Source organism: Cobetia sp. 29-18-1, assembly GCF_029846405.1.
GTDB lineage: Bacteria > Pseudomonadota > Gammaproteobacteria > Pseudomonadales > Halomonadaceae > Cobetia > Cobetia amphilecti.
This window is the reverse complement of record NZ_JARWKS010000025.1, coordinates 1-53,153: the sequence shown is the minus strand read 5'-3', so window position 1 is coordinate 53,153 and position 53,153 is coordinate 1. Positions and strand designations below refer to the sequence as shown.

Sequence of the window (53,153 nt, the reverse complement as noted above, 5' to 3'; positions counted from 1 at the left end):
CATGCGTCCCCGGCAGCGGATGCGTACTTTACGCAGGAATCGGCTTGATGGCAAGGGCTTTTTGGCCAGATATCGCTATCAATTCAAACAAGCTCATGCAGGCACTGCGTGCTCCAGCATCAACTGCAGTGACTCTCTCCCCCGCCAGCGATTGCGCGACAACTTGTAAGCACACTTCAGAGAGGCCCCCACGCCAAATGCCGGTGATTCCCCCGGTGACAGCGCACGGAACCAGATCGCCTTGAGGCGTGTACGCCCGAGCGAGAGCTCCAATGACAGGTGCGTGCCATCGGCGCCTACCGGCCTGAGGCTCTCGACCAGGAAGCTGCCCTCGAAGAGAGGCGCCTCGAACTCACGCCCGAAAGGCGCCAGACGCTCGAGCTCATCCAGCGTCTCCAGACTCAACTGCCCTTCCAGCAGCTCACCATCGCTGAGAATCAAGGGATTGAGCGCCCTCTCCCCCAACTGCTCCGCGGCTGCCTGTTGCAGGGCACGAGTGAAGGTGTCCTTTTCCGTCAGCGGCAAGCCCACCCCGGCGGCGCCGCGATGCCCACCGAAGCGCGGCAGACACTGCGGCGCGAGATCATGGGCGCGCTGCAGCGCATCCCGCAGGTGCAACCCTTCGATGGAGCGCCCGGAGCCCGTCAACATGCCGGGCACCGCAGCTGGTGTCAGCACGACGGTCGGTCGCCCGAACTGCTGCACCAGGCGCGAAGCGACAATGCCTTGCACCCCGGGATGACCATCCTCCAGGTGGACCACGATCACCTGATGCCCTTCCCGCAAGGAGGTGAGCGCCAGGGCACGCGCCGATTCGACCATCTCGGCTTCGATCGCCTTGCGGGACTGGTTGTCCTGATCGAGCACTTCCAGCGCACGCTGCGCCGCGTCATCTTCCCGCGCCAACATGAAATGCAGCGCGGCGTAAGGGTCATCCAGACGCGAGCGGGCATTGATACGCGGCCCCATCTGGAAGGCCAGCGTCTCGGCATTGAAGGGCACGCTATCCGCCCCGAGCCGCTCTGCCATCGCGCGCCAGCAGGGTTCCTGCATGCGGTTGATCAGCGTGAGGCCGAGATTGACCACCGCGCGATTGATCGCACTCCCCCCCAGTGACACACAGTCCGCCACCGTCCCCAGCGCCACATACGACAGCCACGGCGACAGCTTGGGGGCATCGCTCGGCAACCTGCCCTGTTCGATCAAGACGTTACGGGTCAATGACATGGTCAGCCAGGCAACCATGCAACCGGCAATGGTCGCATCGGGATAGGCGCAGTCATCTCGTGTCGGATTGACCGTCGCGTAGGCGGAAGCCGGCGGCCCTTCCTGAGGCAACGCATGGTGATCCGTCACCACCACCTCTATCCCCGCCTCCTTGAGCAACGCCAGACGCGCCTCATCACTGGAGCCGCAGTCCGCGGTCACGATCAGAGACGGGCGCGGCGACAGCGTCATGATGCGCTCGACCAGCGGCAGACTGATGCCATAACCATCATGGATACGATGGCCGATCAGACTGTGCACGCGGTCGTAGGGCACATCGAACAGCTCGGTCAGCGTGCGCAGCATCACCACATGCGAGGTGATGCCATCCACGTCATAGTCCGTGAGGATGCCGATATGCTCCCCCTCGGCGACGGCGCGCGCGATGCGCTCTGCCGCGCGCCGGCCATCGGCCAGCCGTTCGGGATGCTCGATATGCCGGAGCGCCGGCGTGACCAGCGCCTCCAGGGGCGCCTTGCAGCTCTCCAGCGTCAGACGCCCTGCCAGCACACGCGCCTGCAATTCGCTGAGCCCGGTCGCGATGCCCTGCTGATAGAGACGCTCGTCACGCGCGCGCGGCTGAATGACCCGCGCAATGCTGGCCGCAAGCGTGCGCTCGTCCGGACGACTCATGGAATCTTGCGAGAATGGGGGCGACACGGGGGAAGTGACAGACATGAAGAGCTCCTGACAAACGACATGGCCGTCATCTCGGCAGCGGGCTGCAGACATGACGGCCATGAAAAGATGACTGCCGATTACCCCGAACGGGCCAACCGGCAGTTGTTGCAATCACCCGCGGCGATTCTCGCGCACGAAGTCCTGCACTGCCGCCAACTCCGCCGGCAGTACGCTGTAACGCTCCTCGCGCTCCAGCAGGTCATGCAGATGCGGCGGCAGATCGACGCCAGCAAAGCCGGCACGCGCCACGGCTTCGGCAAACTTGGCCGGATGCGCCGTCGCCAGCGTGATCATCGGCGTCGCGCTATCGGTGCGGCAGACCTCAGCCGCGCGATAGCCGGTTGCCGTATGCGGATCGAGGATCTCACCGGTGCGATGGTGCGCCTCACGGATGACCTCGAGGATCGTCTCGTCATCGACACTGTGACTGGAGAACAGCTCACGCAGCTTCGCCAACGGGGCATCCGCCAGCGCTGCCGGTTCACGCGAGAAGTGCTCGAGCAGCTCACGGATCGCCTGACCATCGCGGCCATAGGCCTCGAACAGCAGGCGCTCGAAGTTGGAGGACACCACGATATCCATCGACGGTGCCAGCGTCGCCTTCAGCTCCTGACGTGAGAAGTCATTGGAGGAGATGGTGCGATGCAGGATATCGTTGGCGTTGGTGGCGATCACCAGCTGGCGTACCGGCAGCCCCATGCGCGAGGCCAGATAGCCGGCAAAGATGTTGCCGAAGTTGGCCGACGGCACCGTGAAGCTGACCTGACGCGCCGGAGCGCCCAGCGCCACACCGGCGGCCACGTAGTAGACGGTCTGGGCCATGATGCGCGCCCAGTTGATCGAGTTGACCGCGACCAGACGCGTGCCGTTCAGGAAGTCCTGGTCGGCGAAGCTGGCCTTCACCATCGCCTGGGCATCATCGAAGTTGCCTTCGATGGCGATGTTGAAGACGTTGGGCGCCAGCACGGAGGTCATCTGGCGACGCTGCACTTCGGAGACACGGTTGTGCGGATGCAGAATGAAGATATCCACATGATCGCAGGCACGGCAGCCCTCGATAGCGGCAGAGCCGGTATCGCCGGAGGTCGCGCCCATGATCACCGCACGCTCGCCGCGCTTGGCAAGGAAGTGATCCAGCAGGCGACCCAGCAGCTGCAGCGCGACATCCTTGAAGGCCAGTGTCGGGCCGTGGAACAGCTCCAGCAGGTAATGGTTGCTGTCGAGCTGATTGAGCGGCACGACGGCATCGTGACTGAAGGTCGCGTAGGTCTCGCGCACGATGTCACGGAAGGTCGCGTCATCGATGGCGCCATCGACGAAGGGCTTCATGACACGGAAGGCGATTTCCGCGTAGGACTCACCGGCCATCGCCGTCAGCTCTTCGGCGCTGAACTGCGGCAGGGTTTCCGGCACGTACAGGCCGCCATCGCTGGCAAGCCCCGTGAGAACCACATCTTCAAAACCGAGCGCCGGCGCCTGGCCGCGCGTGGAGATATAACGCATGTCGTGTCTTCCCGTGGCTCTTGCCACCGTTATGATTCTTGCTCTTCCGGCCTGCGCCGGCTGCCCAGCGGGGCAGTGCCATCACCGTCGATAGCCCCGCCCCGTTTGCCCGCGATCAGGCGTTGTCGTCGAGATCCTCGACACGAATGCGCACCACGGAACCGGCGACATCCACCAGCGCTTCCAGCTGACGAATCGCTTCGTTCATGTGCAGTTCGCGCGCACGGTGCGTGAGCAGAATGATCGGCACCAGCTCCCCTTCGGTGGCTTCCTTCTGGATGATCGCCTCGATGGAGATACCCTGCTCGGAGAGGATCGACGCGACACGCGCCAACACGCCCGGGCGGTCCACTGCGTGCAGACGCAGATAGCAGGCCGTCTCGATCTCTTCCATCGGCAGGATCGGCAGGGTGTCGCCGTGCTGATTGATCTCGGCGAAGGCCAGATACGGCACACGGTAGCGGTGGTCGGTGGCGATATCGCGCGCCACGTCGAGCAGGTCCGCGACCACGGCAGAGGCCGTCGGCTCGGCACCGGCGCCGGCACCGTAATAAAGGGTCGGGCCGACAGCGTCGCCCATCACCTCGATGGCATTCTTGACGCCATGCACGTTGGCCAGCAGACGTTCCTTGGGAATCAGCGTCGGATGCACGCGCAGCTCGAGGCCCTTGGCCGTGGCGCGGGTGATGCCCAGATGCTTGATGATGTAGCCCAGGTTATCGGCCTGCTCGATGTCCTCGGCCGTGATGCGCGAGATGCCTTCGGTGTAGGCCTTGTCGAACTGCAGCGGCACGCCGAAGGCGATCGAGGCCAGGATGGTCAGCTTGTGCGCGGCATCGATGCCTTCGACATCGAAGGTCGGATCGGCTTCGGCATAGCCCAGCGCCTGCGCCTCGGCCAGCACGTCCTCGAAGCTGCGACCTTCATCACGCATCGCGCTGAGGATGAAGTTGCCGGTGCCGTTGATGATGCCGGCCAGCCACTGGATGCGGTTGGCACCCAGGCCTTCACGCAGCGACTTGATGACGGGAATGCCACCGGCCACTGCGGCTTCGAAGGCCACCATCACGCCTTTCTCGGCGGCGGCACGGAAGATCTCGTTGCCGTGGACGGCGATCAGCGCCTTGTTGGCGGTCACGACATGCTTGCCGTTGGCGATGGCTTCCATCACCAGCTGATAGGCGACATCGTAGCCGCCGATCAGCTCGACCAGCACGTCGACCTCGGGATTGCGCGCGACCTCGAAGATGTCATGCGTGCGGCTGACGCCGGTGATATCGCAGTCAGGATTGTCGCGTCGTGCGCCGACCTGTTCGACGATGATCGGGCGTCCAGCACGACGCGCAATCTCATCGGCATTGCGAATCAGCACGTTATAAGTGCCGCCGCCTACGGTCCCTAGACCACAGATTCCTACTTTCACCGGTTTCAACGTCGCTTTCCTCTCTTGTTACGGTATCCAGCCTTGAGGGCCGCGCCACTGTCAGCGACGGCCTTGCCGATCTCACGTCGGTCTATTATCCAGACATCCTGCACGTACGTCTGTCGTGACCACGGTAGCAAGGCAGGACGCCCTGTCAACGCGCAGTCTTGTCGCCTGTGGTTCAGTCATCGATGCCCAGCATGCTGGCAAGACGCTCCACCGGCAGGTAGCCCGGCACCATCTGGCCATCCGGCATCACGATGGCCGGGGTGCCCTGCACCCCCATGCGCGTGCCCAGCTGATACTGGCTTTGCACCGGCGCATCGCAGCTGGCCGCCTGCTTGGGCACTTCGCCTTCATTCTTGATCTGGTTCATCGCCTCGGTGGGGTTGTCCGCACACCACACCTGCGCCAGCTCACGCGCGCCCTGCGAGCGCATGCCACCGCGCGGGAAGGCCAGATAGCGCACTTCGATGCCACGCGCATTGAGTTCCGGCACTTCCTGGTGCAGCTTGCGGCAATACGGGCAGGTAGTATCGGTGAAGACACTGATCACCGCCTTGACCTCACCCGCCGGGCGGAAGATGACCATATCATCTTCACTGACCTCGGCCAGCAGCTCGAGGCGCTCGCCATTGGCCTTCTGCTCGCTGAGATTGACCAGCCCCTTGTCGCCATCGTTGCGGTACATCTCACCCACGATCAGATGCTTGCCGTCGATATCGGTAAAGAAGCTCTCACCACTGGTCAGGCGCACCTCATAGAGGCCGTCGATGGGGCTTGAGGCCAGTGATTCGACCGGCAGCGGCTGGCCATTGACGACAAGCTTGTCGCGCAGATCATCCAGCGCATCAGCCTGGGCCAATGGCGCCACAAGCGTCAGCATGGCACCGGCGCTCAGGAGGCGGATCGCATGGGACAGGGCCTGCGGACGACGGAAAGACTTGCTCATCAAACACTCCTTGGCGTCCGCGCGCAGAGGGAAGGACACTCAGCCACGCGGATGATGTTCGGCATGCAGACGCTCCAGTCGCGCCTGGGCCACATGGGTATAGATCTGGGTCGTGGAAAGATCACGATGTCCCAGCAACAGCTGCACGACACGCAGGTTGGCACCGTGATTGAGCAGGTGCGTGGCGAAGGCATGGCGCAGCGTATGCGGTGACAGAGGCTTGCTGATGGCCGCAGTCACGGCGTGACGCCGGATGCGATGCCAGAAGGTCTGTCGCGTCATGGCCTTGTCGTGTCGGCCGGGAAACAGTGCCGGACGCGTCTGGTCGGCCATCATCGCAGGTCGGCCAACGGACAGCCAGCGTGACAACCAGTCACAGGCCTCCTCGCCCAGCGGCACCAGCCGCTCACGATCGCCCTTGCCGGTGACTCGCACGACACCCTGGCGCAGATTGAGCGCATCGACACTCAGGTTGACCAGCTCGCTGATGCGCAGCCCCGCTCCGTAGAGCACTTCGAGCATGGTGCGGTCGCGCAGCCCGATGGGCGTGTCGAGATCCGGCGCCTCCAGCAGGCGCTCGACCTCTTCCTCATCCAGCGTGCCCGGCAGGCTGGGAATCACGCGCGGCAGGCGCACCTCATGCAGCGGGTCCGCCTCGATCATGCCTTCGGCCAGCGCCCAGCGATAGAAGCGCCGCAGCGCCGACAGCAGACGCGCCGTGGAGCGCAGCGCATGCGACTCACGCCGCGAGTCACAGAAGGCCTGCACCTGCTGCGGTGCCACGCTCAGCAACGGCACCGTGTCAGCGCCCGCCTCCGCCTGATCGGCCAACCAGCGCCGCCAGGCCGTGAGATCACTGCGATAGGCGCCGAGCGTATTGTCACTGGCACCCCGCTCTAGCCACAACGTATCGAGAAAGACCTCGACCAACGCATCGTCGTCCATCATTCCCGCTTCCCCGTCCTGAATGACGCGCCATCCACGCTCGCCGTGGCCGTCATTTACCGCGGCACCTGGCCTGCGTGAGCCTCGATTCTACCGTGATGCCCTGACGATGAAATGAACCCGCTGCAAGTCATAGCGGATTTCCCTGGTGCACAAACACGAAGACCCCGCCATGCGATGCATGGCGGGGTCTTCATATGGCGGAGGAGCAAGTGGCAATTCGCTCCCCCGCAGTACTGCCGAGTTCTGCAGTCAGGGAATGCGGAGCGCTTAGCCCAGCTTTTCCTTGATGCGTGCAGACTTGCCGCTACGCTCACGGAGGTAGTACAGCTTGGCCTGACGGACGTCACCACGACGCTTGACGTCGATAGCGGCAACCTGCGGGCTGTAAGTCTGGAAGGTACGCTCGACGCCCACACCGTGGGAGATCTTGCGGACGGTGAAGGCGGAGTTCAGACCGCGGTTACGCTTGCCGATCACCACGCCTTCGAAGGCCTGCAGACGCTCGCGAGTACCTTCGACGACCTTGACCTGGACGACGATGGTGTCGCCCGGTGCAAAGGCCGGGATTTCCTTGGCCATCTGCTCGTTTTCGATCGCCTGGATCAGTTTATTCTTGCTGCTCATCGCTAGCTCCAAATTCGTTAGCATCAATCCTGGGATTGATGTTCGTCATGACCCCGGCACCGCAAACGGCCTTGAACACGGGGATCGACCTTGTGTGTGACGCGCCACGGAACTCCCGCAAGATGACTCCGGGCCGTGCCGCACCTCCGCCACGGTGGCGGCCTTCTCCTGACAGCGAACCTTCGGCTCGCAGCGGTCAGGCCTTGCCTTTCCGGGCGTGCTGCGCGATGAACTCGTCGAGCAGCTTGCGCTCCTCACGAGTCAACGTGCGACTCTCCAGCAAATCCGGACGCCTGAGCCAGGTACGTCCCAGAGACTGCTGCAACCGCCAGCGCTTGATCAGGGCATGATTGCCACTGAGCAGAACATCCGGCACCCGCTTGCCGTCGATGACTTCAGGGCGGGTATAGTGCGGACAGTCGAGCAGGCCATCGGTGAAGGAATCCTCCTCCGCGCTGGCTTCATGCCCGAGTACGCCCGGCACCAGGCGTGCCACCGTATCGATCAGGACCATGGCCGGCAGTTCCCCGCCAGACAGGACGTAATCGCCGATCGACCACTCCTCGTCGATCTCCTCTTCCACCACGCGCTCATCAATGCCTTCATAGCGCCCGGCCACCACGATCAGACGCTCTTGCGTCGCCAGTTCGCGGGCACCGGCCTGATCCAGCTTGCGGCCTTGCGGGGAGAGATAGATCACACGAGCGTTGTCACCGCCAGCGGCGCGGGCGTCACGAATGGCGCCACGCAGGGTCTCGACCTTCATCAACATGCCGGGACCACCGCCGTAGGGACGATCATCGACCGTACGGTGCCTGTCGGTGGCGTAGTCGCGAGGATTCCAGAAATCGACCTCGAGCAGGCCCTTGTCGACCGCTCGGCCGGTCACGCCACTGGCGGTAATCGCCGTGAACATTTCCGGAAACAGGCTCACTACACCAATCCACACAGGCGTCAGCTCTCTGTGCTTAACATCAGAATTCGGGATCCCAGTCGACGCTCATGCGCCCAGTGGTGAGATCCACATCGCGAACCACCTGATCGGGAAGGTACGGCACGAGCCGTTCCTTCTCATCGATGCTGTCGTCGTTCGGCTTTATCACCAGAACGTCGTTGGCACCGGTTTCCATCAGGGTGCTCACTTTCCCGAGGCGCTGGCCATCCAGCGTTACCACCTCGAGACCTTCCAGTTGATGCCAGTAGTACTCACCGACTTCCAGCTGCGGCAGGTGCTGCTTGGGCAGGAGAATCTCCGCCCCGGCCAGCTCCTGTGCTGCTTCGCGACTGTCGATACCTTCGAGCTGTGCCACCAGGCCCTTGCCATGGCGACGTGCCTGAGCGAGGCGGGCGGGAATCTGCTTCCCGTCCAGCTTCAGCATCCAGCCAGCGTAATCGAAGATGCCGTCAATCGGGCTGGTGTAGGAATACACCTTGAGCCAGCCTTTGACGCCATAGGGGCTGGTAAGCTTCCCCATTACCACGACATCATCGTCATGCGATGACGCTGCGGTCGGCTGCGGGTTGTTCGGTTGAGTAGGCATCCTGGAATCAAGCCTGCTGCTTGCCAGCTTCCTTGATCAGCTGAGCGACACGGTCAGAGACCTGTGCGCCCTGCTGCTGCCAGTGAGCGACGCGCTCGAGATCGACGCGCAGACGCTCTTCCTGGCCGCGAGCGACCGGGTTGAAGAAGCCGACGCGCTCGATGAAGCGGCCATCACGGGCTGTGCGGGAATCAGCCACAGCGAGGTGGTAGAAGGGACGCTTCTTGGCGCCACCACGTGCCAGACGAATGGTAACCATTGCGTAATCTGTCCTTCGTGTTGAAGTGAAAATCGTGCCACAGAACTCGTCTTCGCATGGAGGGTCCACACGAAGAGGCGACATTCTACGGAAATTGGCAAGCCTTGGAAACCTTTTTCCAAGGCCATGCACACGCTCCGCGACACGGGACGTGCCACGGAGCGCAATTCCTGGTGTCAGCGCCCATGTCTCATCAGCGCTGCATCGGGCATCGGGTCAGCAATCAGCGACGCGGGAAGCGTCCGCCGCCCATGCCGCCGGGGCCACCCATACCGCCCATGCCACCCATACCGCCGGGGCCGCCAGGACCACCGCCACCGCCCATCATGCCGGACATGCCACGCATCATCTTCTGCATGCCACCTTTCTTGCCGGCCTTCTTCATCATCTTGGCCATCTGCTTGTGCTGCTTGAGCAGACGATTGAGGTCCGGCACCTGGGTACCGGAGCCCATGCAGATGCGGCGCTTGCGCGACCCATTGATGAGATCCGGGTTGCGGCGTTCCTTGGGCGTCATGGAGTTGATCATCGCCTCCAGCTTGCCCAGCTCCTTCTCGCTGGCCTGGCTCTGGGCGACTTCCGCCAGCTGACCCATGCCCGGCAGCTTGGACATCAGACTGCCCATGCCACCCATGTTCTTGAGCTGCTGGAGCTGGTCACGGAAGTCCTCGAGATCGAAGCCTTCGCCTTTCTTGACCTTGCTGGCCAGCTGCTCGGCCTTGCTCTTGTCGACGGTGCGCTCGGCTTCCTCGATCAGCGACAGCATGTCGCCCATGCCGAGGATGCGCGAGGCGATACGGTCCGGGTGGAAGGGCTCGAGGGCGTCGACCTTCTCCCCCATGCCCATGAACTTGATCGGCTTGCCGGTGATGTGACGTACGGACAGGGCCGCACCGCCACGCGCATCACCGTCGGCCTTGGTCAGCACGACACCGGTCAGCGGCAAGGCTTCATGGAAGGCCTTGGCGGTGTTGGCGGCATCCTGACCGGTCATCGCATCGACGACGAACAGCGTCTCGTCGGGATTGACGCTGCGGTGCAGGGCGGCGATCTCGTCCATCATGTCGGCATCGACATGCAGGCGACCGGCGGTATCGACCAGCACCACGTCGTGGAACTGGATACGCGCGTGCTTCATCGCCGCTTCGGCGATGGCCACCGGCTGCTGGGAGGAGTCGGAGGGGAAGAAATCGACCCCGACTTCCTTGGCCAGCGTTTCCAGCTGGTCGATGGCGGCCGGGCGATAGACGTCGGCCGAGACCACCAGCACCTTCTTCTTCTCGCGCTCGCGCAGGTAGCGTGCCAGCTTGGCGACGGTAGTCGTCTTGCCCGCACCCTGCAGGCCTGCCATCAGAATGACGGCCGGACTGCCCTTGAGCGTCAGACCTTCATTGGCTTCGCCCATGATCGCTTCCAGCTCCTGCTGGACGATCTTGACGAACTGCTGGCCCGGCGACAGGCTCTTGGACACTTCCTGACCGACGGCACGTTCGCGCACTCGCTCGATGAAGGCCTTGACCACCGGCAGCGCGACATCGGCTTCAAGCAACGCCTTGCGCACTTCGCGCAGGGTGTCCTTGATGTTGTCTTCCGTCAGCTTGGCCTGGCCGGTAATCGACTTCAGCGTATGCGACAGGCGATCACTCAAACTTTGAAACATGGGCCTCTCCGGCTAGGGACGTCTGGGGTCCGCGCTGCGGGGACGAGGGCGTAAGCCACCTCGTGACCGGCGCACGGCATGACGCCCCAGCGCGTGAATGGTTATCCTGTCGCGCATTATACGCACAGGGCGGCCGTGTCTCCATGCATGCAAGGCTTGCAAGTCGCCATCCTGGCGATGACATGCATGAAGGAAGCAGCGCCGACAATCGTCATGCAATGCGGAGTCTGTCGCCGCGCAGGCCTCATCGCCCGCGAGAGCACGCGACAGGACACCGCGAGTGGATGCAATCCCGGCGGCGCATTCGGTATAGTCTCTGCAGATAGACAGTGCCTCATGCGAGGCCTGATCTCCCGCTACCCTCCGGCACCTGGACAACAGCACATGCAGGCTCTGCCTTTTGCCTTTCTGGCCATCATCTTCTATCTCGGCGCCGGCCTCTGGCAGGGCCTTACCCTGACACGCCGCGTCCCGGCACGCACGCGTCTGGTGCGCAGTCTGGCGCTGATCGCCGTCGCCTGCCATGCCGTCATCGTCTGGGTCACGCTCAACCACGGTGGCGCGCTGCACCTCGGACTGTTCGAGAGCGCGTCGCTGGTCAGCTGGGCCATCTGCCTGCTGCTGGTCATCGCCAGCCTGTTCAAGCCGGTGATCGCCGGGGGCGCGGCGCTGTTCCCGGTCGCCGCCGCCTGCGTGCTCGGCGTGATGAACCTGCCAAGCGCCACCACCGAGAACCCGCTCTCCCCCGGTCTGGTCGCCCACGTCTTCACCTCGGTGGCGGCGTTGGCCTTCTTCAGCATCGCGGCCATGCAGGCCGGACTGCTGTCGCTGCAACAGCACGCGCTCAAGAAGCGCCATACCCGCGGCATCGTCCAGGTGCTGCCGGCACTGACCAGCATGGAACGCGCGCTGTTCGAGCTGATCTGGGCCGGCATGATCCTGCTCAGCGTGTCGATCATCAGCGGCACCATCTATCTGGACAACATGTTCGCCCAGCATCTGGCTCACAAGACGGTGCTCAGCCTCGGCGCCTGGATCATCTTCGCCGTGCTGCTGTTCGGGCATCACGTGCTGGGCTGGCGCGGCCAGCGTGCCGCCCGCTGGACACTGGGCGGCTGCCTGGTACTGGCGCTGGCCTTCTTCGGCACCAAGTTCGTGCTGCAAGTGATATTTTCCCACTAAGCCCTGCCACCCCGACAGAGATCGCTCGCTGCGCCTGATGCATTGCAGCGAGCGTGTCAGTATCATGCGCCTAAATCCGCCACCGAGGACCCTTCACTCTTGAGCGACGACACCCCGTTGGGGCTGCTGTTCGGCCTACTGGTCATCCTGATCATCCTGTCTGCCTTCTTCTCGAGCTCCGAGACCGGCATGATGTCGATCAACCGCTACCGTCTCAGTCACCGTGCCAAGGGCGGTGAGCGCGGCGCTAAGCGTGTTACCCGCCTGCTTTCCCGTCCGGACCGCCTGATCGGCGTCATCCTGATCGGCAACAACTTCGTCAACAACCTGGCTGCCTCGCTGGCGACCATCATCGCGATCCATTACTTCGGTGATGTCTCGGGCCCGGCCGTCTCGACCGCCGTACTGACCATCGTGGTGCTGATCTTTGCCGAAGTGACGCCCAAGACCATGGCCGCCGTGAACCCGGAGCGCATCGCCTATCCGGCCTCGCTGGTGCTGGAACCGTTGCTCAAGCTGCTCTACCCGCTGGTCTGGCTGGTCAATGGCATCTCCAATGGCCTGCTGCGCCTGTTCGGCGTGCGCGATGTCAGCGGCGGCGCCGACAGCCTGACCCGTGACGAGCTGCGCACCGTGGTCCACGAAGCCGGCAGCATGATCCCGCGTCGCCACCAGGGCATGCTGCTGTCGATTCTCGATCTCGAGAACGTCACCGTCGATGACATCATGGTGCCGCGTCAGGAGATCTTCGGCATCGACCTGGACGATGACCTCGACATCATCCTCAGCCATATCCGCGCCAGTCAGCACACGCGGGTGCCGGTCTACAAGGGTGACATCAACAACATCATCGGCATCCTGCACCTGCGCAACGCGGCACGCTTCCTGTCACTGGACGAGGTCACCAAGGCCTCCATCATCCAGGAAGCCCGCGAGCCCTACTTCATCCCGGAATCCACGCCGCTGCATACCCAGTTGCTCAACTTCCAGAAGCAGAAGCGCCGCATCGGCATCGTGGTCGACGAGTATGGCGATGTGCAGGGGCTGGCGACGCTGGAGGACATCCTCGAGGAGATCGTCGGCGAGTTCACCACCGATGTCGCCGGTACGCATCAGGAGATCCACCCGCAGGACAACGGCAGCTACGTGATCGAAGGCACCGCCAACATCCGCGAGATCAACAAGGCCATCGGCTGGCAGCTGCCGACTGACGGTCCCAAGACGCTCAACGGCCTGATTCTGGAACATCTGGAATCCTTCCCGGATGCCCCGGCCAGTCTCGCCATCGGCACCACGCGCATCGAGATCCAGCAGGTGAAGGACAACCAGATCACCTCGGCACGCTGCTGGCAGGCGGCTCGCACCACGCGCAGCTGACGCCCCCCGCATTGCCACGCAGCACGGCACTCTCGACGACAGGCCCGCCAATTGGCGGGCCTGTCGCGTCTGGGGCACGCCAACTCGCCCAGGTGCTCACTTGCAGGTACTCATTTGCGGGTGCTCATTTGCAGCTGCTCAGGTGCAAGAACCAGCTGCAATACGGTGTTGCAGACCACGACACGCAAGCGGCCCGAACCCACGCTATGCTGTGCGCGTTCGCGCTGCCCGCCAGCGCCAGACGTCACGGACCTGCGCCAGAGCAGGCTGACTCACCGCTCCCGCTGCAATGCCCCACAACCTTCGAATGGCCCTCATGACTTCAGCTTCCGCCCCAACGGCGACCCCCGCCCTGCATCGACAACCTCACTTCACCGTGCTGCTGGCCCTGATGGTGGCGCTCGCCCCGCTATCGATGGATGCCTTCCTGCCCGCCATCCCCGCCATGGCCGCGGAATTCGGTGTCGATCACTCCCGCCTCGGCCTGACCATCACCTTCTTCCTGGCCGGCTACGCCTTCGGTCAGCTGAGTGGTGGCCCGCTGTCGGACAGCCTGGGCCGTCGCCCGATCGCGCTGGGCGGCATCGTGCTGTTCTTGATCGCGAGTCTCGGCTGCGCCATGACGCATAGCCTGGAATGGCTGATGGTCTTCCGTGTCCTGCAGGGGATCGCGACCGGCATGACCGGCGGCGTCTCTCGCACCGTGGTGCGCGATGTCGCGACCGGCAAGGACGCCGCGCGCCTGATGACCAACGTCATGATGGTGCTGATGGCAGCACCGCTGGTCGCCCCCAGCCTCGGCGCCCTCATCCTGGCGCTGAGCACCTGGCAGATGGTCTTCATCGGCCTGGCCGTCTATGGCGTGATCGCCGGAGTCGCCATTCGCCAGTGGCTGCCGGAGACCCTGCCTGCCAGCGAGCGTTCACCGCTCAGCCTGCGCGGCGCATTGGCCAGCTATCGCACGGTACTGACGACGCGCGGCGTCCCCGGGCACCTGATGCTGCTGCTGTGCGGGCCCGGCATCATGTTCACCTTCCTGACCAACGCGAGCTATCTCTATCAGGGTGTGCTGGGGCTGAATTCCGGTGAGTTCGCGCTGGCCTTCGGCGCCAATGTCGGCGCGATGCTGATCGGCAACCGCCTCAACCACTTCGGCCTCAAGCATCTGCGCACGCGCAAGCTGGTTCAGGTGGCGCTGTGCATGCAGGGGATCGGCATCACCTGGCTGATCTCGCTGGTCATCACCGACAACGTCCAGGTCGCCACCCTGATTCCGGGCATCCTGTTCGTGCTGGGCGCCGGCGGCATGATCACGCCCAACGTGATGGCCGACTACCAGTCGCTGTTCGCACGTGGCCATGGTGCCGCCAATGCCATCTCCGGCACGGTGCTGTATCTCGGCGGCGGTCTCTATGGCGCCCTGGCCAGCCTGTGGCTGAGCGGCGATGACATGCTGGCGGTGCCGCTGGTCATGCTGGGCGCCTGGGCCATCGGCGGCTTCGGCTTCTGGGTCACGCGCCACACCGCTCCCTCCGAGCAGTCCAGCGACTGACGCGACGCCGCGCTCACCACCAGTGGCCATTTGCTGGTCGCCAGAACGTGAAATGCCGCCCCTGCCTGACGATCGTGTCGGCATGGGCGGCATTTTCATGCAGCACTGAAAAAAGTGAGGGGCTAGCGGGAGCGCGCCAGGCGTGTCGCCTTGCGATGTAGATCACGCACCGCTTCTTCGAGCTCCACCGCCTTGGTGCCGACAGGGTCGAAGGTACGCCCGACACACAGCTCTACCCGCCCGCGCAGGCGGCGCGGAAACTTGGCGAAGGCAGGCCCGCCGCCGTGGGAGAACCAGGAGCCCCACAGGCCACCCAGCGCCATCGGAATCACCGGCACCGGGTCACGCGCCAGAATCAACTCCAGCCCGCGCCGGAAGCGCCCGACCTCACCGTCGCGCGTCAGCTTGCCCTCGGGGAAGATCATCACGACCTCTCCCTCGCGCAGCGCCTTGCCGACTTCCTCCAGCGAGCGGCGCACCCCTGCCGGGTCCTTGCGCGAGGAGTCCACCGGAATCGCCCCGGCGATGCGGAAGAACCACTTCAGCCACGGCGAGTGATATATCTCGGCATCCATCAGGAAACGCAGCGGGCGCGGACTGGCCCCGCCCAGAATCAGCGCATCCATGAAGCTGACGTGATTGCACACCACCAGCGCCGCCCCTTCCGCCGGTATCCGCCAGCGCCCCTTGAGGTGCAGGCGATACATCAGGTGGATGAGGATGAAGATATTGAGGCGCAGGAAGGGCCGCGGGTCACGCAGCATGCAGACCACCGCGATCAGCCCGCTGATCAGGGACAGCAGCAGCAGGAAGTCCGGAATATCGCGCCCCATCACGCCCAGCACCAGAATGCCGGCACCGGCCGACAGCACCATCAGCAGGGCATTGAGCACGTTGTTGGCGGCGATCATGCGCGCGCGGTGATCTTCAGGACTGCGAATCTGCAGCAGGGTATAAAGCGGCACGATATAGAGGCCGCCGCCGAAGCCGATGACGCCGAGATCCAGCCACATGCGCCAGAAACCGGCGATGCCCAGCAGCTCGATCAAGGGCGTGGCCATCTGTGCCTCGGCCAGCGCCGGGCGCAGGGCAAGATCCAGCCCGCCAGCGAAGATGATCAGCGCGCCGAAGGGCACCAGTCCCGTCTCGAGACGCCCGCGCGAGACACGCTCACAGGCCAGCGACCCCAGCCCGATACCGATGGCAAAGGCCGCCAGCAAGGCAGAGGTCGCCCCTTCAGCCCCATGCACGATATCGCGCGCATAGGCCGGCAACTGCGTCAGATAGCTGGCGCCGAGGAACCAGAAGGCACTGATGCCCAGCAGCGCCCAGCGTAGCCGGCGGTTGCTCAGCCCTTCACGCATCACCGCTATGCTGCCGGAGAGCGGACGCCACGGCACAGGGCCGGGCGAAGCGGAGGGTGCCGGCGGAATCTTGCCGGCCGCCATCACGCCTAGAAGAGACAGGGAGACCAGCGATGCGGACAGCGCCCAGCGTGCCAGCTCGCCGCCCAGTGCCATCAAGGCCGCGGCGGCAAGGGTACCGATCAGGATGGCGAGGAAGGTGCCCAGCTCGACCCAGGCATTGCCGCTGACCAGCTCATCCGGCTTGAGGTGCTGGGGCAGGATGGCGTACTTGACCGGCCCGAAGAGCGCCGACTGGGTGCCCATCATGAACAGCAGCGCCAGCAGCAACTCCCAGGCCTCGAAGATCAAGGCGCCGGCCGCCACGCTCATGGTGGCCAGCTCCAGCCACTTGAGTCGCACGATCAGGCGCTGCTTGTCGAGGCGGTCAGCCAACAGGCCGCCCCAGGCGGAGAACAACAGAAAAGGCAGGATGAACAGACCGGCCGCCAGGTTGTTGACGATGCCGGTGTCCCAGCCCCGCTGCTCGATGACCACGAAGGTCATCAGCAGCAGCAAGGCGTTCTTGAACAGATTGTCATTGAAGGCCCCGAGGGCCTGGGTCCAGAAGAAGGGCGCAAAACGGGGTCGCCGGAGCAGTTCTCGACTCATTTGCCAGCTTCCGTGGCATCCCCCGCACACGCAGCCTCGCTGCGCACCTTGAGCCCCGCCAACATGGTGTCCAGCAACTGATCGAGCAGCTCCGTCACTTCCAGTGGCTGCCCCTGCCAGAGTCCCAGACGCTCGTTCATGCCCAGCTGCACCAGACCGTGCACGCTACCCCACAGCGTGCGCGCCATGCGCTTGGCCTCGACGGACTCGACGCGTGGGGCGTACTCGACCAAGGCCCCCTCCACACGTTCGAACAGCCCTTCGATCATCGCGTTCTGACGCTGGTCCAGCTCACCTTCCTGCGCGAGCGGGAAGTCGAACAGCAGCTGCCAGCGGTAAGGGTCGCGCTGGGCGAAGCCCCAGTAGGCGCGCGCCAGGGCCTTGAGGCGTTCCGAAGGACTCGGCGTCTCCTGTCCGGCTATCGCATCGTGCAGCCTGTCCAGCGTCGCCAGATTGACGTGCTGGAGCAGGTTGCCGAAGCTGCCATAAAGCTTGAGCAGGGTGCTGGGCGCACAACCGACTTCGCGAGCCAGGTTGCGCAGAGACAGGGCGTGAACGGGCTGCGCTTTGAGCCATTCATCGCAGGTCTCCATTACCCGCGCATGCAGCGCTTCCGGTGCATGCTGACGTGGACGGGCCATCGAATTCCTCTGATGCTTGAGATGCGTTACCGCGTAGCGAATCTGACGCGGTGTGTGTTCGGACAGCACGGGTGGGCAAAGGGTTGCGACGCCTTGCGGGCATCTCTTGGAGCACCCCGTATCGGTCATTGAATCGAACAGTGTTTCCGTCCAGCATATCGAGACTGAGCACAAACGCAAGCACCACCAAGGTGTGGCATGCTGGCATCCGTGGCGTGCAGCGCGATCCACACCCCATCTCAGGCAGCAGCTGCCGCTGCATGTTCCCTTCGCCTCATCGCCTCAAAGGATTCTCGTGGCCGGTCGTCTGTATATCCCCCCCTACCCCGCTGACCTGCCCCCCGACGAACTGTTCGGGTCGCTGGCGACTCCCGCGCTCGAACGCCAGTTGCGCAGCGAACTGCTGGTCAGCGCCAATCGCGCCCCGCGCATGCCCGCCTCGATGCTGCGCATGGAAGGCCCCCGCCTGCGCCTGGTGCCGGCACTCTGGGGCCTGACTCCCAGTTGGCTGGAGATCATGGACCACGCCCCGCACGTGGCGCGGGCAGAGTCGCTGGAAACGCGACGCATGTTCCGCGAGTCGTTCATCAGCCAGCGGGCACTGATCCCCGTCGGCGGTGTCTATGTGTGGAAGGAACAACCGCGCATGAAGCAGCCGTTTCTGGTCACGCACCCGACCCGCGCCCCGCTGTTGCTGGCCGCCCTGTGGACGCGCCACTTCAGCGCCCCCCTGATGGAGGGGCTGCCCCCCGAGGGGCGCGACAGCTTCGCGCTGATCAGTGTCGAGTGTGCCGGGGTCACGTCACGCCTGACCGATCGCATGCCCGCCGTGATTGCGCCGCATCAGGTACGCGACTGGCTGAATGCCGAGACGCCGCTGGAGACGGTACGCAGCATGCTGACGCCGAACGCCAGCCTGGCCGCCTTCCCGGTCGCACGCCTCGTCAACGACCCCGAGCATCAGGAGTGGAGCGTCGCGCACCCCACCGGCCCGATGCTGACCTGAATCCGCCTGCGCCGACGGCACGTATCGAGGATGGCGGCACTGCATCGCTCTACCGCCTCGCGCGCATGTTCGCCCAATGAGAACCATCACCGAGTCAGCGCCACCTGCCCGAGCAGCGGTGGCATGAATCAGGAGAGAAGATGTCACTGCCTTCAGGATTTCGCCCTCTTGCACTGAGCACGGCCATTGCCGCCATCGTCATGAGTGGCCTGGCGCCGGCCATCAGCCATGCCGATACCCGCCCGGCTTCCGCGCCCGCGTCGTCCCTCGCGCCGGCCGCCAACTCCGCCTCAAGCACGGCGCCCGCCAGGGCCGAGCAAGCTAGCCCCGTCATCAAGAGCGAGAACGACCAGCGACTCTATCGCAGCCTGACCCTCGATAACGGCCTCAAGGTCCTGCTGGTCAGTGATGCCAAGGCCGACAAGGCCGCCGCTGCCGTCGATGTCGAAGTCGGCAGCGCCCAGGACCCCGACGATGTTCCGGGGCTGGCACACTTCCTGGAGCACATGCTGTTCCTCGGCACCGATCGTTATCCGAAGCCGGATGCCTACCAGGACTTCATCACCAAGCATGGCGGCCAGCACAACGCCTTCACCGCCAGCCAGGACACCAACTACTTCTTCGACATCGACCCGGATGCCTTCGATGAAGCGCTGCCGCGCTTTGCACGCTTCTTCGTCGCCCCGCAGTTCAATGCCGACTACGTGGATCGCGAGCGCCATGCGGTCAATTCCGAGTATCAGGCACGCCTGCAGGATGATGGCCGGCGCATCTACGAGGCTGTCGAAGCGGCCCTCAACCCGGAACACCCCTTCAACCGCTTCAGTGTCGGCAGCCTCGAGACCCTCAAGGACACCGAGGCCGGCAGCCTGCGCCAACGTCTGGTCGACTTCTATCAGGCGCACTACGGCGCCAACGTGATGCGCCTGTCACTGGTCGGGCCGCAGTCATTGGAAACGCTCGAACAGCTGGCCCGTGACAACTTCAGTGATGTGCCCGACCGCGGGCTGTCGCGCCCCGAGATCACCACGCCCCTGGCCAGCGGTGACGAGCTGCCGGCACGCCTCGAGGTCAAGGCGCTCAAGCAGGAGCGCAAGCTGTCGTTCATGTTCCCCATCGACGACCCGATTGCCCACTACCGCTCACAGCCGGTCAGCTACCTGGCCAACCTGATCGGTCATGAGGGCGAAGGCAGTCTGCTGGCAGTGCTCAAGGACAAGGGCTGGGCAGATGGCCTCTCGGCCGGCGGTGGTCTCAGTGATGGCGCGCATGCCCTGCTCAGCGTCGACATCAGCCTGACCCCGGAGGGCGCGCAGCATCAGGCGGAGATCCGTGCCGCGCTGTTCGACTACCTGGCCCTGATCCGCGCTGAGGGCATCAACGACTGGCGCTATACCGAACAGGCACAGCTGGGCGAGCAGAGCTTCCGCTTCCAGCAGCGCAGCTCGCCGGTCAATCTGGCCAGCAATCTGGCGATGATGATGACGCGCTATCCGATCGAGGATGTGCTGGCGGCGCCCTACCTGATGCAGGACTTCGACCCGGACCTGATCAAGGACACCCTCGCTCGCCTGACACCCGACAACCTGCTGGAGGTCTACTCCGGCCCGCAGGTGGAGGGGGATCAACAGGGCGAGTGGTTCAAGGCGCCCTACACCCTGACGCGCCTGACGGCGGATGCCGCTGCTCAGACCGCCGTCGATGACACCCTGGCCAGCCAGCTGGCGCTGCCCAGGCCCAACCCCTATCTGGCCAAGGACTTCCGCGTACTCGACCTGGCCGACGCCAAGCCGAGCCAGTTGATCGATGAGCCCGGTGCCGAGCTCTGGTATCAGGGCGATGCGAGCTTCGGCGTGCCGAAGGCCGAATGGCGCTTCGGTCTGCTCAATCCCGACGTCAGTCGCTCGGTGGATGACCAGGCCATGAGTCAGGTGCTGGCGGCGTGGCTGAATGACAGCCTCAACGCGCGTCTGTATCCGGCACGTCTGGCGGGGCAGGATGCGCTGGTCTATGCCCATGGGCGTGGCATCACGCTGCAGTTCAGTGGCTGGCGCGATGGTCAGCAGCCGGAAATGCGTGAAGTGCTCGACCAGCTGGTGAATGGCGAGATGGCCCCCGCCACCCTGGAGCGCATTACTCAACGCCTGCGTCGCAGCCTGCAGAATCGCGTTCAGGCACCGCTCTACACGCGCCTGGGTCGCAGCCTCAGCGAAACGCTGGTCGGCCTGCCGAGCACCGCCGAGCAGCAACTGGCGGCCCTGGACAAGATCGACGCCCAGTCACTGGACAGCTTCCGCAAGCGCTTCCTTGCCAAGCTGCACGTGCAGGCGATGGTGACCGGCAATCTGACCGCCGACCAGGCCCGCGAGACCGGCCAGCTGGTGATCAACGGGCTTGCGCCGCGCATCACGCGCGAGGCGGTGCCAGACCTGGAAGTGCGTCAGGTCACCCAGCACACGGTACTGCGCCCGGACAGCACACGCGGCGATTCCGGTGCCCTGCGCTACCTGCAGGGCAAGGACCGTACGCTGCAGACCCAGGCCCGCATCGCGGTGCTGGGTCAGCTGCTCGAAGCGCCCTTCTACAGCCAGCTGCGCACCGAGGAGCAACTCGGCTATATCGTCTCCGCGCGCTATTCGCCCATGCTCGATGCGCCGGGGCTGAGCCTGCTGGTGCAGTCGCCGTCCAAGGACAGCAAGACGCTGTTTTCGCGCATGGATGCCTTCCTCACCCGCTTCGGCAGCCGCGTGCAATCGCTGGATGAGGCCGCGCTTGCCAGCTACCGTGACGCCGTCGTCGACAGCCTGACCCAGAAGCCCCGCAAGCTGTCCGAGCTGGCAGCGCGCAACTGGAGCGAGCTGAGCTTCGGCTGGACAGGCTTTGACCGCCGCCAGCAACTGGTCGCGGCCGTCGAGCAGGTCAGCGCGCAGGATATCCGCGCCATCTGGCAACAGCTGAATGACTCCAGCGCGCTGGAACTGGCCTTCGACCCCGGCACGCCCAGCGACTTCGACCAGCGCCTTAACGAACTGGACCTGCCGCCACTGCCCGAGGCGCCGCGCGCCGAGACAGGCGCGACCCTGGCGGCACCCTCAGCCGAGGCCAGCGGCAATGCCCAGCATTGAGTCTCGCCGGCCCGCCAGCGGCTTGGCGGGCAAACAAGGCGCCGGCCCTCACCGGACGGGCGCCTGAAACGACAAGACCCCGACGCGGTGCAGTTCAATAACCGCGTCGGGGTCTTGTTCATTCATGCCTTGCCGGCAAGCATAGCGGGCCGGCTAGCCCGTCATCAGCCGAAGGCCTGCGGCGGCATGATGCCTTCCACGTACATCGCCAGTTCTTCGAGAATCTGCACGCGGTCCGGGTCCTGCTCGCTCTGGGCCAGCCGCTGGATCTCGCTGACGAAGCCCTTCACGGTCAGGCTCGCGACCTGCTCATCGTTCATGCGCTCCCAACGCCACTGCTCCCAGCGTTCGCGCTCGGCGGAGTTGAGCGTGTAGCCGTAGCTGCGCGCACGATAGCGGAACAGCATCTCCTCGAGCCGACCATCCTGGAAGGCGAAAGGCGTATCGTCGAGCGCCTCGGGATGGGTGGCGCGCACCCGCTCCATCTCCTTGCGGTCCGCGGGCGAGAAGAAGCCGCCGGAATAGAGCATCAGGTCCGGATCAGCCGGGCCGGCCGGCGGCGCCTCGGCGAACACCTGCGCCACCTTGGCGCCGACACCGGCGTTGTCCTTCAGCCACTTCCAGTGCACGCGACACTGGGCGGGGTCGATCTTGAAGCGCGCGGCGATCTCGCCGTACTCGCCCTCATGCGGCCCGGACACATCCTTGAGCGCATTGGCCGGCAGCAGCACCGGACTCTTGTTGAGATGGATGACCTTGAGCGGAATCCGCTCCTCGCCTTCCGCGAGGTCATCGGCACTGGCGAAGACACGGGCACGTATCTCTTCCGGTGACAGCTCCATCAACGGCGCCGGGTCGACCGAGAGGTCATAGACGATCACGCCATTGGCATTCGAAGGATGCTCCGCCAGCGGCACCACCAGCGCGCCACAGGCCCGCGAGGCCGGATAGCGACGCGAGATGTGCAGCATCGGCTTGCGTGCGCCGATATCCAGCAGACTGGCGACATGGCGCTTGTTGCGCAGCTTTAGCAGGTAATCGAACAGGCGCGCATTGCGCGACTTGAGCAGGCGTGCCAGCGCGATGGTGGCGCGCACGTCCACCAGCGCGTCATGCGCGCCGGCGTGCTCGATGCCATTGGCCGCCGTCAGATGCTCCAGACGGAAGCTGGGCGCACCATCTTCACGCTTGGGCCATTCGATGCCTTCCGGGCGCAGGGCATGGAAGGCGCGCACGACATCGATCAGGTCCCAGCGCGAATTGCCGTTCTGCCACTCACGCCCGTAGGGGTCGAGGAAGTTGCGGTAGAACAGATGACGACTGACTTCATCATCGAAGCGCAGGCTGTTGTAGCCCAGCGTGCAGGTCCCCGGCACGCTCATCTCATCATTGATGCGCCCGGCGAACTCGGCCTCGGGAATGCCGCGACGCTCGGCCTGCTGCGGGGTGATGCCGGTGATCAGACACGCCATCGGCTGGGGCAGGAAGTCATCGGCCGGCTTGCAATAGAGGGTCAGCGGCTCGCCGACCTCATTGAAGTCAGCATCGGTACGGATGGCCGCGAACTGCGAAGGACGGTCACGGCGCGGGTCGGCGCCGAAGGTCTCGTAGTCGTGCCACAGGAAGGTGGGCTCTGCCACAGGATGTCTCCACGCGGGCGGTCGAAAAATGAACGCGCCAGAGCACCGTCTCCAGCAAGGCTGGCACGGTGCTCTGGCAGGCAATGGGCATGGGCTGGGTCGGGACGTCGCAGGCGCTGCCCGCTCGGCAGCGCCTCAGGAGGCAAGCACCCGACGCCCCGCGAACTCAGGCCTCGCCGGGGCGCGGCAGAGTGACGTTGAGTTCCAGCACCGAGCAGTCGTCTTCGCGGTCCAGCGAGATGTTGATGGCATCCTGGTCGACCTGCACATACTTGCGAATCACCTCGAGCAGCTCACGCTCCAGCATCGGCATGTAATCCGGCTGGTCACGCTGGCTACGCTGGTGCGCGACGATGATCTGCAGCCGCTCCTTGGCGACATTGGCGGTCTTCTTGCGCTCTCGCTTCAGAAAATCCAGTAATTTCACTTGCGCCCCCCTCCAAACATTCTGGCCAGCAGACCGCGCTTCTCGACTTCATGGAAACGCAGCTGCACTTCCTCGCCCAACAGGCGGGACACGCAATCCACGTACGCCTGGCCGGCATCGCTCTTCTGGTCATGCGTGACCGGCACACCCTGGTTGGACGCGCGCAGCACGGCGTCGGATTCCGGAATCAGACCGATCAGCGGGATCGACAGGATTTCCTGGATATCGGTCAGGTTGAGCATGTCGCCGCCGGTGACGCGCGCCGGATGGTAACGGGTGATCAGCAGGTGTTCACGCACCGGGGTGTCGCCATTCTCGGCGCGACGCGTCTTGGAAGACAGCAGGCCGATGATGCGGTCGGAGTCACGTACCGAGCTGACTTCCGGGTTGGTCACCACCACGGCCTCGTCGGCGAAGTACATCGCCAGCTGGGCACCGCGCTCGATACCGGCCGGCGAGTCACAGATGACGTAATCGAACTCCTCGCGCAGCGCGTCGAGCACCTTCTCGACGCCTTCCAGCGTCAGCGCGTCCTTGTCACGGGTCTGGGAGGCCGGAAGGATGTGCAGGTTGTCGATGCGCTTGTCGCGGATCAGGGCCTGCTTGAGATTGGCTTCGCCCTGGATGACGTTGACCAGGTCATAGACCACACGGCGCTCGCAGCCCATGATCAGGTCCAGGTTACGCAGGCCCACATCGAAATCGATCACTACGGTCTTGTTGCCGCGCAAAGCCAGTCCGGTGGCAATGGCGGCGGCGCTGGTCGTCTTGCCGACTCCGCCCTTGCCTGAAGTCACTACGATAATCTTGGCCAAAGGTATCTTCCTTGCTGAGAGTCCCTCGCCGAGCGAGGATCACCTGTAAATATTGGATATCGTTCAGAACACAGTGCTGGGGTCAGCCGAGTCGTGCGATACAGAGTTGGTCGTGTTCAAGCACGACTTCGACATTGGCACCCAGCAGGCGATTGTCGATGTCATCGAGTCGCTTGTAGGTTCCGGCCACCGAGAGCAGCTCGGCGTGCAGTTCCTTGCAGTAGATGCTGGCGTTGCGATCGCCATGGATACCCGCCAGCGCGCGGCCACGCAGAGCGCCATAGATATGCACACTGCCGGCGGCCAGGATCTCGGCGCCGGCATTCACCGCGCCGATGATGACCAGATCGCCCTCCGGTGCGCTGACCTGCTGGCCCGAGCGCACCGTGCCGCGATACACCTTGCTGGCGTGGGCTGGCTCCGCTTTCTCGGCCGCGCTGTCCGCGACTGCCTCGGCAGGCTCGGCGACCGGTTCAGCGGCCACCGGCGGCACGGACTCGAGGGAGCGCCCGCGATTCTCCTGCGGCGGGAACCACCCCAGCCCCAACGCCCAGGCGGACTGACGCACCGGGTCTCCACCGCCACGCACCGCGACCGGCAGCAGCTTGTGCCCTCGGCAGACGGCACAGATGCGCTCCAGCGCCAGATGCGGCTCGTCGAGCTTCTCGACGCTCAGCACCACCGGCGTATGTTGAAAGAAGGCCGGCGACTGGCTGAGCTTGCTGGCCAGCTGAGCACGGATCTGCTCCGGATCACCGCTGACCAGCTCCATGACCGTCATCGGCAGCATGCCGCCCTTGAAGGTGAAGGCCTGAGGGGCCCTGTCCGTACTGAGACTCATGACCTGACTCCGGTTGCGTAAGGAGTGTCGAAGCCCTCCGACACTCTTGATGATGCACGTGCTGTTCACGGCATCCTCAAGGCGACCCTCGATTGGAAAGGCCACCTGAATAACATAGCTCGCCGTCGCACACGGCACAGCGACTGCTTGATAGGCGCCGAGCATGAATGACAGACACTGAATGGCATAGCGGTAACGTACAAAACTATGTGAGCGAACACAGTGCTGCAACTGATGATACGGCCAGCAGCAGGCACTGTCAGGTGTCGCGAGCCTACGACGTGGCTCCCTTGCCGACTTGTCACCCGCCGCCGGTCGCCCTGCACGCCGCCGCGCACGTGCAATAAGGCACATCGATCGACATGCGATACCACACAACGGGGGGCTGTGACTGGTAAGATAGCGGGGTGACGAAATTCATGCGCCGTCACTCCGCCACTCCGTCGTGCCCACCCGATTGCACCCGCCGAGTGTGCGGCCAATTGTTGCGCCCCTCTATTTTTTGCCTGGATAACCGCTCTCTCATGACCGGACTGCTCTCCCGCCTCACTGGCCGCCTGTTCACTCCTCGCTGGCAACACGCCAACCCTGCCATTCGCTCCGCTGCCACTGACCAGCTTGACCCGGAGATTCCAGACCAGCGCAAGATCCTGGAGACCCTGATTCTCGAAGATGATGCCCTGGAAGTTCGCCATGCCGCCCTGACGCGCATGCAATCTCCCGAGCGTCTGCTGCCGCTGCTCGACCGCGCCGATGGCCTGGTACGCGAGCGCCTGATCGAACTGTTGAGCGGCGGCCAGGATGCGCCCTCACTGTTGAGCCGTGAACAGCTGGTCGAGCGCCTGGACGATAGCGAACTGCTGTCGGCCGTGGCGTCCCGCGGTGACAACCAGCAACTGCGTCTGACCGCACTGAGCCGTCTGGAAGATGAAGAGGCGCTGATCCATCAGGCCTGCCACAACACCATCGCCGCCGTGCGCCATGCCGCTGCCGCCCGCATCACCAGCCAGGCCGGCCTCGAGCGTCTGGTGCGCGATGCCAAGCGAGACCGCCACGTGCAGCGTCAGGCGCGCGACACCCTCGCCCAGCGCCGTGCCGATGCTCAGCAGGCCGACGCGCTGGCCGCCAGCCGCGACAACCTGCTGCGCCAGATGGAAAAGCTGCCGCGTCAGGCGTGGGAAGACAGCGTGCCCTCGCGTTACCGCTCGCTGCTGCGCGAGTGGGAGCGTCTGCCGGCCGCGGACTACGAGATTCAACAGCGCTTCGAAGAGGCGCGCCAGCAGGCGCACAAGGTCATCAGCGACCACGAGGCCCGCGAGGAAGCCATTCGCGCCCATGAGCGCCTGAGCGCCAACCTCAACACGCACCTGGAAGAGATTCTCAGCGCCGTGGATCAGGCGCGGGAAGACCTCTACAGCCGCGACTGCGTCAATGACCACGACTTCGCCAGCCTGCAGGCCCAGCGCCGTCTGCAGGGAGAGCGCTGGAGCGAGTTGACCGACCAGTTCTCGGCCCCGGCCGAACTGCTCGAACGTCAGCAGCGCCTGCAACAGCAGCTGCAGGACGCCCTCGATGCCTGGCATCGCCATCAGCTGTGCCAGGGCGAGCTGGATGCCGCGCTGGTCGACAATGACATCGACCAGCTGCGTCGTCTGGAAAGCGAAGTGGCCTGGCCTGCGGGTCTGCCGCAGACCGCCAGCCTGAGCGCGGTGCGTCAGGCGATCAGCGCGGCGCAGCCGGAAGAGCCGGAAGAGGCAGCGCAGGAGCAGGACGCGCTCGATGGCAGCCCAGCACAAGACGCCGAGTCAGCTGACGCCTCCCGCGAGGGCGACGGCACTGCGCGCAAGGCGAGCCTGGATCTGGACGCACTGGATGCCGAACTGGCACGCCTGGAAGCGGATCTCGATGCCGGCAAGCTCAAACCGGCCAGCCGACTGCATCGCTCACTGCGCGATCGTACCGAAGGCCAGCTCGACAATGCCCGCCAGACACGCCTGCGCCAGCTGGGCGCGCGGGTCGCGGAACTCCGTGACTGGCAGAACTTCGTCGCGGCGCCCAAGCGCGAGCAGCTGCTCGAGGCCATCACCACCCTGAGCGAGCGCGATGACATCAGCGATGAGCAGCGCGACCGCCAGCACCAACAACTGATTCAGCAATGGCGCGAGCTGGGCGATGCGGCCGCCAGCCGCGATGCCAGCCAGGCGTTCCGCACCGCCTCTGACGCCATCAAGCTGCGCCTGCGGGATTACCGCGAATCGCGCAAGCAGCTGCGTGAATACAATCTGGCCATGCGCGAAGCGCTCTGCGAGCAGCTCGAATCGCTCAACGGCCACGCCATGGATGATGCCGACCCCGACTCCCTGCGCCAGATCCGTGATCGCGCCCGTGAGGAATGGCGTCGCCACACGCCGGTGCCCGCGGGCCCCGGTCGCCAGCTATCGCACCGCTTCGGTGAAGCACTGACGGCACTGCAGGGGCTGATCGACAGCCGCGCGGGCCAGATCGCCGCCGCCAAGCAGGCACTGGTCGATGCCGTCGAGGCACTGGCCAATGAGGACTCACCGGCACGTGCCCGCGCCGAACAGGCCAAGGCCCTGCAGAGTCGCTGGCGCGAGATGGGCCGCGCGCCCAAGGGCGAAGAGCAACGTCTGTGGGCCGCCTTCCGCGCGGCGTGCGACCGCATCTTCGCTGCACGCGATCAGGACCGTGAAGACCGCGACAGCCGCGAGCAGGCACGTCTGGATCAGTGGCAGGCGCTGATCGAACGTCTCGACAGCTGGGAGCCGGAGACGCTGGAAGACGCCGCCCTGCTCGATGATGCCCTGAAGGAAGCCGACACCCTCGGCCCGCTGCCGCGCGGCAAGCGGGGCGACGGCATGCGTCGTCGCTGGACCGGCATTCTCAAGCGTCGCGAGCAGCGTCTGGATGAACTGCACGCCCTGCAACTGCGTGAGGAATGGCAGCAATGGCGTGACCTGCTCGAACAGCACGCCGTGGCGGATGCCAGCGCGCGCAACGGCGACGTGCAGGATGTCGAGCTGCCGAACACCTCGGCCTTCGACGACAACAGCCGTCAGGCCAATGCGGCGCGCAACCAGATGCGTCAGGCCCTGCCGAGCAACTGCAGCGCCGCCAACGAGCGCCTGGCCGAGCTGCGTGTTCACCTTGCCATTCTGTTCGAGGCCCCGCTGGGCAGCGAAGATGAATCACGCCGCCTGACCGTGCAGGTCGCGCGCATCAACCAGCAGCTGGGTGAGCGCATGGAACGTGAAGAAGAGCTGGATGAGGTGCTGGATGCGCTGCTCGCCAACGGTCCGCTGGACTGGGACGCCTGGCAGACCGAACTGCCGCGCTTCGATGCGCTGTTCAATCACTGAGCCAGTGCTCTTGAGCTGGTGACGACGCGCTCGCAAGACTGAAGTCATGGCAACGAAAAGCCCCCGCCTCGATAGAGACGGGGGCTTTTTCATTCTCTTGCCAGGCGGGGCCGGGTGCCAACCCTGCACTGGCTCGCGCTAGCGCAGAGCATCAGCCCATGAACTGGCCGCCATTGATATCCAGGTTGGCACCGGTGATGAAGCCGGATTTCTCGTCGGCCAGGAAGGCGACCGCACGTGCGATCTCGTCCGGCTGACCATAACGCTTGACCGGGATGGTCTCGCGGATCGATTCACGGATCTCTTCGGGGATCTTCATGATCATGTCGGTGGCGATGTAGCCCGGTGACAGGGTGTTGACGGTAATGCCCTTGGTCGCGGTTTCCTGCGCCAGCGCCATGGTCAGACCATGCATGCCCGCCTTGGCGGCCGAGTAGTTGACCTGCCCGAACTGGCCCTTGCGGCCATTGATGGAGGAGATGTTCACGATGCGGCCGTACTTGTGCTCCAGCATGTCATTGATGACGGCACGGCAGGTGTTGAAGACGCTGTCGAGGTTGCAGTTGATGACTTCGCGCCACTGCTCATAGCTCATCTTGCGCATGGAGGTATCACGCGTGATGCCGGCGCAGTTGACCAGTACCGCGATCGGACCGAAGCGCTCGCGGATTTCGTTGACGCCTGCCTGACAGGCTTCGAAGTTGTCCAGCTCGATGCCGGACAGTGCGATGTTCTCGAAACCGGCAGCGCGCTGTTCCTCCAGCCATCCTTCTGCCTTTTCCTTGTTTCGGTAACCCGCAATGACCTGATACCCCTGGTTCGCCAGCTCGCGGCAGATAGCGGAACCAATGCCACCGGTACCACCGGTAACCCATGCGACGGGTGCTGTTTGTGTCATCTTATTGTGTCTCCCTAATCCTGGAACGTCCTGTGTCCTTGGCTTGGGCACAGCTTGGCGAATCTGCGGACACCCCCGCCCTGAGAAAACGAGAATGCCTGCAACGACAACAATGACCCGCGTCTCTAACAGCCTGATGACAATCGTGCACTCTGTGACGCCTGCCATCCGCCTGCGCGAGGCGCGTCACCCTCAGTATGGACAGGATGCAGCGGGAATGTATGTAGCAGATCTCTCACACAAGATGCCGATAATCGCTCGAGGGGCGAAGACGGGTTGGTGACGACTCACCGGACACGAGAAGTTTGCGTCAATTACGGGATAACGGTTGACGCAGCACTGTATATCCTTATACTACGCCCCACGTTGATGCGGGGTGGAGCAGTCTGGTAGCTCGTCGGGCTCATAACCCGAAGGTCATCGGTTCAAATCCGGTCCCCGCTACCACTGACAAGTCGTTGCCTATCAAGGTAATTGCCGGTCAGACACCAACGTAATGTTGCGGGATGGAGCAGTCTGGTAGCTCGTCGGGCTCATAACCCGAAGGTCATCGGTTCAAATCCGGTTCCCGCTACCAACCTCTGATGCGTCAGAGTTGGAGCAAAGGCAGTACCCAGTGTTGCGGGGTGGAGCAGTCTGGTAGCTCGTCGGGCTCATAACCCGAAGGTCATCGGTTCAAATCCGGTCCCCGCTACCAAGAATTCGAAAGGCCTGATGCCATGCATCAGGCCTTTTTCGTATGCGTGAAATTCCTGTGCGATGATGGCGAGGAAGCCGGTTCACGGGCCTGGCTACCCCTATCCACACCAGGCCTCTTCACACCTGGCCCTTCACACTCATCACGTCAGTCCCAAGGGAGTGCCTGCATGCGCCACTGGCTGGTCAAGACCGAACCCGATGCCTTCTCGCTGGATGACCTGCGCCGCGAATCACCGGCGCTCTGGGATGGCGTGCGCAACTATCAGGCGCGCAACTTCCTGCGCGAGATGCAGCTCGGTGATGTCGTGCTCATCCAGCACTCCAGCTGCAAGGTGCCTGCGGTGGTCGGACTGGCCGTCGTCAGCGAACTCGCCCTGCCCGACCCGACGGCCAGTGACCCCGAGCACAAGGGCTTCGACCCACGTCAGGTGGCAGATATCGATGCCGACAAGCCTCCGCGCTGGGTCGCCCCGCGTCTGAGCTACCTTCGCCCGCTGCGCACCACCCTGCCCATCGCGCGCCTGAAGGCCCGGCCCGAGCTGGCGGATAGCCACCTGGTGCGCCGCGCACGCCTGTCCGTGATGCCGCTCAGCGAGAGCGAAGCCGCCTGCATCGCCAGCCTGGCCGGCGACACCCTGCTGCCGTGAACCGACGCGCCCGGGACGCTCGCGCGAGGAAGTGTCCGGCAGCGCCTTGAACTCCACTGCGACGGGCCGCATCATCAGGCCAACCGGCTCGCGCGCGAGCCTTGAATCGCAGACAGAATTTCGGGGCATGCACCATGATCATCGATCCCAATACCGGCCAGCCACTGACCGGCAATGACACCACCGCCGCCCAGCCACAAGGGGTGGTCGGCGGCGGTGCCGCCAGTGCACCGCGCCAGGCAGAAGACGCCAACACCTACATCATCGATGTGGACATGAGCAATCTTCAGCAGGTGCTGGAAGCCTCACAGCAAGTGCCGGTACTGCTGGATTGCTGGTCGCCGCAGAGCGAGCACTGCCTCGTCCTGACACCGATCCTCGAGAAGCTGGCACGTGAATATGCGGGCGGCTTCATCCTGGCCAAGCTGAACGCCGAGGAACAGCAGGACATCGCTGCTCAGCTGGGCGTGCGCTCGGTGCCGGACGTCAAGCTGGTCATCCAGGGCGGTCTGGCAGGCAACTTCACCGGCGCACGTCCGGAAGCCGAGATTCGCCAGTTCCTCGAGCAGCACAAGGTCCAGCCGGCGGCAGGAGCAGGTCCCAGCCTCGCGGAGCAGGCGGCCACTGCACTGGAAAGCGGCGACCTCGTCACCGCCAAGGCGCTGTATCAGCAGCTGGCGCAGGAATCCCCCGAGACACCGGAATACCGCATCCACCTCGCCTCGGTGCTGGTCGCCGAAGGCAATGGTGAAGAGGCCCGTCAGCTGCTGGACTCCCTCAAGCCGGAAGACCGTGACGGCGCCCAGGCGCGTGGCGTACGTGCGCGCATCGACTTCATCGCCGAGGCACCGTCTCCCGAAGAGGTGCAGGCGATGATCGAGCGGGACGACAGCGAAGCCCGCTACCAGCGCGCCATGCGTGACCTGGCGGATGGCCATTACGAGCTGGCGCTGGATGCCCTGATCAGCCTGGTGAAGACCGATCGCCAGTACGGCGATGATCTGGCACGCAAGACGCTGCTGCGTGTCTTCGACGCCCTCGGCGCGACCCATGAGCTGACCGTGCGCTTCCGGCGCCAACTGTTCGCTCTGATGTACTGATCGTGCTGGTGCGCTGATCGTACTGCTGATCGTACTGCTGATCGTATCAATGAGTTGATCACGCCACGCAGACGACAAGGCCCCGCCTCCGGTAAAGGAAGCGGGGCCTTGTCATTGAGGGCCTGCCGTCGCGCCGATTCAAGGGCTAACGACGGCTCCAGCCCTTGAGAAGCGAGGGGCGAGCACGCGATTCGCGCACGCTGGGCGGAAAGTCCACCTCTAGTTCCTGGCCCGCAGACTTCACGGCGTCTGGCGCAGACGGGGTGGCAGATGACGCCGCGGGCGCACGGCAGCGGGAAGATGGCGGCGATGAACGCGCCAGGCGCAGGCTCCCGCCCTGACAACACCATTCACGACAGGCCGTCACGCCTGCATCCCTGCTTGCTGGCCGCCCCTGTCGCGGCGTCTCTGCCACCTCATGTCTCATCGTCGCATCTCCTGATGACAAGCCCCTCCCGATGAGCGGCCTAGCTTCAGATTTGACGATAATGATTCTCAATTCAAGTTTGCGATGAGCGATAGCTGCCAACGAAACGCCGCAGGCTGACCCAGATCAATTTCGCCTCTCTACCGAACTCAGCCTTTCTGCAGTCGCTCATCCATCTGCTGCAGCGCCTTCTCCAGCTGCACGCGCGTGGTACCGTAGTTCAAGCGCACGAAGCCCGGCCAGCCGAAGTCTGCGCCATCCGACAGCGCGACATCGCATTCCTCGAGCAGGGTCTGCTGCGGAGACTCCCCGAGCCCTGCCTTGCGCATATCCAGCCAGGCCAGATAGGTGGCCTGCGGGCGCGACATGCTGACGCCGTCCCAACGTGCCACATGGCTTTCCAGCAGATCGAGGTTGTCACGCAGCACGCTCAGCAACTCCTGACGCCACGGCTCGCCCTCGCGCCACGCCGCTTCGGTCGCGGCCATGCCCAGCACATTGGTATCGGGCATCAAGCCATTGGCGGCGCCGGTGAAGCGTGCACGCAGCTTGGGATCGGTGATCACCGCGCAGGCGAACGTAAGCCCGGCGGTGTTGAAGGTCTTGGAGGGCGCCCACAGGGTCACGCAGCGCGCCGCCAGTCGCTCGTTCAGGCTGGCCAGCGGGATATGGCGGGCCGTCGGGTCCACCACCAGATCCGCATGCAGCTCATCGGAGACCACCAGCAGATCGTGACGCTCGACCAGCTCCGCCAGCGCCTCGAGCTCTTCCTCGCGCCAGACGCGGCCGGTAGGATTGTGCGGGTGGCACCATAGCAGCAGCTCGGTCTCGGGCGTGATGGCCGCTTCCAGCGCCTCCAGATCCAGACGCCAGGGGCCGCCTTGCGTCTCGGGCTCTGCCAGCGGCGCCATCTGTGCCAGTCGCCCGGTCTTCTGGGCCACCTTGAGGAAGGGCGGGTAGATCGGGGTCGTCGTGACCACGCCCGCGCCGGGAGAGGTCAATGCCAGACTGGCCAGGTGCAAGGCCGGCACCACGCCCGGCAACCAGACGATGGCGTCACGCGGCACCTCCCAGCCATAATGCTCGCGACTCCAGTCACACAGGCTGTCATCGAGGCCCTCCGACGGCTTGGCATAGCCGTAGACCGGGTGCGCCACTCGCTCGGCCAGCGCTCGCGTCACGGCGGGCGGGGCGCTGAAGTCCATGTCGGCGATCCAGAGGGGCATGACGTCCGAGGCGTAGCGATCCCACTTCTGGGAAGGATACTGGCGTCGATCGAGCGGGGTGATGAAATCGAATGGCAAGATGGAGTCTCCCTGTGGCGGGCAAATTTGGCAGGCAACGCGAGCAGTGCTCTCGACTCACGCCGCCCGAGGGCGGCGAGAAGAATACCTGTGGACCAACTACAGCATAAGGCTTTGTGCATGTCTGAAGACACCTTTTACCCACAGGCCCAGCGCGGGCTGCCCGGCCTGTTGCGTGCCTGGCTGACCCATGGCCGCGGCGACAGCGAGCGTCTCGCCGTGCTGCTGGCCGATACCGCGCGCGTCGCAAGTCTTGGCCAGCCCGCCAGCAATCCCGATGGCGAGACGCTGGAGCAGTGGGCCGCCGAGGGCGGTGCGCCGCTGTGGGCACCCAAGGCAGCGCTGTTCCTGTTGATGCAGATGCCGGCACGCCCGGTGCCGCAGAGCCCGGATGATGCCTGCGCCTGGGCCTATTGCTGGTTGCGCATGCGCGAACACGACAGCCCCACGGCCGCCCTGATGGCGCTGCCGGAACACCTGCGTCAGCCGCTGGCCTGGCCCATCGAAGCCGCCTGGCAAGACCTGACGCATCAGCGGCTGATCTAGCCGCGCTCGATTGTCGAGCGCCCGCAGCGCTGTTGGTGAGCAGCGCTGCGCTTTTCTCTACTCTGCTCTCCTTCCTCACCGCCCTCTCCTCTGCTTTCCCTCCCCTGCTTACCCTCTCTTGCCTGCTCTATTTCCTTGTACGCTCCCGCCCGTCCCTGTCCGCTGCGCTCTATCTCTGCCCGCACTCTCCTTGCGGCTCCTTTTCCTTGCGGCTCCCTCTCCTTGCGGCTCTTACTCCTTGCCCCTGCGAAACTCCCTGGTCACATCCTCTTCACTCCCGCTCCCCCCTGCCACTGATGGCGATTCTGATGGTGACCCTGCTGGCCCCCTCATAGGGCAGCTCGTCCCGCTCTCGGCATTGCTGACAGCCATGGGTAGCAGTTTTCTCAGCGAATATCGTCACCACCGGCTAATGGCGTAGCGGAAACCTGAGTCTCGTCAACGCGTAACTGACGCCATTTCGTTTAATCATCGTTTTGTGAAGCGATACACCCGAAGGGATTTCTTGTGTGAGCGAGGAGTAAAGTTCTTTCAACCGCAACGAAACGGTAATTCAACAAGAATCCGCTGGCGCGACACGACGACCAGCAAGCTTCAGGAGAAGCTCCATGACCACCTCCCTGATTGTCGGACTGGATGGAACCCCGGGCGGCGACAGTGCCATTGCCTATGCCAAGCGCGTCGCCTCTCTGGTGGGCGCGGAAACCAGGATCATTCTCTGCTACGTGGTCGAATGGTCGCCCTACAGCTTCAACACGCCGGAGGAGAACGCCCAGCGTGCCAGCCGCCGTGAGAACGAGATCAAGCTGGCCCGCGAGCGTGTGCTGGCGCCTGCCATCAGCGAGCTGGAAAAGGAGGGCTATCAGGTCGAGGGGCGTGTCCGCCACGGCGATGCCGCCGAGATCCTCAGCCTGCTGGCGCGTGAAGTGAATGCCGAGCAGATCATCGTCGGCCGCAAGGGGGAAAGCGTGCGCTCACGCATCTTCGGCAGCGTCACCGCCCATCTGATTCAAGAGGCCTCGGTGCCCGTCACCATCGTTCCCTGAGATAGGCGCCTCCCGCACCCGCCGCCTGCAGAGATTCGCACCAGACAATAACGACAATTCGCTTTTCGAGGTTACCTCTCATGAGTCGATTCCGCTCCCTGGCCCCCTGGGCTGCCGCGATGGCAGCCCTCATGGCCGCAAGCTCTGCCCGTGCCGAAGGCATGGACCAGGCCATCAGTGACATCGTCGGACCGATCGTCAATCCGATCGTCTCGACCATCTTCTATTCCGTGCCGGTGGCCGGCACCCAGTTCCCGCTGATCGTCGGCTGGCTGATCATCGCGGCCGTCATCTTCACGCTCTATTTCGGCTTCGTGCAGTTCCGCCTGTTCGGCCATGCCATTCGTCTGGTCAAGGGCGACTACACCGACCCGAAGGATGAAGGCGAGGTGTCCCACTTCCAGGCATTGGCCACGGCGCTGTCCGGCACCGTCGGCCTTGGCAACATCGCCGGCGTCGCAGTCGCCGTCTCGCTGGGCGGCCCGGGCGCGACCTTCTGGATGATTCTGGCCGGTCTGCTCGGCATGGCCTCCAAGTTCTGTGAATGTACGCTTGGCGTGAAGTACCGCAACGTCAATGCGGATGGCTCCATCTCCGGCGGCCCGATGTACTACCTGTCCAAGGGCTTCGCGGAAAACGGCAAGGCGGGTCTGGGCAAGATTCTGGCGATCTTCTTCGCCATCTGTGCCATCGGCGGCTCCATCGGCGGCGGCAACATGTTCCAGGCCAACCAGTCCTATCAGCAGGCCGTCAACGTCACCGGCGGTGATGCCAGCTTCCTGGTCGGCTACGGCTGGCTATTCGGTCTCGTGATGGCCGCCATCGTCGGCATGGTCATCATCGGCGGCATCAAGTCCATCGCACGTGTCACCGAGAAGCTGGTGCCGATAATGGCTGTCATCTACGTGATCGCGGCACTCATCATTCTCGGCTTCAACTTCAGTGCGATTCCGGCCGCCTTCGGCGCCATCATCGAAGGTGCCTTCGCACCGGTCGCGGTCGGCGGCGGTATCGTCGGCGTGCTGATCCAGGGCTTCAAGCGTGCTGCCTTCTCCAATGAAGCCGGTATCGGCTCCGCGGCCATCGCCCACTCTGCCGTCAAGACCTCCCAGCCGGCGACCGAAGGGATCGTCGCCCTGCTCGAACCGTTCATCGATACCGTCGTCATCTGCACCATGACCGCACTGGTCATCGTCATCACCGGCGCCTATCAGGTCGAAGGCCTCGGCGGCGTCCAGCTGACCTCCTACGCCTTCGAGACCGCCTTCCCCTGGTTCCCGTATGTGCTGGCCCTGGCAGTGCTGATGTTCGCCTTCTCCACCATGCTGTCCTGGTCCTACTACGGCCTGAAGGCCTGGACCTACCTGTTCGGTGAGAGCAAGGGCTCCGAGATCGTCTACAAGCTGATCTTCCTCGCCTTCGTGGTCATCGGATCCTCCATGAGCCTCGGCCCGGTCATCGACTTCTCCGACGCCATGATCTTCGCCATGTCCATCGCCAACATCATCGGCCTCTACTACCTGATGCCGGTCGTGAAGCGTGAGCTGGCCCAGTACATGGCCAAGCTGAAGTCCGGCGAGATCGCACCGGTCGACAAGGAGGCCAAGCGCCAGAACGCGTGATCCCCATCACGCCCAGGCGGGCCTGACACAGCCGTCAGCCGCCGCATGACCCAAGCCCCTGCCCATCGGCAGGGGCTTTTTCGTTGTCGATCATGCAATTCCGTGCATTGGACGGCTGAAACCACCCAAGTCGGATTGCCGCAACGCAGCGCAATGGGTAGGGTGTGGCGCTCACTGGCCACACTGGCCGGAACCCGTATCAACGAGGACGTCTCATGCTCGCTTCCATGCATGCCATGGTGCTGCGCAATCCCGGCCCGGATGCCGACTTCGTGGCGACCGAATGCCCGCTGCCCACTCCCGGCTCCGGCCAGGTGCGCATTCGCGTCGCTGCCTCCAGCGTCAATCCACTGGATCTCAAGCTGGCCAGCGGCCAGGTGCCTCTCCTGCCGCCAGCACCCTGCGTGCTGCACGGCGACGTGGCCGGTGTGATCGATGCCGTCGGTGATGACGTGCTGGCCTTCTCGCCCGGCGACGAGGTGCTCGGCTTCGCCGGCGGTGTCGCCGCTCATCCGGGCGCGCTGGCGGATTACATGCTCGCCGATGAGCGCCTGATCACCCGCAAGCCGCGCCGCCTGAGCTTCATGGAAGCCGCCGCGTTGCCGGCAGTGTTCATCACCGCCTGGCAGGCACTGGTGGAGCGTGGCCAGCTGGAAGCGGGACAACGCGTGCTGATCCACGGCGGCGCCGGTGGCGTCGGCCATGTGGCATTGCAGATTGCCCGTTGCATCGGCGCGGAAGTCGCCACCACGGTGTCCAGCGATGACAAGGCCCGGGCGGCACGTGACTGCGGTGCGGACCACGTCATTCGCTACCGCGAGGAAGCCGTGGCCGATTACGTGGCCCGGCTGACGGGGGGCGAGGGCTTCGATCTGGTCTTCGACTGCGTCGGCGGCGACAACCTGGCCGCCAGCTTCGCCGCCAGCAAGCTGGGCGGACGCATCGTGACCATCAATGCCCGCACCACGGTGGATCTCTCGCCGCTGCACGCCGGCAGCCGCAGCCTGGAAGTGCTGTCGATCCTGCTGCCGCTGACCGCTGGCATCGGGCATGAGCAGCAGCGCCAGGCGCTGGGCAAGCTGGTGGAGCTGGTCGAGGAAGGCGAATTCAAGGTGCGCCTCGATGAGCGCCAGTTCGACTTCAGCGAGGTCGCCGAGGCCCATCGTCATCAGGCCTCCGGCAAGGCAGTGGGCAAGATCTCGCTGGTGCGTCGTCAGTTCTGGGACGCCGCCCAATGAGCGCAGCGCTTCAGGGTGAGCTGGGCCTGCAACTGCTCAAGCTGCTGATCTCGGTGGCGGTGGTGATCGGGCTGTCATTGATCGCGGAGCGCCTCTCGACGCGCATGGCCGGGCTGCTGTCCGGCTACCCGCTCGGCACGGCCATCACGCTGGGCTTCATCGGCGTTGAGATCTCCCCCGAGTTCGCCGGCCAGAGCGCCGTCTACACTCTGGCCGGCTTCTCCTCGACGCTGGCGCTGGGGGTCGGCTACTGGCTATGCGGGCGCGCACAAGGACTGCGCGGCGTCATCAACGGCACTCTGGGCGGCCTGCTGGGTTGGCTGCTCGCCAGTCTGGTGCTGGCGCAGTTCGAGTTCACGCGTGTCAGCGGCGTGATCGTGACGCTGATCGCCATCGTGCTGTGCATGCGCCTCTATCGCGGCGTACCGGAGAGCACGGCGCGCAAGTCGCCCTTCTCCTGGGTCTCGCTGCTGGCGCGCGCCGGACTGGCCGCCGGCATCGTGTTCGGCATCACCGCGCTGGCCCATCTGCTGCCGCCCTCGTGGGCAGGTCTGGTGGCGGCCTTCCCGGTCACCATGTACCCGCTGCTGGTGATTCTGCATCTCACCCAGGGGCCAGTGGCCGTCGCGACCGTCATCAAGCACTACCCGGCCGGCCTTGGCTCGCTATTGTGCTATGCGCTGGTGGTCTCGCTCAGTTACCCCGGCATGGGGGTCGGCCTGGGCACCCTGCTCGGTTTCATCGTGGCGACGGCGTGGCTGGGCGTGTTCACGCCGTTGCAACGTCGACTAGCCTCACGACGTACAGCCAGCGCCTGAGCTTCCTGATAGGCTGAAATGCCGCATGGATGCCCAGGAGCGATGACATGTACTTCAAGACGCTGGAACCGGCCTTCTACGACACCGATGCCCTCGGGCACGTCAACAACACGCGCCTGCCGGCCTGGTTCGAGTGGGCGCGCAATGACCTGTTCCGCGTCTTCGTGCCGGACCTCGACCCGCGCAAGTGGCCGCTGATCATGGCGCGCATCGAGGTCGACTTCCTCGCCGAGCTGCAATACGGCCAGCCGGTGGAGATTCGCACCTGGCTGTCGCGTCTCGGCGGCAGCTCCTTCACCGTGACCCAGGAAGCGTGGCAAAGCGGCGTCTGCGGCGCGCGTGGCCACTGCGTGCTGGTGCAGTTCGATCATCATGCCAAGCAGTCGCTGCCCATCGAGGGCGAGCTGCGCGCGACCCTGGTCAGCCATGTGCACGAGCACACCGACAGCGCCGAACTGGATGTCCCCGCCCTGCGCGAGGCCGCCCGGGCACTCGGGACGCACAGCGCAACCTCCGAAGGGAGCGTGCCGGCATGACACCCGCGCTCAAGCTGCTCAAGGGCAAGCCGCACCGCACACTCGAGTATGCCCACGACCCACGCGCCCCCGCCTATGGGGAAGAGGCCGCCCGCACGCTGGGGCTTGATCCCGCCCAGGTCTTCAAGACCCTCGTCTGCCAGCTGGAAGGCGGCAATGCACGTCAGCCGCTGGTGGTTGCCGTGGTGCCGGTCAGCGGTACGCTCGATCTCAAGGCACTGGCACGCGCCTGCGGGGCACGCAAGGCGGCGCTGGCCGCGCATGAGGCCGCCGAGCGTGCCACCGGCTATGTGGTTGGCGGTATCAGTCCACTGGGGCAGAAGAAGCGCCTGCCACTGTGGGTCGATGACAGCGCCGCGACGCAGGCGGAAATCTTCATCAGCGGCGGCCGTCGTGGACTGGAGATAGCGCTCGCCCCCGCGTTACTGTGTGAGCTGGGCAATGGCCAGTTCGCCCCGCTGGCCCGTGACGAATGATAGCCACGGGCGTGGCACACCATGACGAGCACCCGCCACAGCACCGCATCAGCGAGGAGGCCCGATGGGCATTCGCTACAGCAAGTGGATCTACCCGGACATGACCGAGCTGCATGCGCAGGTCGAGGCGGCGCTGGAGCACTGGTTCAGTGAGCGCTTCGCCGACTACCCGCACATCAGCTTGCCGGGCCTTGACCCCTACGATTATGATGGCTGGTTCAATCGTCTGGCCCCGGAGCTGATGGCGCGCGGCAGTGACTACTGCGAGCGCGAGTGGCATGGCTATGTGCCGAGCCCCCAGCAGCTCAACCAGGCTTTCTTCCGGGCCGTATCCCGGTCCAACAAGTGTGTGCTGGAGCCTGACCGCAAGCATGGTGATCCTGACCAATCATAGTCCCGACGCACGGGAGCTCGAGATCATCGAGCGCCAGCTCGGGCGCAAGCCGCGCGGCATCCAGGCCGTGGCCGCCACCGATGGCGAGGGCACTCCGCTGGTGCTGCGCATGCATTCGCTGGTGGACGGCAAGCCCTTCCCGACCCTCTACTGGCTGTGCGATGAACGCCTCAAGATCTCGCTGTCACGCATCGAGGCCGAAGGCGTCATCAAGGGGCTGGAAGAACGCCTCAAGACCGACGAGGAACTGCTGGCGCGCTATCGTGCCAGCCATGAGGCCTACGTCGCCGAACGCTGGAGCTTCATGAGCGAGGCCGAGCGCAACGCCATCGAGTCCCAGGGCTTCACCGACCTGATGCGTGAACGTGGCGTCGGCGGTATCCGTGACTGGAATCAAGTGCGCTGCCTGCACACCCAGTACGCCCAGCATCTCGCCTACGCCGAGGGCAACGCCATCGGTCACTGGGTCGATGCCCATTACGACGTGCTGTCCGAGCTGCCCTGAGCCCTGGCGACGATCGATCCGATGCCGTCGGCTTGAATACAGAAGACGAAGAAGCCCGCCAATTGGCGGGCTTCTTGCGTTGGGACGGGCGTCAGATCTACAGCGAGTGCGCGAAGACCAGCGCGATGCACAGCGGGCAGATCAGGCGCACGTACCACGGCCAGATCTTCCAGAACAGGCTGGACTCGATGTCCGGCGCCCCGCTCTGGATCTCCTTGAGCAGCGCATGGCGCGACATCGCCCAGCCGACCAGCAGGCACATCACCAGCGCGACCAGTGGCTGGCTGTACTGGGTGGTCAACATGATCACCAGGCCGAACAGTGCCCCGAAGTTGGCGGCGATGGTCAGGCTGATGGCCATGATGGTGGCACCGACGGCCAGGGTGGCGGCACGCCGACCCAGCCAGCCACGCTCGACCACGAAGGATACCGGCACTTCCAGCATCGAGATGGAAGAGGTGATGCCCGCCACGCTCATCAGCGCGAAGAACGCCACCATCAAGACGTCACCTGCGCCGCCCATCTGGCCGAACAGCGCCGGCAGCGTGTCGAACAGCAGAGTGTCCGAGCTCTTGAGCAGGCCATCGGCATCGAAGATCTCGACGCCCAGATGACGCGCGGCGTACATGGCCGGAATCACCAGCAGGCCGGCGAGGAAGGCGATGCCGACATCGATCAGCGTCACCAGTACGCCCAGACGCGGCAGGTTCTGCTCCGGCCCCAGATAGGAGCCGTAGATCAGCATCGCGCCCACGCCGAGAGACAGCGAGAAGAACGCCTGGCCCATCGCGCTCAGCATCAGGTCGGCATCGAAGATGCGGTCCCACTGCGGCGTCAGGTAGACACTCAGGCCTTCATCGGCGCCCGGCAGGGTCAGCACGTAGCCGATCAGACCGACCAGCAGCATCAGCAACAGCGGCATCAGACGCGTGGACCACTTCTCGATCCCGCCGCGCACGCCGCCGACCACGATCGCCATCGTCAACGCGAGGAAGACCGCCGTCAGCGAGACATTGCGCGTGAAGTCGAAGGTGGTCAGCCAGCTGGCGGCGGAGCTCATGCCCAGCGCCTCGCTGACCGGTGCGGCGGTATAGCCCAGCAGCCAGCCCGCGACGATGGCATAGAAGGCCAGAATCAGGCTGGCGGTCAGCATGCCCGCCCAGCCCGCCAGCGCGCCGAAGCGCTTGGTGATGCCTCGACCGAGACTCATGCTGGTGACGATGTTGGCCTGACCATGACGGCCGATGACAAGCTCAGCCATCAAGGCCGGCCATGCCAGCAGGAAGGCCAGCACCAGATACATCACCACGAAGGCCCCGCCTCCGTTGTTGGCCGTCTGGGACGGGAAGCCCCATACGTTGCCAAGTCCTACTGCCGAACCAGCGGCGGCCATCAAGAAGCCCAGCCGACTGGCAAAGCGTCCGCGCACCTGCGCCATCTGCCTCTCCTGCCTTGTTGTTCCGCGTCCGTCGAAGACGACGTCGCGATGAGTCCACGCTCGCCGAAGACGACGTCGCGATGAGTTGGGGTGCATCCCGATGCAAGCTCACGGGGCGCCAGCGCCCGCCAGCCGTCGCCTGCGGGGGCGGCAAGGGTAGCAGAGCAGGCCCGCGAATGCAGGCGACAACGCCGAAAGTCAGCACGTGCCCGCGTTGGCCACGGGGCAATGCCGAGTTCCTCACCGGCGTCATAGCGTCGCCGCACAACTCGCGTAGGATAGGAAGGACATGACATCAAGGCACGGCAGCCAGCAGTGAGCGCCGCCGAGAAACATTCAGGAGAGCAACATGCATCGCATCTGTGTCTATCTGGGCTCCCGCGAGGGCGTCTCCCCACAGCACCGCCAACTGGCCGAAGCCCTGGGCACGGCCATCGCCGAGCGCGGCTGGGGACTGGTCTACGGAGGCGCGCGCGCCGGGCTGATGGGGGCGTTGGCAGATGCCGCGCTGGCAGCGGGCGGTGAGGTGATCGGCGTGATCCCCCAGGCACTGGTACGCAACGAGAAGGCACATACCGGTCTGACGCGCTTGATCGAGGTGGCGGACATGCATGAGCGCAAGGCGCAGATGGCCGCACTGGCGGATGCCTTCGTGACCCTGCCCGGCGGGATTGGCACCCTGGAGGAATTGTTCGAGACCTGGACCTGGCAGTATCTGCGCTTTCACGCCAAGCCGATCGCCGTCCTCGACAGTGACGGCTTCTTCGCGCCCCTGCTCGAGTTTCTGGACCGCACCGTCGAGGCGGGCTTCCTCGATGCGGACACTCGCGCACGCCTGATCAGCGAGCGCGAGATCGCGCCCCTGCTGAAGCGACTGGCGCCCGAGACGTAAGGCTTGAGACGTAAGGCCTGAGACCTGACAGGCTGTCGCGTCACTCCCCATCAAGCGCATGACGCCAGCGCCATGGGGAGTGACTCTGCGAGCGGCCGTCTCAGCTCAACGCGCTATCTCAGCAGCGCGCCACCTCAGTTCAGCGCCGTCTCGCCAACAGCCTCAACGGCATCCTCCGAGGCGGCCTGCTGCTGAACGGTTTTGCCGATATAGCGCGCCCGCTTGCTGGCGGTGACCTGCTCGACATCGACCATCACCAGGCCGTCGATGCAGTAACCGAAATCGGCGTCGACACTGAAATCGAGGAAACGGGTGCCACCGGGCTCGGTGACCTCGGCGTACTGCTTGTAGAGCGTCGGCACCGTCACACCCATCGCATCCAGCTGGGCACGCAGGCGGCGGAAATCGCCATCGGCGTCCTGACCATCGAACAGGCGCTCCGCTTCATGGGCGGCGCTGCCCGGCACGCTCTGGGCAACCGGTGCCCGCGCACGCGCCAGCCCCTCATCATCCCCGTAATAGTGACGGTAGTAGCTGACGATCAGTGCCCTGGCGGCCTCCGGATAGCTGTTGGAGAGCGTGACCGGGCCGAACAGCCAGCGAATCTCGGGATGACAGCGCAGATAGGCGCCCAGCCCCTGCCACAGGTAATCGAGGCTGCGCCGCCCCCAGTAGCGCGGCTGCACGAAGCTGCGCCCCAGCTCCAGACCGTCCTGCATGCGCTCGAACATCTCGGGCGTGAAGCGGAACAGGGTCGGGCTGTAGAGCCCCTTCTCGCCATGTGCCGCCATGATCTTGCGTACCTCTCCGATGCGATAGGCACCGGCGATCTCGAGATCGGCGTCATCCCACAGCACCAGATGCCGGTAGTGGGCGTCATAGCGATCGATATCGCGCCGCTCGCCGGTGCCCTCGCCGACCCGCCGGAAACTGATCTCGCGCAGTCGCCCGATCTCGCGCATCACGCTGGAGCCGGGGAAGGCATCGAACAGATAGATCTTCTTGCCGTCGCGGGTCTCACCCAGCAATTCACAGGGCGTCAGTTCCTCACGCAGCGCCTGGCGCTCCTCGGGATGGCCGATGGCCTTCTCGGTCACGAACAGGCCACGCTTGCCGCGCCCGATGCGATACAGGTGCTTGCGCAGCAGACGCGTCTTGGCGTTGGTATTGAGGGCATCACTGTCGAGGCGCTCCAGCGGAATCAGCTCGCCGATGCGCAGCTTGAGCTGCCGCTCGCGCTGGCGAAACATCTCATGCGCCAGCAGGGGTGTGCCGAAGCTGCGGTTGATCGACGACAGCGCATAGAAGAGCGTCGAGTTGCGCCCGCTGACGTGGATAGGCAGCACCGGCGCGTTGGTCTTGCGCGCGAAATGCAGGAAACCCGACAGCCACTTGCCATCGCGTGGCCCGGTCGGGCCTGCACGCGAGACCTCGCCGGCCGGGAAGATGATCACGGCCTCTTCATTCATCAGCGCATCGCAGATCTGACCACTGCTCTTGCGATAGCCACGGCGACTGAGGTTGTCCAGCGGCAGCAGCAAGGGTGCCAGCGGCTCGACCTTCATCAGGATGTCATTGGCGACGATCTTGACGTCGCGGCGCACTTCGCCGACCAGCTTGAGCAGCGCGAGGCCATCCAGTGACCCCAGCGGATGGTTGGCGACGATGACGACACGCCCGTAGGCCGGAATGTTCTCGCGCTCCCGCGAGGACACCGAGTAGCCGAAGGAGAAGTGATCGAGCACGCGGTCAATGAAGTCGAAACCGCGCTGGTCCGAGTTCTCGCCGAGGAAGGCATTGATCTCGCCCTCGTGCACCAGGCGCCGCAGCATGGCCAGAGCTGGCCGCCGGATCAGCGGGTGACGCTTGGCAAAGGCAGGATACTTGGCAGCGATGACGCGGGCAGTATCGATCATGCTCTCTCCTTGGCCGCACGGAGTGCGGAACGCGATGTCTGGATCATGGGGCTTGATATCACGTCAGGTTCGCGCCACTTCATGACAGATGCGTCACAGTCCCCGTACAGTGAGATGACAGTCGCCCACGTGATCCGCGGCCGATGCGCCCCGGCACGGAGATCATCCGCGTACGAACAGGCAGCGCGACTGCCACGCCAAGGAGAGAGCGAATGTTTGCGATAGCCGTCGAGAATGAATCACTGGTCTGGCAGGAAACCGAGGCCCCGCACGGGATCGCCTCGGATGAGGTGCGTATCGAGGTGGCCTGGGCCGGCGTCAACCGCGCCGACCTGATGCAGCGCGCCGGCCAATATCCACCACCCGAAGGTGCCAGTCAGATCCTGGGACTGGAGGTCAGTGGCACCATTCGCGAGGTCGGCCGCCACGTCGAGCGCTTCAAGGTCGGTGATCCGGTCTGTGCACTGCTGTCCGGTGGCGGCTATGCCGAGGAAGTGGTCGTCAACGCCCTGCAGGTGCTGCCGGTGCCGGAGGGCTATAGCCTGCGAGACGCCGCCGCGCTGCCGGAGATGTTCGCCACCGCCTGGCTGAACCTGTTCATCGAGGGCAACCTCAAGCACAAGGAGCGCGTGCTGCTGCATGCCGGTGCCAGCGGCATCGGTACCACCGCCATCCAGCTGTGCGGGCTGTTCGGGCATCCGTGCTTCGTGACCGTCGGCAGCCAGGAAAAGCTGGAGACCTGCCTGCGCCTCGGCGCGGATGCCGGCTGGAATCGCCACGATGGCAGCTTCGTGGAGGCCGTGAACGACTGGGGCGGCGCCGACATGATTCTCGACCCGGTGGGCGGCGGCTATCTGGCCGACAATCAGCAGGTGCTGAAACAGGATGGCCGCATGGTATTGATCGGCCTGATGGGCGGGCGCATGGATGAGCTGGATCTGGGTCGCATGCTGATGAAGCGTCAGCGCCTGATCGGCTCGACCCTGCGGTCGCGCTCCCCCGATGGCAAGGGCATGGTGCTGGATGCGCTCTACGTGCATGTGTGGCCGCGCCTGGCGCGGGGTGAGCTGCGCCCGCATATCGACAAGAGCTGGCCGATCCAGGAAGCCGATGCCGCGCATGCCTATGTGCAGGACAACGCCAGCACCGGCAAGGTGTTGCTGGCGGTGACGGGCGCCTGAGCCTCGTCATGGCGCTGATGACATCAGCAGCATGAAAAAAACGGCAGCATGAAAAAGCGGCAGCCCACTGGGCTGCCGCTTTTTTGGCTTTATTGGCGCTATCTCGTGCTCACTGCTCCGCCTGACAACATCTGACCTGACAACACCCGGCCTGACAGCAGTGTCGCTCATGCCGCCAGGCGTAGACCCCGAGGCACCTGGCAGAGGCTTATTCGCTACGCCCGATCGACTGGGCTTTCTGCCAGGTGAGTTGCAGCAGACGGGCGTCATCTCCGGCGCGATGGCGCTGGATGCCACCCTCGGCGATCACCGCTTCCTTGAGCTCCGCCCAGCAATTCAGCTGCTCCTCATCGAGCAGCCGTCTGAGCGCCTCGAGACGAAAGCGCGGCAGCATGCCGGCATGATAGAACAGCAGCGAGAGCCAGGTATTGTCGTAGCCCCAGCTGTCGCTGTAGGCGATTCCGGCCTCACCCAGCTCATCATTGACCCACTGCGCCACCTCACGCACTGGCCGCCCTTCGCGTGCCAGCCGTGCCCGTGAGATGCCGTGCAACAGCTCCGCCTTCGGGTCCCAATGCACCCACTCATCAAGAGGCTGTATCAGGAAGGCGCAACTGCTGCCGTCGGCACGCGCCAGCCCGATCTCGATCGGATAGCTACCACGGCCAAAGCCGGAGGCTTCAATATCGAGCAGAATAGGCAGCGTCACACGAATCTCCCAAGGTATCTCAGGCAGACAGGGCCCGGGCGAGAAGAGGTTGAATGTCCTCAGGTTACGGGAATTGCCCCCTGCTTGGCGAGTCCTGAGCGCGACGCTGTCAACGCAGGCATCAGGTCGATCTGCTCCATCACGCTGGCATCACGTTCAAGAGACGCGCGCGGGAGGGCCAGAGACGACAACGCCCTCACGAAGAGGGCGTTGTCAGTGGCAGCGAGGGCAGCACATCAGCTGGTACATCAGTTCAGTACATCAGCTCAGTGCAGGTCTGCCTCACCACCCGTGCGGGCGTGGGCTTCCCACTGCTCGGCCTTGTGCGGGCAGACCGCCAGACCGAGGGAGCCTTCACGATAGGCACGCGCCAGGCGCTGGGCCGCGAGAGCATGGCGGCACTCGGCGGCACGTGCGTACCAGGTCACGGCCTTGGCCGGATCGCTCTGATACTGGGCACAGCCATACTCATAGATACGCGCCGCCTGATACTGGGCATGCACGTCGCCGGCCTGCGCGGCCTTGATGACGAAACGCGCGCCCTTGGCCTTTTCCTGAGCGGAGTTGCCGCGCTGGAACAGCATGTGCCCGTACAATGACAACGCACCGGTGTGACCGGCATTGGCGCAGTGATTGAACAGACGCATGGTCAGACGATGCTTCTGCTGAGAGCCGGACAGCCAGGAGGCGTGGAACAGACGCTCCGCCAGGCGGTATTTCAGTCCAGTCATCAGGGTTGGGGCCTGCGGCATGACGAGTAACCTTGATACAGAATAAGAGGGGTGACGCCGTGTCCTGGCCCGATCCTGAGCCCGCGACGCTATTCTCCTTGCCAACACTGTCAGTTTGCCCTTGCGGGCGGCCTAGAAAGACTGCTCCCCTGACAGCGGGGCGCCAAGCATACTCGCGCAATCGGGGGGACTCAAGCCCGCCTTGTGGGTTTTTGTTACGCTGCTAATATGTGCGCCATCCTTGGGGTAAAGTACGCGCGCGAACCGCGCGCCACGCGCGTGCTGGAAGCACTCGTCCTGCCCGCAATATTGACACCTACCCGATAGGGGAATCCTGCATGCAACGTAGAGCTCTTGGCCGTACTGGCATCGACGTCAGTCTGCTATGCCTTGGCACCATGACCTTCGGCGAGCAGAACAGCGAAGCCGATGCCCACCAGCAGCTGGACCGCGCGCTCGACGCTGGCATCGATTTCATCGATACCGCCGAGATGTACCCGGTGCCCCCGAATGGCGAGACCCAGGGCCGTACCGAGGAATACGTCGGCAGCTGGCTGGCGGCACGCGGCAATCGTGATCAGGTCAAGATCGCCACCAAGGTCACCGGCCCGGGCATGGATTACCTGCGCGGTGGTTCGCGCCTGACGCGTGAGCAGATCATCGCCGCCTGTGACGACAACCTGCGTCGCCTGGGCACCGATTACATCGACCTCTATCAGCTGCATTGGCCGGACCGCAAGACCAACTTCTTCGGCAAGCTGGGCTACCAGCCGACCGAAGAGGAAGACATGACGCCGCTGGAAGAAAGCCTGTCGGCACTCGGCGAGCTGGTCACCGCCGGCAAGATTCGCGCCGTCGGCCTGTCCAACGAGACGCCGTGGGGCGTGATGCAGTGCCTGAATCTGGCCGAGCGCCTGAACCTGCCGCGCGTGGCCAGCGTCCAGAACCCGTACAACCTGGTCAACCGCAGCTTCGAAGTGGGCCTGGCCGAATTCGCGCACCGCGAAGATGTCGGCCTGCTGGCCTACTCGCCGCTGGCCTTCGGCACCCTGTCCGGCAAGTATCTGGACGGCGCCCGTCCGGAAGGCGCTCGCCTGACGCTGTTCGAGCGCTTCCAGCGCTACAACGCCGAGCCGGCTCAGCACGTCATTGCCTGCTACGTGGACATCGCGCGTCGTCACGGCCTGAACCCGGCCCAGATGGCCCTCGCCTTCGTCAACACTCGCCCGTTCCTGACCAGCAACATCATCGGTGCCACGACGATGACCCAGCTGGAAAGCAACATCAAAAGCCTCGAGGTGGAGCTGAGCGAGGAAGTGCTGGCCGAGATCGAGATGATCCACAACACCGCGCCCAACCCGTGCCCCTGAATCGCCACTGACCCGTAACGGATACACAACCCCGACAGGCCGGTCATCATGACCGGCCTGCTCGTGACCAAGGACCCCTCATGAATCCCGCTGAATTGAGCATGATCCTCATGGCTGTCGCCGCCGGTGCCATGATGCCGATTCAAGCTGGCGTCAATTCCACGCTGGCCCTGCAGACCCACAGTTCGCTCATGGCTGCCATGGTCAGCTTCGTGGTCGGCTCGATCGCGCTGGTCGTCATCGTGCTGGCCATGCGCCTGCCCATGCCGGGCGTCGGTGCCCTCAAGGCAGCCCCCTGGTGGAGCTGGACCGGCGGTCTGCTGGGCGCCTTCTTCGTCGCGGCCAGCGTGATACTGGTGCCCAAGCTGGGCGCTGCCACCATGATGGCGACCTTTCTGGCGGGGCAGCTGACGGCCTCGGTAGTGCTGGACCACTTCGGCTGGGCGACCTTCCCGCAGCATGACCTTTCGCTGGGGCGCGTGGCAGGCGTGTTGCTGCTGTTCGCGGGGGTCTTCCTGATCCGCCGCTATTGATGCCTCTGGCGTCACGCAGTGCAATCTATGGCCCCGATAGTCCTGGCGGACTCGGGGCCATCTTGTCTGCCTGATATACTGAGACCTTTCCCTGCCAGGAGGTCTACATGCTGAGTGTGATTTCGCCCGCCAAATCGCTGGATTTCGACAGCGCCCCCGTGACCTCCCGTCATAGCCAACCCGATTTTCTCGAGCAGGCTCAACCGCTGATCGACATCCTGCGCGAACAGTCGCCGCAGGACATCGCAAGCCTGATGAAGCTCTCCGACAAGCTGGCCGGCCTCAATGCCGCTCGCTTCCAGGAATGGCAGCCGCCCTTCACGCCGGATAACGCCAAACAGGCGGTGCTGGCCTTCCAGGGGGACGTCTATCAGGGCATGGCGGCGGATTCGTTCAGCGAGGAAGATTTTGAACGCGCACAACACAAGCTGCGCATTCTCTCCGGCCTCTATGGGCTGCTGCGCCCGCTGGACCTCATCCAGCCGTACCGTCTCGAGATGGGCACGCGTCTGAGCAACCCGGCCGGCAAGGACCTCTACGCCTACTGGCGCAAGACGCTGACTCCGGCACTGGAGCAGGCGGTGGAAGACAGCGGCACGCCGATACTGGTCAACCTGGCCTCCAATGAATACTTCAAGGCCATCGATGCCAAGGCGTTCCGCCACCGCATCGTGACGCCGGTGTTCAAGGACGAGAAGAATGGCCAGTCCAAGATCATCAGCTTCTACGCCAAGCGTGCGCGCGGCCTGATGAGCGCCTGGATGCTCAAGCACGATATCGAGACAGCCGAGGACCTCAAGGACTTCGACGTGGCCGGTTATCGCTTCTCCAATGCCGCCTCTGAGGGCGATACGCTGGTCTTCACGCGCAGTGAGGCCGACGCGGTACGCGCCTGATACGTGACCGGCGGGTCACTTAACGCCTCATTCGCCCAGCCCCGGGAAAGTCAGATGTTCTGCGGCACGCGGTTTGAGGTAACGGCGATGAATATTGCCGAACAGGACGTGATCTGCACACCCAAGCCATTCATACGCCACCATCTCGGCACTGACGATACTGGCGCCCGCTGCCTCGCAGCGGGCCACTCCCAGCGCCGCCTCCCGCGGGCGGCGGCTGGCGACACCATCGGCGACCAGCGCCACTCGATAGCCTGCGCCACACAGGGACAGCACGGTCTGCATCACACAGACGTGCGCCTCGGCACCACACACCACCAACTGGTCACAGCCACTCTGCTCCAATGCCTTGCGAAAGTCCTGCGCATCCAGCGCACTGAAACTGCGCTTGGTGAAGCAGCGGGTGCGCTCATTCAGTAGATGCGTCATCGGAGCACTCGCGCCCAACTTGTCGGGGCAGTGCTCGGTCAGCCAGACGGGAATTTCCAGCGCCTGGGCGATTCCGCCCAGCCAGATGGCACTGTTGATGGCCTCGGTTCCGCCACTCAGAACCGGCATCAGGCGAGCCTGGAAATCGATCAGCAACAACAATGATCGCCTCGCCATCAGGTGTTGAGACTTTTCGTCGTCCATTGGTCCTCCCACGACGATTCTAAGGCTAGAATGGAGCTTCCACTTACACGCTAGCGCATCCAAGGAGATCCCACATGCGCCATCTGTTCATCATGCTGATGGTCGGCTTGCTCGGCTTCGGTCTGAGCGTCGAACACGCAGAGGCCAAGCGCCTCGGCGGCGGCAAGAGTTTCGGTAGCTACTCACGATCCGCTGACAGCGGAAAATCCTCCAGCTCACTGTTTGGTAGCAACAAGGCCACCAACAGCAGCACCGCAGCGAAGTCCAAGCCCTCCAGCGGCCTGTCCAAGTTTGCCGGACCTCTGGCAGGCCTGTTGGCAGGCGGCCTGCTGGCATCGCTGTTCTTCGGCGGCGCCTTCGATGGTCTGCGCATGACAGACTTCCTGATCATCGCGGTGATCGCCTTCATCGCCTTCAAGTTCCTCAGCGCGCGCAAGAAGGCCGCCATGGCGAGCGGCGGGCCGGCAGGTAGTGGTGGTGGTTCCTCTACACGCCACGATGACCAGCCGCGCAATGTGCAGGCGCGTGAAGCGCATCAGGCGCAAGGCGAGTCGCTGGCTCCGGCCGGTGGTATCGGGGCAGGCCTGACGGGCGGTGCCCCTACCAGCGAACCGGCCTGGTTCGACAAGGAGCAGTTCCTCGGCGGCGCCAAGGAACACTTCATGACGCTGCAGCGCGCCTGGGACAACAACGACCTGCCGCGCATTCAGGAGTACGTCACGCCAGAGCTCTACAATCTGCTGCGTGAAGAGCGCGCTCAGCAACCGGCCAACAACCGTACCGAGATCGTGCGTCTGTTTGCTGAACTGGGCAGCGTGCAGGAGATTGGCAAGCAGGCGGAAGCGACGGTCCTGTTCCACGGCGTGCTGGATGAAAATGGCGAGCAGAACGAGTTCAACGAGACCTGGCACCTGGTCCGTGAGCTGCGTGATGGCGCCGATTGGCACATCCAGGGCATCGAGCAGAACAGCTAAGACGCTCCTCTCTCTGATGTGACCTTCACTCCGTGAGGGCCACATCAGATGCCAAAGCGGCCGGATGATCACTCATCCGGCCGCTTTTTTGTGTCTCGCTGCAGAAGGTCACCGGAGCCTTCGCAACAGTTCACCGAAGACCACAAAGGCATCGCCCGAATGACAGGCATAAAAAAACCGGCCACTGGGGAAGTGACCGGCGGATAGGCTGCTCGACTGCAAGGCAGGAGCGCCAGATCGCAAAAAGTCTGCTGATGGGATAGCACAGACAAGTTTCTAAGCAAGGGAACGTCGAAACTCACATACTCAGAGTCGCCGATTGAGCTTTAGTTCAGCCTGACCGTAAAAAACATGAGCAACCCTGAGGTGCAGAACCCGCGACGCCTGATCAGCCCCCACCATCAGTCGGCTGTACCCATGGTTTCAGCAAGGCTTGCCTACTCCTGGAAACTCCTCGTGCTCGACAAGCCCTTGTGGATAATTCAGGCGCCACTCCCAGATTCCGGTTGTCCACAGGCGGATCTCTGTGCGCTTCCCTTCCTCAGCAGGGCACCTTGCCCCCCTATGCACTGCCACAGACAGCACCGCCCCTGCAGCAAGGCGACAGGGGCGGTGCAGGACAAGTGCCTGACGAGCTTTTCATGACCGCCCTTGGTACAGGCCTCCCATGAGGTGGCCATCCATGGGCTTTTTACGCGCCAATTTTCCTGAGCACAACTTTTCTCACCACAAAGAGAACCGCCCCTGCAGCAAGGCTACAGGGGCGGTT

Annotated in this window: 45 protein-coding genes, 3 tRNA genes and 1 pseudogene; 26 read left to right on the top strand and 23 right to left on the bottom strand. The window is 64.3% G+C overall.

All coding sequences use genetic code 11. The annotated features are described in order from the left end of the window. Window positions 1–93: 93 nt before the first annotated feature. The 10 genes from QD208_RS16020 to ffh all read right to left on the bottom strand — a co-directional run bounded on the left by QD208_RS16020 (window position 94) and on the right by ffh (window position 10,857). Window positions 94–1,899, bottom strand: a complete 1,806-nt coding sequence (locus QD208_RS16020) for a DHHA1 domain-containing protein (RefSeq protein ID WP_279837413.1) — start codon at window positions 1,897–1,899, stop codon at window positions 94–96. A 159-nt stretch (window positions 1,900–2,058) separates the two neighbouring features. Continuing rightward, window positions 2,059–3,450 carry a threonine synthase gene (gene thrC / locus QD208_RS16015; protein WP_215823551.1) on the bottom strand — a complete coding sequence of 464 codons (1,392 nt, stop codon included), beginning with the start codon at window positions 3,448–3,450 and terminating at the stop codon, window positions 2,059–2,061. 115 nt (window positions 3,451–3,565) lie between these two features. Beyond that, entirely contained in the window at window positions 3,566–4,882 is a 1,317-nt protein-coding gene (locus QD208_RS16010; protein ID WP_153636631.1) for a homoserine dehydrogenase, read from the bottom strand. Between the two features lie 172 nt (window positions 4,883–5,054). Beyond that, window positions 5,055–5,825 carry a DsbC family protein gene (locus tag QD208_RS16005; protein WP_279837410.1) on the bottom strand — a complete coding sequence of 257 codons (771 nt, stop codon included), beginning with the start codon at window positions 5,823–5,825 and terminating at the stop codon, window positions 5,055–5,057. Between the two features lie 39 nt (window positions 5,826–5,864). Continuing rightward, entirely contained in the window at window positions 5,865–6,770 is a 906-nt protein-coding gene (gene xerD / locus QD208_RS16000) for a site-specific tyrosine recombinase XerD (protein WP_279837412.1), read from the bottom strand. A gap of 270 nt (window positions 6,771–7,040) precedes the next feature. After that, on the bottom strand, window positions 7,041–7,397 hold the full coding sequence (rplS, locus tag QD208_RS15995; protein WP_043336437.1) for a 50S ribosomal protein L19: 357 nt from the start codon (window positions 7,395–7,397) through the stop codon (window positions 7,041–7,043). A 196-nt stretch (window positions 7,398–7,593) separates the two neighbouring features. After that, window positions 7,594–8,346, bottom strand: a complete 753-nt coding sequence (gene trmD, locus QD208_RS15990) for a tRNA (guanosine(37)-N1)-methyltransferase TrmD (RefSeq protein ID WP_043336440.1) — start codon at window positions 8,344–8,346, stop codon at window positions 7,594–7,596. A gap of 25 nt (window positions 8,347–8,371) precedes the next feature. Beyond that, on the bottom strand, window positions 8,372–8,938 hold the full coding sequence (rimM, locus tag QD208_RS15985; RefSeq protein WP_082388946.1) for a ribosome maturation factor RimM: 567 nt from the start codon (window positions 8,936–8,938) through the stop codon (window positions 8,372–8,374). 7 nt (window positions 8,939–8,945) lie between these two features. Further along, on the bottom strand, window positions 8,946–9,197 hold the full coding sequence (rpsP, locus tag QD208_RS15980) for a 30S ribosomal protein S16 (protein ID WP_043336448.1): 252 nt from the start codon (window positions 9,195–9,197) through the stop codon (window positions 8,946–8,948). Window positions 9,198–9,420: 223 nt separating this feature from the next. Further along, window positions 9,421–10,857, bottom strand: a complete 1,437-nt coding sequence (gene ffh, locus QD208_RS15975; RefSeq protein WP_054557273.1) for a signal recognition particle protein — start codon at window positions 10,855–10,857, stop codon at window positions 9,421–9,423. Between the two features lie 384 nt (window positions 10,858–11,241). Here ffh and ccsA point away from each other — a divergent pair, with 384 nt between their 5' ends. The 3 genes from ccsA to QD208_RS15960 all read left to right on the top strand — a co-directional run bounded on the left by ccsA (window position 11,242) and on the right by QD208_RS15960 (window position 14,968). Continuing rightward, window positions 11,242–12,039 carry a cytochrome c biogenesis protein CcsA gene (ccsA, locus tag QD208_RS15970; protein WP_279837409.1) on the top strand — a complete coding sequence of 266 codons (798 nt, stop codon included), beginning with the start codon at window positions 11,242–11,244 and terminating at the stop codon, window positions 12,037–12,039. 99 nt (window positions 12,040–12,138) lie between these two features. Continuing rightward, the gene (locus tag QD208_RS15965; protein WP_043336457.1) at window positions 12,139–13,416 is read left to right on the top strand and encodes an HlyC/CorC family transporter; all 1,278 of its coding nucleotides are present in this window, start codon (window positions 12,139–12,141) and stop codon (window positions 13,414–13,416) included. 316 nt (window positions 13,417–13,732) lie between these two features. After that, on the top strand, window positions 13,733–14,968 hold the full coding sequence (locus tag QD208_RS15960) for a multidrug effflux MFS transporter (protein WP_160317893.1): 1,236 nt from the start codon (window positions 13,733–13,735) through the stop codon (window positions 14,966–14,968). Window positions 14,969–15,090: 122 nt separating this feature from the next. On the opposite strand, the gene QD208_RS15955 is transcribed toward QD208_RS15960, so the two are convergent. Next, window positions 15,091–16,983, bottom strand: coding sequence for an MFS transporter (locus QD208_RS15955; protein ID WP_192839485.1), 1,893 nt, complete (start codon window positions 16,981–16,983; stop codon window positions 15,091–15,093). Next, complete coding sequence (locus tag QD208_RS15950) at window positions 16,980–17,624, bottom strand: TetR-like C-terminal domain-containing protein (protein WP_279837408.1); 645 nt, start codon at window positions 17,622–17,624, stop codon at window positions 16,980–16,982. The genes QD208_RS15955 and QD208_RS15950 overlap by 4 nt, the downstream gene beginning before the upstream one ends. Before the next feature lie 295 nt (window positions 17,625–17,919). Between QD208_RS15950 and QD208_RS15945 the strand changes: the two genes are divergently transcribed. Together QD208_RS15945 and QD208_RS15940 are read left to right on the top strand one after the other, a co-directional pair. After that, window positions 17,920–18,630 (top strand): SOS response-associated peptidase family protein, encoded by a 711-nt coding sequence (locus tag QD208_RS15945; RefSeq protein WP_084589627.1) that lies wholly within the window; start codon window positions 17,920–17,922, stop codon window positions 18,628–18,630. Between the two features lie 140 nt (window positions 18,631–18,770). Further along, window positions 18,771–21,755: an insulinase family protein gene (locus QD208_RS15940; protein ID WP_279837407.1), complete on the top strand. Its 2,985-nt coding sequence runs from the start codon at window positions 18,771–18,773 to the stop codon at window positions 21,753–21,755. A gap of 164 nt (window positions 21,756–21,919) precedes the next feature. On the opposite strand, the gene sbcB is transcribed toward QD208_RS15940, so the two are convergent. The 4 genes from sbcB to minC all read right to left on the bottom strand — a co-directional run bounded on the left by sbcB (window position 21,920) and on the right by minC (window position 25,478). Next, window positions 21,920–23,395: an exodeoxyribonuclease I gene (gene sbcB, locus QD208_RS15935; protein ID WP_279837406.1), complete on the bottom strand. Its 1,476-nt coding sequence runs from the start codon at window positions 23,393–23,395 to the stop codon at window positions 21,920–21,922. A gap of 166 nt (window positions 23,396–23,561) precedes the next feature. Further along, on the bottom strand, window positions 23,562–23,822 hold the full coding sequence (gene minE / locus QD208_RS15930; protein WP_043336475.1) for a cell division topological specificity factor MinE: 261 nt from the start codon (window positions 23,820–23,822) through the stop codon (window positions 23,562–23,564). Beyond that, the gene (gene minD, locus QD208_RS15925; protein WP_054557277.1) at window positions 23,819–24,637 is read right to left on the bottom strand and encodes a septum site-determining protein MinD; all 819 of its coding nucleotides are present in this window, start codon (window positions 24,635–24,637) and stop codon (window positions 23,819–23,821) included. Before minD ends, minE begins: the two co-directional genes overlap by 4 nt. Window positions 24,638–24,719: 82 nt before the next feature. After that, window positions 24,720–25,478 carry a septum site-determining protein MinC gene (minC, locus tag QD208_RS15920; protein ID WP_153636638.1) on the bottom strand — a complete coding sequence of 253 codons (759 nt, stop codon included), beginning with the start codon at window positions 25,476–25,478 and terminating at the stop codon, window positions 24,720–24,722. A 524-nt stretch (window positions 25,479–26,002) separates the two neighbouring features. Here minC and QD208_RS15915 point away from each other — a divergent pair. Next, a complete protein-coding gene (locus QD208_RS15915) occupies window positions 26,003–28,855 on the top strand; it encodes a DUF349 domain-containing protein (RefSeq protein WP_279837405.1) in 2,853 nt (950 codons plus the stop codon). Between the two features lie 151 nt (window positions 28,856–29,006). Here the strand turns inward: QD208_RS15915 and phbB are convergent, their stop codons facing one another. After that, window positions 29,007–29,753: an acetoacetyl-CoA reductase gene (gene phbB, locus QD208_RS15910; protein ID WP_279837404.1), complete on the bottom strand. Its 747-nt coding sequence runs from the start codon at window positions 29,751–29,753 to the stop codon at window positions 29,007–29,009. A 370-nt stretch (window positions 29,754–30,123) separates the two neighbouring features. On the opposite strand from phbB, the gene QD208_RS15905 reads away from it, so the two are divergent. The 5 genes from QD208_RS15905 (at window position 30,124) to QD208_RS15885 (ending at window position 32,199) form a co-directional block, all read left to right on the top strand. Next, window positions 30,124–30,200 (top strand) — tRNA-Met (locus QD208_RS15905). Window positions 30,201–30,253: 53 nt separating this feature from the next. Beyond that, window positions 30,254–30,330: transfer RNA gene (locus QD208_RS15900), tRNA-Met, on the top strand. A gap of 43 nt (window positions 30,331–30,373) precedes the next feature. Further along, a tRNA-Met gene (locus tag QD208_RS15895) sits at window positions 30,374–30,450 on the top strand. Between the two features lie 169 nt (window positions 30,451–30,619). Next, complete coding sequence (locus QD208_RS15890) at window positions 30,620–31,099, top strand: EVE domain-containing protein (protein ID WP_192839481.1); 480 nt, start codon at window positions 30,620–30,622, stop codon at window positions 31,097–31,099. A gap of 134 nt (window positions 31,100–31,233) precedes the next feature. Continuing rightward, window positions 31,234–32,199 (top strand): tetratricopeptide repeat protein, encoded by a 966-nt coding sequence (locus tag QD208_RS15885; RefSeq protein WP_043336518.1) that lies wholly within the window; start codon window positions 31,234–31,236, stop codon window positions 32,197–32,199. Window positions 32,200–32,775: 576 nt separating this feature from the next. On the opposite strand, the gene QD208_RS15880 is transcribed toward QD208_RS15885, so the two are convergent. Beyond that, a complete protein-coding gene (locus tag QD208_RS15880) occupies window positions 32,776–33,930 on the bottom strand; it encodes a PatB family C-S lyase (RefSeq protein WP_153636641.1) in 1,155 nt (384 codons plus the stop codon). Window positions 33,931–34,050: 120 nt separating this feature from the next. Between QD208_RS15880 and QD208_RS15875 the strand changes: the two genes are divergently transcribed. The 9 genes and pseudogenes from QD208_RS15875 to QD208_RS15835 all read left to right on the top strand — a co-directional run bounded on the left by QD208_RS15875 (window position 34,051) and on the right by QD208_RS15835 (window position 41,111). Then, window positions 34,051–34,476, top strand: coding sequence for a hypothetical protein (locus QD208_RS15875; protein WP_213114765.1), 426 nt, complete (start codon window positions 34,051–34,053; stop codon window positions 34,474–34,476). Window positions 34,477–35,084: 608 nt separating this feature from the next. After that, window positions 35,085–35,522 (top strand): universal stress protein, encoded by a 438-nt coding sequence (locus QD208_RS15870; RefSeq protein ID WP_043336528.1) that lies wholly within the window; start codon window positions 35,085–35,087, stop codon window positions 35,520–35,522. An 80-nt stretch (window positions 35,523–35,602) separates the two neighbouring features. Further along, on the top strand, window positions 35,603–37,144 hold the full coding sequence (locus QD208_RS15865; protein WP_279837403.1) for an alanine/glycine:cation symporter family protein: 1,542 nt from the start codon (window positions 35,603–35,605) through the stop codon (window positions 37,142–37,144). A 215-nt stretch (window positions 37,145–37,359) separates the two neighbouring features. Beyond that, the gene (locus QD208_RS15860; RefSeq protein WP_279837402.1) at window positions 37,360–38,382 is read left to right on the top strand and encodes a zinc-binding dehydrogenase; all 1,023 of its coding nucleotides are present in this window, start codon (window positions 37,360–37,362) and stop codon (window positions 38,380–38,382) included. Next, on the top strand, window positions 38,379–39,200 hold the full coding sequence (locus QD208_RS15855; RefSeq protein WP_043336537.1) for a hypothetical protein: 822 nt from the start codon (window positions 38,379–38,381) through the stop codon (window positions 39,198–39,200). The genes QD208_RS15860 and QD208_RS15855 overlap by 4 nt, the downstream gene beginning before the upstream one ends. Window positions 39,201–39,247: 47 nt before the next feature. Further along, window positions 39,248–39,646: pseudogene (locus tag QD208_RS15850) on the top strand (thioesterase family protein); the annotation flags it as partial. An 86-nt stretch (window positions 39,647–39,732) separates the two neighbouring features. After that, window positions 39,733–40,212 carry an aminoacyl-tRNA deacylase gene (locus tag QD208_RS15845; protein WP_279837401.1) on the top strand — a complete coding sequence of 160 codons (480 nt, stop codon included), beginning with the start codon at window positions 39,733–39,735 and terminating at the stop codon, window positions 40,210–40,212. Window positions 40,213–40,276: 64 nt separating this feature from the next. Further along, window positions 40,277–40,606, top strand: a complete 330-nt coding sequence (locus QD208_RS15840) for a hypothetical protein (protein ID WP_043336543.1) — start codon at window positions 40,277–40,279, stop codon at window positions 40,604–40,606. Further along, a complete protein-coding gene (locus QD208_RS15835; RefSeq protein ID WP_279837400.1) occupies window positions 40,584–41,111 on the top strand; it encodes a DUF501 domain-containing protein in 528 nt (175 codons plus the stop codon). Before QD208_RS15840 ends, QD208_RS15835 begins: the two co-directional genes overlap by 23 nt. Before the next feature lie 97 nt (window positions 41,112–41,208). On the opposite strand, the gene QD208_RS15830 is transcribed toward QD208_RS15835, so the two are convergent. Further along, window positions 41,209–42,549: a sodium-dependent transporter gene (locus tag QD208_RS15830; RefSeq protein ID WP_279837399.1), complete on the bottom strand. Its 1,341-nt coding sequence runs from the start codon at window positions 42,547–42,549 to the stop codon at window positions 41,209–41,211. Between the two features lie 349 nt (window positions 42,550–42,898). On the opposite strand from QD208_RS15830, the gene QD208_RS15825 reads away from it, so the two are divergent. Beyond that, window positions 42,899–43,441: a TIGR00730 family Rossman fold protein gene (locus tag QD208_RS15825; RefSeq protein ID WP_043336551.1), complete on the top strand. Its 543-nt coding sequence runs from the start codon at window positions 42,899–42,901 to the stop codon at window positions 43,439–43,441. Window positions 43,442–43,575: 134 nt separating this feature from the next. Here QD208_RS15825 and QD208_RS15820 read toward each other — a convergent pair whose 3' ends face one another. Beyond that, a complete protein-coding gene (locus QD208_RS15820) occupies window positions 43,576–45,357 on the bottom strand; it encodes a lysophospholipid acyltransferase family protein (RefSeq protein ID WP_279837398.1) in 1,782 nt (593 codons plus the stop codon). 212 nt (window positions 45,358–45,569) lie between these two features. Here QD208_RS15820 and QD208_RS15815 point away from each other — a divergent pair, with 212 nt between their 5' ends. Continuing rightward, window positions 45,570–46,538: an NAD(P)H-quinone oxidoreductase gene (locus tag QD208_RS15815; protein ID WP_043336555.1), complete on the top strand. Its 969-nt coding sequence runs from the start codon at window positions 45,570–45,572 to the stop codon at window positions 46,536–46,538. Between the two features lie 208 nt (window positions 46,539–46,746). On the opposite strand, the gene QD208_RS15810 is transcribed toward QD208_RS15815, so the two are convergent. Together QD208_RS15810 and QD208_RS15805 are read right to left on the bottom strand one after the other, a co-directional pair. Next, window positions 46,747–47,253 carry a hypothetical protein gene (locus tag QD208_RS15810; RefSeq protein WP_107335865.1) on the bottom strand — a complete coding sequence of 169 codons (507 nt, stop codon included), beginning with the start codon at window positions 47,251–47,253 and terminating at the stop codon, window positions 46,747–46,749. Window positions 47,254–47,513: 260 nt separating this feature from the next. Continuing rightward, window positions 47,514–47,999, bottom strand: a complete 486-nt coding sequence (locus tag QD208_RS15805; RefSeq protein ID WP_043336560.1) for a sel1 repeat family protein — start codon at window positions 47,997–47,999, stop codon at window positions 47,514–47,516. 317 nt (window positions 48,000–48,316) lie between these two features. Here QD208_RS15805 and QD208_RS15800 point away from each other — a divergent pair, with 317 nt between their 5' ends. From QD208_RS15800 to yaaA, 3 genes are all read left to right on the top strand, one after another. Next, entirely contained in the window at window positions 48,317–49,348 is a 1,032-nt protein-coding gene (locus QD208_RS15800; protein WP_279837397.1) for an NADP(H)-dependent aldo-keto reductase, read from the top strand. An 80-nt stretch (window positions 49,349–49,428) separates the two neighbouring features. Continuing rightward, a complete protein-coding gene (locus QD208_RS15795; protein WP_043336565.1) occupies window positions 49,429–49,881 on the top strand; it encodes a DMT family transporter in 453 nt (150 codons plus the stop codon). Between the two features lie 107 nt (window positions 49,882–49,988). Next, window positions 49,989–50,777 carry a peroxide stress protein YaaA gene (yaaA, locus tag QD208_RS15790; RefSeq protein WP_279837396.1) on the top strand — a complete coding sequence of 263 codons (789 nt, stop codon included), beginning with the start codon at window positions 49,989–49,991 and terminating at the stop codon, window positions 50,775–50,777. A gap of 27 nt (window positions 50,778–50,804) precedes the next feature. Here yaaA and QD208_RS15785 read toward each other — a convergent pair whose 3' ends face one another. After that, window positions 50,805–51,410 carry an isochorismatase family protein gene (locus QD208_RS15785; RefSeq protein ID WP_279837395.1) on the bottom strand — a complete coding sequence of 202 codons (606 nt, stop codon included), beginning with the start codon at window positions 51,408–51,410 and terminating at the stop codon, window positions 50,805–50,807. Window positions 51,411–51,484: 74 nt separating this feature from the next. On the opposite strand from QD208_RS15785, the gene QD208_RS15780 reads away from it, so the two are divergent. Next, on the top strand, window positions 51,485–52,384 hold the full coding sequence (locus QD208_RS15780) for a Tim44-like domain-containing protein (protein ID WP_225347379.1): 900 nt from the start codon (window positions 51,485–51,487) through the stop codon (window positions 52,382–52,384). Window positions 52,385–53,153: the final 769 nt, after the last annotated feature.

Excerpts from the sequence above, each read along its gene's own strand:
- QD208_RS15960 (WP_160317893.1), top strand. The coding sequence starts at position 13,733 with ATGACTTCAGCTTCCGCCCCAACGGCGACCCCCGCCCTGCATCGACAA.
- QD208_RS15875 (WP_213114765.1), top strand. The coding sequence starts at position 34,051 with ATGTCTGAAGACACCTTTTACCCACAGGCCCAGCGCGGGCTGCCCGGC.
- QD208_RS15830 (WP_279837399.1), bottom strand. The coding sequence starts at position 42,549 with ATGGCGCAGGTGCGCGGACGCTTTGCCAGTCGGCTGGGCTTCTTGATG.
- QD208_RS15780 (WP_225347379.1), top strand. The coding sequence starts at position 51,485 with ATGCGCCATCTGTTCATCATGCTGATGGTCGGCTTGCTCGGCTTCGGT.
- QD208_RS15825 (WP_043336551.1), top strand. The coding sequence starts at position 42,899 with ATGCATCGCATCTGTGTCTATCTGGGCTCCCGCGAGGGCGTCTCCCCA.
- rplS (WP_043336437.1), bottom strand. The coding sequence starts at position 7,397 with ATGAGCAGCAAGAATAAACTGATCCAGGCGATCGAAAACGAGCAGATG.
- QD208_RS15860 (WP_279837402.1), top strand. The coding sequence starts at position 37,360 with ATGCTCGCTTCCATGCATGCCATGGTGCTGCGCAATCCCGGCCCGGAT.
- ccsA (WP_279837409.1), top strand. The coding sequence starts at position 11,242 with ATGCAGGCTCTGCCTTTTGCCTTTCTGGCCATCATCTTCTATCTCGGC.
- QD208_RS15870 (WP_043336528.1), top strand. The coding sequence starts at position 35,085 with ATGACCACCTCCCTGATTGTCGGACTGGATGGAACCCCGGGCGGCGAC.
- rpsP (WP_043336448.1), bottom strand. The coding sequence starts at position 9,197 with ATGGTTACCATTCGTCTGGCACGTGGTGGCGCCAAGAAGCGTCCCTTC.
- thrC (WP_215823551.1), bottom strand. The coding sequence starts at position 3,450 with ATGCGTTATATCTCCACGCGCGGCCAGGCGCCGGCGCTCGGTTTTGAA.
- xerD (WP_279837412.1), bottom strand. The coding sequence starts at position 6,770 with ATGGACGACGATGCGTTGGTCGAGGTCTTTCTCGATACGTTGTGGCTA.
- QD208_RS15820 (WP_279837398.1), bottom strand. The coding sequence starts at position 45,357 with ATGATCGATACTGCCCGCGTCATCGCTGCCAAGTATCCTGCCTTTGCC.
- QD208_RS15815 (WP_043336555.1), top strand. The coding sequence starts at position 45,570 with ATGTTTGCGATAGCCGTCGAGAATGAATCACTGGTCTGGCAGGAAACC.
- QD208_RS15950 (WP_279837408.1), bottom strand. The coding sequence starts at position 17,624 with ATGGCCCGTCCACGTCAGCATGCACCGGAAGCGCTGCATGCGCGGGTA.
- rimM (WP_082388946.1), bottom strand. The coding sequence starts at position 8,938 with ATGCCTACTCAACCGAACAACCCGCAGCCGACCGCAGCGTCATCGCAT.
- QD208_RS15795 (WP_043336565.1), top strand. The coding sequence starts at position 49,429 with ATGAATCCCGCTGAATTGAGCATGATCCTCATGGCTGTCGCCGCCGGT.
- QD208_RS15855 (WP_043336537.1), top strand. The coding sequence starts at position 38,379 with ATGAGCGCAGCGCTTCAGGGTGAGCTGGGCCTGCAACTGCTCAAGCTG.
- QD208_RS15835 (WP_279837400.1), top strand. The coding sequence starts at position 40,584 with ATGGTGATCCTGACCAATCATAGTCCCGACGCACGGGAGCTCGAGATC.
- QD208_RS15800 (WP_279837397.1), top strand. The coding sequence starts at position 48,317 with ATGCAACGTAGAGCTCTTGGCCGTACTGGCATCGACGTCAGTCTGCTA.
- QD208_RS15885 (WP_043336518.1), top strand. The coding sequence starts at position 31,234 with ATGATCATCGATCCCAATACCGGCCAGCCACTGACCGGCAATGACACC.
- QD208_RS15955 (WP_192839485.1), bottom strand. The coding sequence starts at position 16,983 with ATGAGTCGAGAACTGCTCCGGCGACCCCGTTTTGCGCCCTTCTTCTGG.
- QD208_RS15890 (WP_192839481.1), top strand. The coding sequence starts at position 30,620 with ATGCGCCACTGGCTGGTCAAGACCGAACCCGATGCCTTCTCGCTGGAT.
- QD208_RS16020 (WP_279837413.1), bottom strand. The coding sequence starts at position 1,899 with ATGAGTCGTCCGGACGAGCGCACGCTTGCGGCCAGCATTGCGCGGGTC.
- QD208_RS16005 (WP_279837410.1), bottom strand. The coding sequence starts at position 5,825 with ATGAGCAAGTCTTTCCGTCGTCCGCAGGCCCTGTCCCATGCGATCCGC.
- QD208_RS15805 (WP_043336560.1), bottom strand. The coding sequence starts at position 47,999 with ATGCCGCAGGCCCCAACCCTGATGACTGGACTGAAATACCGCCTGGCG.
- QD208_RS15940 (WP_279837407.1), top strand. The coding sequence starts at position 18,771 with ATGTCACTGCCTTCAGGATTTCGCCCTCTTGCACTGAGCACGGCCATT.
- QD208_RS15845 (WP_279837401.1), top strand. The coding sequence starts at position 39,733 with ATGACACCCGCGCTCAAGCTGCTCAAGGGCAAGCCGCACCGCACACTC.
- minC (WP_153636638.1), bottom strand. The coding sequence starts at position 25,478 with ATGAGTCTCAGTACGGACAGGGCCCCTCAGGCCTTCACCTTCAAGGGC.
- QD208_RS15865 (WP_279837403.1), top strand. The coding sequence starts at position 35,603 with ATGAGTCGATTCCGCTCCCTGGCCCCCTGGGCTGCCGCGATGGCAGCC.
- yaaA (WP_279837396.1), top strand. The coding sequence starts at position 49,989 with ATGCTGAGTGTGATTTCGCCCGCCAAATCGCTGGATTTCGACAGCGCC.
- ffh (WP_054557273.1), bottom strand. The coding sequence starts at position 10,857 with ATGTTTCAAAGTTTGAGTGATCGCCTGTCGCATACGCTGAAGTCGATT.
- QD208_RS15785 (WP_279837395.1), bottom strand. The coding sequence starts at position 51,410 with ATGGACGACGAAAAGTCTCAACACCTGATGGCGAGGCGATCATTGTTG.
- phbB (WP_279837404.1), bottom strand. The coding sequence starts at position 29,753 with ATGACACAAACAGCACCCGTCGCATGGGTTACCGGTGGTACCGGTGGC.
- QD208_RS15840 (WP_043336543.1), top strand. The coding sequence starts at position 40,277 with ATGGGCATTCGCTACAGCAAGTGGATCTACCCGGACATGACCGAGCTG.
- QD208_RS15915 (WP_279837405.1), top strand. The coding sequence starts at position 26,003 with ATGACCGGACTGCTCTCCCGCCTCACTGGCCGCCTGTTCACTCCTCGC.